Origin of the sequence: Psychroserpens jangbogonensis (genome assembly GCF_000797465.1) — a bacterium.
GTDB lineage: Bacteria > Bacteroidota > Bacteroidia > Flavobacteriales > Flavobacteriaceae > Psychroserpens > Psychroserpens jangbogonensis.
In genome coordinates this window covers 173,015-230,685 of record NZ_JSWG01000004.1, presented here as the reverse complement: position 1 = coordinate 230,685, position 57,671 = coordinate 173,015, and the positions used below count along the sequence as shown (strand labels likewise).

General features: G+C 33.5%; 37 protein-coding genes and 1 tRNA gene (2 of these 38 running past the window's edge). 8 read left to right on the top strand and 30 right to left on the bottom strand.

Features of this window, described 5'->3' with window-relative positions; genetic code table 11:
* From RH81_RS03230 to RH81_RS03125, 22 genes are all read right to left on the bottom strand, one after another.
* Positions 1 to 2,076, bottom strand: partial view of a hypothetical protein gene (locus RH81_RS03230; protein WP_033957750.1) — the 5' portion only. Its footprint begins 33 nt before the window's first position; 2,076 of the gene's 2,109 nt are visible here — the first part of the coding sequence; its start codon is at positions 2,074 to 2,076; its stop codon lies beyond the left edge, outside the window.
* A 139-nt stretch (positions 2,077 to 2,215) separates the two neighbouring features.
* Complete coding sequence (locus RH81_RS03225; protein WP_081988185.1) at positions 2,216 to 3,007, bottom strand: energy transducer TonB; 792 nt, start codon at positions 3,005 to 3,007, stop codon at positions 2,216 to 2,218.
* Between the two features lie 117 nt (positions 3,008 to 3,124).
* The gene (locus tag RH81_RS03220) at positions 3,125 to 3,850 is read right to left on the bottom strand and encodes an energy transducer TonB (protein WP_033957745.1); all 726 of its coding nucleotides are present in this window, start codon (positions 3,848 to 3,850) and stop codon (positions 3,125 to 3,127) included.
* 86 nt (positions 3,851 to 3,936) lie between these two features.
* Positions 3,937 to 4,299, bottom strand: coding sequence for a VanZ family protein (locus tag RH81_RS03215; protein ID WP_241478950.1), 363 nt, complete (start codon positions 4,297 to 4,299; stop codon positions 3,937 to 3,939).
* Positions 4,292 to 4,672, bottom strand: coding sequence for a glycine cleavage system protein GcvH (gene gcvH, locus RH81_RS03210; protein WP_033957625.1), 381 nt, complete (start codon positions 4,670 to 4,672; stop codon positions 4,292 to 4,294). The genes RH81_RS03215 and gcvH overlap by 8 nt, the downstream gene beginning before the upstream one ends.
* A gap of 58 nt (positions 4,673 to 4,730) precedes the next feature.
* Positions 4,731 to 12,242 carry a T9SS outer membrane translocon Sov/SprA gene (sov, locus tag RH81_RS03205; RefSeq protein WP_420912072.1) on the bottom strand — a complete coding sequence of 2,504 codons (7,512 nt, stop codon included), beginning with the start codon at positions 12,240 to 12,242 and terminating at the stop codon, positions 4,731 to 4,733.
* Between the two features lie 2 nt (positions 12,243 to 12,244).
* Positions 12,245 to 12,826, bottom strand: a complete 582-nt coding sequence (ruvA, locus tag RH81_RS03200; protein WP_033957620.1) for a Holliday junction branch migration protein RuvA — start codon at positions 12,824 to 12,826, stop codon at positions 12,245 to 12,247.
* A gap of 64 nt (positions 12,827 to 12,890) precedes the next feature.
* On the bottom strand, positions 12,891 to 15,185 hold the full coding sequence (locus RH81_RS03195; RefSeq protein ID WP_033957617.1) for an NADP-dependent malic enzyme: 2,295 nt from the start codon (positions 15,183 to 15,185) through the stop codon (positions 12,891 to 12,893).
* Positions 15,186 to 15,282: 97 nt separating this feature from the next.
* A complete protein-coding gene (gene queG / locus RH81_RS03190) occupies positions 15,283 to 16,206 on the bottom strand; it encodes a tRNA epoxyqueuosine(34) reductase QueG (RefSeq protein WP_033957613.1) in 924 nt (307 codons plus the stop codon).
* A gap of 106 nt (positions 16,207 to 16,312) precedes the next feature.
* Entirely contained in the window at positions 16,313 to 16,903 is a 591-nt protein-coding gene (locus tag RH81_RS16320; RefSeq protein ID WP_152604773.1) for a leucine-rich repeat domain-containing protein, read from the bottom strand.
* A gap of 159 nt (positions 16,904 to 17,062) precedes the next feature.
* Positions 17,063 to 18,118, bottom strand: coding sequence for a class I SAM-dependent methyltransferase (locus RH81_RS03180; RefSeq protein WP_033957606.1), 1,056 nt, complete (start codon positions 18,116 to 18,118; stop codon positions 17,063 to 17,065).
* Between the two features lie 176 nt (positions 18,119 to 18,294).
* Positions 18,295 to 22,380 carry a hybrid sensor histidine kinase/response regulator transcription factor gene (locus RH81_RS03175; protein ID WP_033957604.1) on the bottom strand — a complete coding sequence of 1,362 codons (4,086 nt, stop codon included), beginning with the start codon at positions 22,378 to 22,380 and terminating at the stop codon, positions 18,295 to 18,297.
* 76 nt (positions 22,381 to 22,456) lie between these two features.
* Positions 22,457 to 23,788, bottom strand: coding sequence for a cytochrome P450 (locus RH81_RS03170; protein ID WP_033957602.1), 1,332 nt, complete (start codon positions 23,786 to 23,788; stop codon positions 22,457 to 22,459).
* A gap of 64 nt (positions 23,789 to 23,852) precedes the next feature.
* Entirely contained in the window at positions 23,853 to 24,875 is a 1,023-nt protein-coding gene (gene ruvB, locus RH81_RS03165) for a Holliday junction branch migration DNA helicase RuvB (RefSeq protein WP_033957601.1), read from the bottom strand.
* A 69-nt stretch (positions 24,876 to 24,944) separates the two neighbouring features.
* Entirely contained in the window at positions 24,945 to 26,735 is a 1,791-nt protein-coding gene (locus RH81_RS03160) for a cytochrome c oxidase subunit I (RefSeq protein WP_033957600.1), read from the bottom strand.
* 24 nt (positions 26,736 to 26,759) lie between these two features.
* Positions 26,760 to 27,821, bottom strand: a complete 1,062-nt coding sequence (locus tag RH81_RS03155; protein WP_033957599.1) for a cytochrome c oxidase subunit II — start codon at positions 27,819 to 27,821, stop codon at positions 26,760 to 26,762.
* A 28-nt stretch (positions 27,822 to 27,849) separates the two neighbouring features.
* Positions 27,850 to 29,214 (bottom strand): hypothetical protein, encoded by a 1,365-nt coding sequence (locus RH81_RS03150; protein ID WP_033957598.1) that lies wholly within the window; start codon positions 29,212 to 29,214, stop codon positions 27,850 to 27,852.
* Between the two features lie 24 nt (positions 29,215 to 29,238).
* Positions 29,239 to 29,799 carry a c-type cytochrome gene (locus RH81_RS03145; RefSeq protein WP_033957597.1) on the bottom strand — a complete coding sequence of 187 codons (561 nt, stop codon included), beginning with the start codon at positions 29,797 to 29,799 and terminating at the stop codon, positions 29,239 to 29,241.
* A 9-nt stretch (positions 29,800 to 29,808) separates the two neighbouring features.
* Positions 29,809 to 30,339: a DUF3341 domain-containing protein gene (locus RH81_RS03140; protein ID WP_033957590.1), complete on the bottom strand. Its 531-nt coding sequence runs from the start codon at positions 30,337 to 30,339 to the stop codon at positions 29,809 to 29,811.
* 8 nt (positions 30,340 to 30,347) lie between these two features.
* Positions 30,348 to 32,078, bottom strand: a complete 1,731-nt coding sequence (gene nrfD, locus RH81_RS03135) for an NrfD/PsrC family molybdoenzyme membrane anchor subunit (RefSeq protein ID WP_081988184.1) — start codon at positions 32,076 to 32,078, stop codon at positions 30,348 to 30,350.
* Positions 32,079 to 32,108: 30 nt separating this feature from the next.
* Positions 32,109 to 35,381: a TAT-variant-translocated molybdopterin oxidoreductase gene (locus RH81_RS03130; protein WP_033957588.1), complete on the bottom strand. Its 3,273-nt coding sequence runs from the start codon at positions 35,379 to 35,381 to the stop codon at positions 32,109 to 32,111.
* 33 nt (positions 35,382 to 35,414) lie between these two features.
* Positions 35,415 to 36,713, bottom strand: a complete 1,299-nt coding sequence (locus RH81_RS03125; protein WP_033957735.1) for a c-type cytochrome — start codon at positions 36,711 to 36,713, stop codon at positions 35,415 to 35,417.
* 259 nt (positions 36,714 to 36,972) lie between these two features.
* On the opposite strand from RH81_RS03125, the gene RH81_RS03120 reads away from it, so the two are divergent.
* A complete protein-coding gene (locus RH81_RS03120; protein WP_206539385.1) occupies positions 36,973 to 37,341 on the top strand; it encodes an SPOR domain-containing protein in 369 nt (122 codons plus the stop codon).
* A 69-nt stretch (positions 37,342 to 37,410) separates the two neighbouring features.
* Here the strand turns inward: RH81_RS03120 and infB are convergent, their stop codons facing one another.
* The 3 genes from infB to rimP all read right to left on the bottom strand — a co-directional run bounded on the left by infB (position 37,411) and on the right by rimP (position 42,005).
* Complete coding sequence (infB, locus tag RH81_RS03115) at positions 37,411 to 40,230, bottom strand: translation initiation factor IF-2 (protein ID WP_033957586.1); 2,820 nt, start codon at positions 40,228 to 40,230, stop codon at positions 37,411 to 37,413.
* A 65-nt stretch (positions 40,231 to 40,295) separates the two neighbouring features.
* Positions 40,296 to 41,528 (bottom strand): transcription termination factor NusA, encoded by a 1,233-nt coding sequence (gene nusA, locus RH81_RS03110; RefSeq protein WP_033957585.1) that lies wholly within the window; start codon positions 41,526 to 41,528, stop codon positions 40,296 to 40,298.
* 12 nt (positions 41,529 to 41,540) lie between these two features.
* Complete coding sequence (rimP, locus tag RH81_RS03105) at positions 41,541 to 42,005, bottom strand: ribosome assembly cofactor RimP (protein WP_033957583.1); 465 nt, start codon at positions 42,003 to 42,005, stop codon at positions 41,541 to 41,543.
* Between the two features lie 154 nt (positions 42,006 to 42,159).
* Between rimP and RH81_RS03100 the strand changes: the two genes are divergently transcribed.
* Entirely contained in the window at positions 42,160 to 42,984 is an 825-nt protein-coding gene (locus RH81_RS03100; RefSeq protein ID WP_033957582.1) for a universal stress protein, read from the top strand.
* Between the two features lie 54 nt (positions 42,985 to 43,038).
* On the opposite strand, the gene RH81_RS03095 is transcribed toward RH81_RS03100, so the two are convergent.
* Positions 43,039 to 43,111, bottom strand: a tRNA-Gln gene (locus RH81_RS03095).
* 149 nt (positions 43,112 to 43,260) lie between these two features.
* On the opposite strand from RH81_RS03095, the gene RH81_RS03090 reads away from it, so the two are divergent.
* Both RH81_RS03090 and RH81_RS03085 read left to right on the top strand, forming a co-directional pair.
* Positions 43,261 to 46,656, top strand: a complete 3,396-nt coding sequence (locus RH81_RS03090; RefSeq protein WP_033957581.1) for a glycosyltransferase family 117 protein — start codon at positions 43,261 to 43,263, stop codon at positions 46,654 to 46,656.
* Positions 46,657 to 46,662: 6 nt separating this feature from the next.
* Positions 46,663 to 47,304 (top strand): polysaccharide deacetylase family protein, encoded by a 642-nt coding sequence (locus RH81_RS03085; protein WP_033957578.1) that lies wholly within the window; start codon positions 46,663 to 46,665, stop codon positions 47,302 to 47,304.
* Here the strand turns inward: RH81_RS03085 and RH81_RS03080 are convergent.
* Together RH81_RS03080 and RH81_RS03075 are read right to left on the bottom strand one after the other, a co-directional pair.
* On the bottom strand, positions 47,301 to 47,597 hold the full coding sequence (locus tag RH81_RS03080; protein ID WP_033957573.1) for a thioredoxin family protein: 297 nt from the start codon (positions 47,595 to 47,597) through the stop codon (positions 47,301 to 47,303). The two genes, RH81_RS03085 and RH81_RS03080, sit on opposite strands and share 4 nt — an antisense overlap.
* Positions 47,598 to 47,651: 54 nt before the next feature.
* A complete protein-coding gene (locus RH81_RS03075) occupies positions 47,652 to 48,881 on the bottom strand; it encodes a metallophosphoesterase (protein ID WP_033957569.1) in 1,230 nt (409 codons plus the stop codon).
* A 112-nt stretch (positions 48,882 to 48,993) separates the two neighbouring features.
* Between RH81_RS03075 and RH81_RS03070 the strand changes: the two genes are divergently transcribed.
* The 3 genes from RH81_RS03070 to RH81_RS03060 are packed head-to-tail and all read left to right on the top strand — an operon-like array spanning position 48,994 to position 54,275.
* Entirely contained in the window at positions 48,994 to 51,942 is a 2,949-nt protein-coding gene (locus tag RH81_RS03070; protein ID WP_033957566.1) for a GH92 family glycosyl hydrolase, read from the top strand.
* Positions 51,943 to 51,957: 15 nt separating this feature from the next.
* On the top strand, positions 51,958 to 53,274 hold the full coding sequence (locus RH81_RS03065; protein ID WP_033957562.1) for a sugar MFS transporter: 1,317 nt from the start codon (positions 51,958 to 51,960) through the stop codon (positions 53,272 to 53,274).
* On the top strand, positions 53,271 to 54,275 hold the full coding sequence (locus RH81_RS03060) for an isoaspartyl peptidase/L-asparaginase family protein (protein ID WP_033957558.1): 1,005 nt from the start codon (positions 53,271 to 53,273) through the stop codon (positions 54,273 to 54,275). The genes RH81_RS03065 and RH81_RS03060 overlap by 4 nt, the downstream gene beginning before the upstream one ends.
* On the opposite strand, the gene RH81_RS03055 is transcribed toward RH81_RS03060, so the two are convergent.
* On the bottom strand, positions 54,272 to 55,681 hold the full coding sequence (locus tag RH81_RS03055) for an aldehyde dehydrogenase family protein (protein ID WP_033957555.1): 1,410 nt from the start codon (positions 55,679 to 55,681) through the stop codon (positions 54,272 to 54,274). The genes RH81_RS03060 and RH81_RS03055 overlap by 4 nt on opposite strands.
* Positions 55,682 to 56,054: 373 nt before the next feature.
* On the opposite strand from RH81_RS03055, the gene RH81_RS03050 reads away from it, so the two are divergent.
* Positions 56,055 to 56,324 (top strand): hypothetical protein, encoded by a 270-nt coding sequence (locus tag RH81_RS03050; RefSeq protein WP_152604772.1) that lies wholly within the window; start codon positions 56,055 to 56,057, stop codon positions 56,322 to 56,324.
* Between the two features lie 60 nt (positions 56,325 to 56,384).
* Here RH81_RS03050 and cphA read toward each other — a convergent pair whose 3' ends face one another.
* Positions 56,385 to 57,671: the final stretch of a cyanophycin synthetase gene (cphA, locus tag RH81_RS03045; protein ID WP_033957549.1), read on the bottom strand. The gene runs 1,353 nt beyond the window's last position; only the last 1,287 of its 2,640 coding nucleotides appear in the window; its start codon lies beyond the right edge, outside the window; its stop codon occupies positions 56,385 to 56,387.

Genomic DNA, 57,671 nt, shown 5'->3' with positions numbered 1-57,671 from the left:
TCTAACACCAATATTAAACCAAGATGTATTGGTATTTAAAGCTGCAGCTGTATCTGCTTCGGGATTATAATTCCTGAATGTTACATTTGTGAAAAGTCTTAAATTACTTACTGGATTGATAATGTATCCTGCCATTAAATCAGCTTGAAACACTTTAGTAGAATTTCCTTGACCAACAGTTATTCCAGCGTCGGCTATACGATCGTCCTCTGTTCTATAAATATTAGATCCATAGTTAGCGAAGTCTGTGCCATCATTAAAATCAAAACCACGTTTCCCAAAAATAAACTTAGCATCAGCGAACCATCTTTTGTAATTGTATCTCCCAATTAATATAGCTTCACTAAAGTTTGCTCCCCAGAGATGCGCCATAGGTTGATTATTATGAGCATAATTTAAAACAATAGAATTATGAGAATAAGTATAAGGTCTCACTCTATTATATTCAAATTGAAGTAATAAATTTTTCACTTTAAATGCATCAAAATATTTGACACCTATTTGATAACCAAATTTGTTTTTCCAACTTTTATTTCCTCCTGTAACATCATCTAATGAAAATTCATCAAGAATGAATTGCCCATAAAGATTGACTTTATTATTCCATTTGTATTTAGCTGATGCACCTAAAACTGCATTACCAGCTTCAGGACCTGTTGCAAACTCTATAGCTCTGTAAAAAATTATTGGATTAAGATAATTAATATCAAATCCTCTATCGTTAGAATTTGTCCACATAACAGATTCAAATAAGCCAATATTCAATCGTTTAGAAACATTCCAACTCAAATAATGATTAGCCATATATTTTGTAAGAAAGGCTCCGTCTTCTGTAACCTCAGGTCTTACATCTCTTAACCACATCCAAGTGTTGGTATATTTAATTTTCCAAAACTTCGTATTCAGTTTTAAAAATGGGTAAGGGCTTGCAACATCACTTTGTAACAATGATCTATAACCATCTCCTATGAAATTTTTACCATGACCAAATTGAATATTTATGAAACCGGCAGGTGTATAAGATAAATATGCTTCGGCTACTGGATAATCATAAGCATCATCTTTAAATCTTTTGGCAATACCACGACCAGGCACTATAGCAGGATCTACTCCTGCTGCTTTTAAGCTTTCAGCATACTCATTAAAATATTGTGCAAATCGACCTTGACTTTCGTAGATAGTAGTCGTGAAATTAAATTTCTTCCCTAATCCACCTTGTAATAAAATACCTCTTGTATTATTAAACGTAGAATTAAAATCAGCTTCAGTGTCCTTACCTACTTGCAAATCAAATATTGGGTCAACTGTAAACCAATAATCTTTACCTTGAACAGCAACTAAGTGTTCATTGTAAAGTTTTCTACTCAACCAAGAATCTGATCCTTTTATTAAGGCTTCCTTTTCAGCTTTAAAATCATAATACTTAGCAACTTCGCTGTATACAAACGGTTTAGCTGCTGTATGACTGTTTGTCCCCAAACCGTTCATTTGTTGATCAAACTTAGCGTAGTAATTATGGGTAAATGGAATATTTAGCTCACTTTGATATTCTAATTTTTTGTATTTAGTTGTTTTGATATTAACACTATCAAACTCATTACTTACCAAATCATTTAAGTCCACCACTTCTTTTACACTTGGTAAAGCCTTGACTTCATTCGTTAAGACTTCAGGATCGACCAAAGGTATTTTTACACTTAATGAATACTGAAAATATGTTGGCTTACTATTATAAGTTCCAGGTGTTATTTTTGGTAGTTCTTCAAATACACGCTTGGTTTCGTCTTTGAGTTCATTATAAACCGCATCAAGGTAAAGTACGTTTATTTGACCTTCCTTATTAACTTCAAAAAGTATTATTACATCTCCATTATAAGATTCATCAATTGCAATTTGTGGGACTTTGAATGTGTTAAAAATATGCTGGTTGAGCTTATTATTAAAGCACATTTTCATCACATCTATAGGTTCGTTTTCACAACCAGGAAATATTGGTGGTTTCTCGTAGGTTTCAATTGTTTGTGCATTTAGAAAGCCAATAAAAAAAGTAAAAATAATAATGCAACAATTTTTCATAAAAAAGGGATGCGTTTTTGATGTCGGAAAGATACTATTTTTTTCAAAAGTGAACGCAAAACCTGATATCAATTCATATTCAATAAAAAAAGCCACTATCAAAAAGATAACGGCTCTAATTATATAAAACATCTAAGGATTATCTTACCTGAAACATTATTGGTAAGTTATATAGTACTGAAACAGGTTGACTGCGCTGTTTACCTGGTATCATTTGAGGAATCTTATTTACTACTCGTTTAGCTTCATCTTCAAGTTGCTGAAGAGGTGCTCTAGTTTTAATTTCTGTAATTAGACCATTTTTATCAATCTTAAATTGTACATCAATCTTTTGCAGACCAGACAATCCTAAATCGCCAGCTAAATCGGTATTGAATTTTCTCTGAATTAATTTACCCAGTTTTTTGGACATACATTTAACACGTTCTTTATTGGATTTAGATTTTTCACATCCTGGATAAATTGGCACCACTTCAACATCAATCATATTGAACAATTTGATCTCATCAATAGGTTTTTCAATTTCATTTAGACTACCTGCTTCAATTGGTTTGTTAAAGATTTCTGGTTTTACCAAATCAATAGTGTTCTCAACAATTTCAAAATCATCCTTGACAATTACAGGTGGCTTGTCCACAAGAATTTGAGACTGCTGTTCTACTTGTTTCTCAATTTTAACTTCTGGCTCCACGACATAGGTCTTGACATGAACTTCTGCATAATCATCATTTTGTGAAATTACAGGAATCGAAATTTCCTTCTTTTCAAATTTCATTTCAAATAAACTGTAGGTACCCAACAAACACAGAATAAGCCCTATTTGGAAATAGAGCGTTGAGTTTTTTTGTAAATTTGCATCATGCTTTTGCGATTTTTGCACTTTAGCATTGCTCTGACCAGCAATACTGTGCGAATTTTTTGAATTCTTCATAATATTAAAATGTTAAATGTTAATGTTATGACAAAATCGCAATAAGCATACCAAAGTAAAAATCCCATCTAATTAATTTTAGATGGGATTTTGAATATTGATATGTTTAAGAATTATCTAGTCTTGCACTTGAAACAAGATTGGTAGTGAGTAAGGTACTGTTACTGCCTTTCCACGTTGTTTTCCTGGTTTCATTTTTGGAAGCAATCCAATTACACGTTTTGCTTCTTTTTCTAAACCTGGATGAGGAGCTCTAGCTTGAATCTTTGTAATGTTTCCGTTTTTATCAATCTTGAAAATAACGCTAATACGTAGTTTACCTGAAAGTCCAAGATCTGCAGCTAATTCTGTATTAAATTTTCTATTTACAAATTTTGCAATCTTATTAGACATACATTGCTTTTTAGCATTGTTGCCTTTTTCCTTTTCACATCCTGGGAATATCGGTACATTCTCAATTACTGAAAATGGTACTTCTATATCTTCTTCTACCTCTTCAACTTCTATATCTTCTACTTCAACAATCTCTTCTTCTTGATCTGTTTCTGTAGATTCTATAACCGTTTCTTCAATTTCTTTTTCATCCTCAACAATCTCTATTTCTTCAGGTATAACTGGAGGTGGTGGTGGTGGTGGTGGTGGAATTATTTCCTGTTGGGTGATTGGCACTTCTTCTTCTAACTCATCATCAACATCTACTTGTCCAATATCTATATTAGATCTATCGTAAGACTTATAATTAATAGTTAAATAGGTTAATGTCATCATTAACGCTAAACCAACTGCAAAATAGAGTGATGCATTTCTGCTCACATCTGATTTTGTGTTTTTTTTAGGTTCCAACTTAATATTCTTTTCAGGTTCCATGTATCTTAAAGTATTAGGAATGCTAAATTAACCAAAAATATGTTAAAAAAGCAAGCTATTATTTATTTTAACTTTAGTTTGTAACTAAACCTTAACAGCACTATAGCAAATACTACTCCAAGTGTATTTGCAACAACATCATAGTAATCAGGTGTTCTAAAATCTGTTAATGTTGATTGTAAAACTTCAATAATAATGCCATAAATTACTGCAATACTTGCAGAAAGCGCCATTTTATGTTTTACAGTAGTCGTTGTAATGAAATTAAAGAGTATCAACGTTAGAATAGCATATGCTAAAAAGTGATAAATTTTATCATCAAATGAAAAACCTAACTTAGGAACACCGCTAACATTACCTAAACTACCATAAGTTAATGCTATAACATAAACTAACATAATAGGTAATGACCAACGTTTAAGCACCTACTATCGCTTTATAGTCGTCTGCTGAAAGTAAGTCTTCAACCTGTGAAGCATCAGAAAATTTCATTTTAATCATCCAGCCTTCTCCGTAAGGATCAGAGTTAACTTTTTCTGGTTCGTCTTCTAGTGATTCATTAAACTCAGTAATCTCTCCTGAAAGTGGTAAGAATAAATCAGAAACGGTTTTTACAGCTTCTACTGTACCAAAAATCTCCTCAACATCAAGTGTTTCATCTACCGTTTCAACTTCAACATAAACGATATCACCTAACTCACCTTGAGCAAAATCAGTAATTCCAATAGTTGCAGTATCACCTTCAATCTTAATCCACTCGTGGTCTTTAGTATATTTTAAATCTGATGGTATATTCATCTTTATAGTTATAATTAATATGCTGACAAAAATAATTTTTTTGGTTTAATATATATCATTAATTACCAAAATTATATCGTAATGTAAATCCTGAACGTATTGTTGTTTGAGGAAAAGCTGTTGAAATTTCGTATTCTGAGAATGTATAATCAAAGTAGAATATCGCTGTTAAATTTTTAGAGAACGCATAATCGGCTGCAAATTTGGCTCCCCAAATTGTTTGACCTTGAGTAATTTGATTATTAACAATATCTAAATATCTAATTATCGTTTTATTGTTTCGCACTGAAACATCAACTTTCATGTTCAAATCACTTTTAATGACTTGCTTAGGTCCAGCTAGTTTAGATCGAATACGTAAGTCTTTGATTCGATAACCTAATCCTAAGATATATTCATTACCCTGTATTTCGGTTAAGAGATTGTTATCAAAACTCAAAGACAGTATTCTATCCTTTTTCATTTCGGCCAATATCTTTATAGAATTTTTCATTTCAAAATCCAATCTAAATAGTGGGCTAAACTGTTCTTCTAAATTGATATTACTATAAATTGTAGAGTTTTTAAAATTCCCAGCCTGATCCAATACTAAATCTTGGTCTTGATTCTCATAAGCCACTCCTGGTTTTAAACTTCCAGGCTCTAAATCAAGATTTGTTCTAAATTGATTTATGGTATAACTAGATCTGTAACCATGTGTAATTGAGAAACGCTTAAAATTCTTTTTAAACCATTTCATTTTCATGAAACCTGTATACTTCAATTGCCAGTTAGGAATTGGAATATCTCTAAACGCAGACAAGCCAATCTTTTCAGCACTCTGTCCTTTATAAGCCGCTAAAAATGATGGTAATAAAACAGCTTGATTGTTTTTACCAAAACCTAATGGATAACCTTCTCCATCACGAGAGAAGTTATCTGTGCCATAGAAATTTCTAGCCAAACGATTAGCAATTACTAATCGATTAGTTCTAAAGTCATCAAATGCAGCAGACTCTGTTTCATCGCTAGTACTAAATGCTGTTTTAATAATTGCGGTTGAAATACTAAAGTTACCAAATGAGTTTGTAAGTAACTCGTTGTATCTATCACTAAAGCCGTCACTATTAGTATCTGTAGTATTAAAGTTTTGGGTTAAATTTTCTGAGTATGTTCTGTTTCCGGTAATATCAATTTTCAAATCCTTTACTAACTCAATATTTGCAGATACATCAAGAATACGTGTAGTAACCTCAGTATACTGTTGGTTAAAATCCTCATAAACAGTTAACCATCCATTTCGTGCTGCTTTATCTCTAATATTTGCTTGACTACCAAAAGTGAATCCTAATGACGGTTTTAATGTTCCTAGAAATCCAGGTGTTGGTAAATAACCAGGTAAAAATGTTCCATTATTTTCAGAATAGTTAATCTGAATTCGTTTTACGCTCGTTAATAAATCAATGGCTCCATTTAAAATTTTTGTTCCGGCTGCAACTTTACTTTTTGAAGCACTACCATCTAAAGCTGCATTTTTACCATCAGCACTTTTACTGTCTAATTTACCATCCTTCTCTTTAAGTCCACTTGGAACTGCGCTTTTTGAAGCACGTCCTCCTCTTGCTGCTCGAACAGGTTTTTTCACAAGTCCCACATACTTGTAAAGATTCTCCATATTCAAAGTAGAATTTATATTATGCGTATTAGCATTTTGAATGGAATTACCTAAATTAAAGGTATTAATAACATTTGGATCATCAGGATCTCTAATTTGTAGATTTTGATTTAAATCTGATCCTTTTTGCCACTGAAAATCTCCTGTATATGAATATGTAGCTCTTAAGAAACTAAGTGTTGGAATTTTATACAAGGGAATTTCATAATTAATTTGTAACTGTTGATTTTGGATATTTGGATCTCCTAAATCAAAGAAACCATCCCAAACGTCTAAGTCAGGATCTTGCCTACCATTTATAGCATCATTGACAAAATAATTACGGACAATATTTGAATTTGATGCCGTAAAATTAAGACTCAATGCTCTAGTAAGATTATAGTTTATAACATATTGAAGGTTGAACTTATAATCTCTTCTATAAAGTTCTTCTAAACCAATATTGTCACCTGTTAAATCTACTTCTCTAAACTTCTGTTTATTAAACTGTCTGATAATATCAGTATTTACAGAGAAACTCGTTGGAATTGGATTGAAGTTGAAATCTTTAAGTATTTTCCAATATTTATTTCTAAATAACGAATCATTCTTTTTAAATGGTTCGATATTCATTGGTTCGAAACTATAGTTGTAATTAACTCCAGTTCTTATATTTTGATCTAAAGAATTTTCAATTTCAAAATCTCTATGCTCGGTTTTGTTATATGAATAGTTAAAGGTTAAATTTTCAACATCATAAAAACGAGGTTTTTTATCTGTAGTTCTATTTTTTCTGACTCCAATGAAATTAATACTCTGTCGTTTGGTATAGCTCTCGTTGACATTTAGAATCGAATCCTTATTATTAGTGTTTTCTAATTGAGTTTCTAATTTTATGTCTCGATAGAATTCGTCATATTCTGGTGTTATAATTTCTTCACCAATACCATAGTTAAACGGAATTTGCACACCCCATTTTTTAGGTAACAATTGCCCTAAGTTCATATTGGTAACAATATCGAATTGTTGAACATCTTCTCTGCTTCGTTCATTAGGACGTTGTTCGACAGAACCAAATCCTATTGTGCTTCTTCTTCCCGTTGCACTAATATCTGCAAAGTCTGCAAAATTAGCATCAACAGCTGCCACTGCTGCCCAACCACCTTCATTATCTAAATCTGCTAAACGTAGTTCATTGAACCATGCTTCTCCACAAACATTCATACCATTATTATCCGGATTTTTAAGTCCTACCATCAATACTCTTACATCTCCAAAGTTTGGATTACCTTTAATAGAAACCCTTTGTTGTCCAATAGTATGTGTGTCAAATTCTCCTACTTCAGTCAGGTTACCGTCTTCTTCTAAATCATAAAATGTTGGGTCTTCGTTTGCTAAAGTACCATTGGTAATACCCAAGGACTTTATCTGCTCAAGCACACTAAGTTCAATATTGATTTCATTAACTTCTGGCCAAATATTCTCTGCAGAAGTCATACCTGATGATACTTGTAAAGGCACTTCTATTTGGTAATAATTTTGAGTAAAGTCATTACCCATTCGAATAAAACCAATCATATCTCCATCAACTAAACTACCTGTATCACCTTCTTCAGCGTGAATGAACATACGTAGCTTATTGTACTGACGCATGTCTACATTAATATTTTTAAATACACCTCTAGAATCTTTAGGTTCTAATTCACAAACCTCAACTTGTAAGGATTGCTCATTCTGTCTGATGATATTATTATTGTTATTTAATTGTTCAAGTTCTACTCCTGGAGGAAGTACGTAATTACCATCATTTTCCTGAAGACCTACAACTCCAACATTAAGATCTGTACTGTCTCCATCGTTATTTGGTTCATCATCTAATGTTAATGTATATCTTCTCCAATCACTTCTTACTAAATCTAGTGTTGCAAAACGCAATACTCTTGGTTGTTGAAATCCGTTTACAAACATTCTCACAAAACGTATTGATCTAATATCTGAAATTCCTCCAATAGCTTCAGTAGGATCAGAAATTGGTATTCTAAATTGATACCATGTTACATCTTTTTCATCTCCATTTGGAAGCGTTACGGTTCTGTTTTTTATATCATTAATTTGCGGATTAGCAAGTGTCAAATCAGTTGGGTTGATATCTATTTCATATTGAAAATAGCTGTCAATCGTATTCATCGTATTATCTCTATTGATATCTTCTACATCAGGCTGTGCCGTTGATCCTCTATTCGTGTCTGAAAAATCATCTGGAGTATTTCCTTGTTGACCATTGTAACGCTTATAACGTTCGAAGATGTCTCCATCTGTATTTAAGTAGTATCTATAGTTGTCATTTGATGGATCTGGGCCAAAGGCCGCTCCATTAGGAATGAGAGTTGCTTCTTCATTATCGTCATAACCATCATAACCAACATCTTGGTTATCACGTTCCTCTCCAGCTGTAGAAAATGTATAAATCAAAGATTGATTTCTTGGTACTACTGTGTTATAACTTGTAGGTATTAAATCGCTAATATTACCGTTTTCTGGAAGTCCGTTTTCATATTGTTTTTTACCATCTTTTAATACATCTTCAGAGATGTTTCCAAGATTTATAAAAAGTTTCCCTCCTTGAGCTGCTTCAGGAACAGCATCATCTAAGAAAGGATCTTGAACCCAAAAATCAATATATTCTACATTGGCTTGTTCAAAATCTGTAGATGTAATTTGTCTTGTAATACCAGCCCAACTATCATCTGCATCTATTACACCAGTTGTCGCATCTGGATCAAAATTATAAGGTCCTCTTTCTGTTGGATAGTATGCTAAGTCTAAAGAATTTATTATGGTTTGCTGACCTTGAGCAACGTCAATTTCAGGGAATACTTCATCTATAAATATTCGTCTCGTATACAAATTCGAAACGTCATCATCTGTTATTTCACCTGGTCTTTGATTACTATAAAAAATTGGGTCAATCGTATACCAGTTTAGTATTGCTCTATCAAACCCGTTTTGTATTCCGTTTTCATCTTCAGAATTGAACCCAGGATACATTTTTCCTAATTGTCTAGGTCTACTAGATAAAAACCAAGATTGAGGTGATAATAAATCTATTGCACCTTGTGTGCCTTCAAAATCATCAACATAAGCTGTTGCCTCATTATTAAAGTCTGTACCTTTTGGAGCACCTGGAGCCAAATATGCAAATTCACCTCTAACAGATAAATTAGAAGGTACGTCTGTATCGACATTGGGAAGCTTATTAACTAATCGTGTGAAAAATGGTACCTCTGTTGAGTAATTACCATTAAAACCAAAAATTGTATTGTTAATTGGTTCCGTATTATAATTTGCTTTTTGTGTAATAGGTCTTTCATTAAGATTTAAAATCGTGGCACCTAAAACAAAGTTTTCATTAAATTGGTGTTCTACATTCACTCCTGTAAATCGTCTTGTTTGTTGCCCAAAAACTGCATTGTTTTCTACGGAAACGTTTATAGGAATATTTGATGCTTTTAAGGCTTCATCCAATATTTGAACACGACCAATTTGATAGTTTACAGTATAATCTACACCTTCAACTAAAGTACGACCACCTGCAGTAACAACAACAGAACCTCTTGGAACATTAAAAGCTCCCAATGGAATACCATCACCTCCCGAAGATTTATAACGTCCTTTTAATTGAAACTTATTCTTTTCTGCTTCATCTAATGCAGCCGTTTTAGTTTCCTTATAAAGAATATCGTAAACGTACTTTTCTTGGTTAAGGTTGGTATAAGAATCCTGCTCATAATCTGCATCATTGTTATTTGGGTCACCATCATTATCAAGTACATCAAAAAGGTAACGACCAAATGGCTCTACTTTAGTAAAGATGATTTTTCCGTTTTGAGTGAGCACTGTCATTCCTTCAACAAAATCAAAGAAACCATCACCACCAGCTTGTGGATCATTATTAAAATTTAACCTGTCTAAATGAAATAAACGAATTAAAGGCGTATCTATAATCTCACCATCATCAGAGTTGTCAAAAGGCGAATTATTATCAAAGACTGGAAAAGGAACTGTCGTTCCATCTGGTAAAACAACTGGAGAAATATAGTTTAATGGCGAAGCTTCAGTATAGAAGATGTTAAGCTTAAAATCTTCTTTTTCCAACTGAAACGCACCTGTGTCATAGATGTTTTTCATCATTAAGTCCCAAATAGGTTGATCCACACTTGTTATTGGACTCTTAAGCATCTTAACAATTAAACTTTGTGTAGACCCGTCTGCTACTATAGAGTTATCATTAATTCCATCTCCATCGAAATCTGTACCATTATCAATAGTTCCATCTCCATCTACATCTGCATCCGAATTATCATTAATTCCATCTCCATCTGTATCAGACCCATTGTCTGGAGAACCATCTCCATTAACATCTACATCTGCCTCATTAGGAATTCCATCTTGATCATCATCATTACTAGTAGATGTAGAATTGACTCCATCATTTGCAAATTCACCAACTTGATACACTTCTCCTCCAATAGTATATTGAAATGCAACCGCTAGGATTTCATCATTTAATAGTCTTTGATTAAGTGAAATATAACCTAATTGTTGTTGTAATTGATAATCAGACCCTTGCTGTAATTTTCTAGCATTTTCTAATTTACCAAAATCAAAACCTTCGTTGGCTGGAACAAGAATACCTTGCTCAACAGTTGTAATATCTCTCACTAAAGGAGATAATAAAGATCCTGGTCCTCCAATATTAGTTGGATCGAAATCATTATTGCCATTATCCGGTGGCTCATTAGCACCTACGTTAACAAATCCTGGTGGTGGACTGTTTAAACCTATAACTTCTGATTCCCCTAAATCTTGGAAGGCTGCAACATTTCTTACGTTATTGGTTTGGTTACTTCTGTTTGTTACCCAAATCTCAACTCTAGTAATCTGAATATTATTATTAATGAAAGGATAACGAAGCATTGCTTCATCGTAGTTATTTCTAAAATATTGTGATAAAAAGAAGTGTCTGTTCTCGTCATAATCTCTTGCGAAAAACTCAAACTCTTCTAATGTTCCTCCTCCTTGAGCTACTACAGATTGTGATTGCGAACGTTGTTCAGAAAAAATAGCTGTAACTCTTGTTTTACCAAATTGCAATTGAGTTTTTACACCAAAAAGACTTTGAGCTCCTGTAATTAATGAACTATTTAGTGGCATTGCTACATTACCGACTTCAATCTTTCTAACAATATCGTCTTCAGTTGGCGTGTATTCTAGCTTAACTAAGTTTTGAAAATCAAATGTAGATTCAGTATCATAATTGGCGGTTACTTGTAATCTCGTTCCTACTTTACCTAATAAACTCAAACTAATACGTTGATCGAAATCAAATGTAAAATTACTACGGTTTCTTGGTGAAAAAGTTGGGTTATCTTGTTTTGTAAATAAAATACCTAAATCCATTTCAACAGATCCTTGAGGAATCACTTCAATAGTATTACCTCCAAAAATGGTTTCGAAAAATCCTGAATTAACATAAAACTCTGGTAAAAGATTTTTTTGTTCATCTTCTGAACCTTCTTTTTTACCTTCTGCAGCATCAATTTTTTGTTTATAATAAGATTGTTGTTGCTCTAGTAACACTAATTTTTGGTACTCAGCAGGAGTAAGTATAATTGGATAATTAATGTTGAATTTACCAACCGTTTCCGTATAAATATAACGATCTGTAAGAGGATCGTATGTGTATTTTGAAACAATACTTTGTGGATTAGGCATATTCAAATTACCTAATGCAAAGCCAGTTTTAACAGTAGTTGTTGTGTCTTGAGGTGTTGGTGTTTGCTGAGAAAAAGCAGAACTGCTAACCAATACCAAAATTGGAATCAAGATAAAACGTTGTAAAGAATTAAGCAAGGTATAGTTAGTTGTTCTATTCAAATTTATAAATTTTTTAATGCGTCCTTTATCAGGGTTTCTACATTGGAATCTGGTTGTTGAGACAATAATTTGTCTAAAATACGTTCGGATTGTTTTTTAGCAAATCCAAGAACTTCTAAAGCTGATAACGCTTCTTCTTTACTAGTATTGTTTCTATTAACAGAAACTTCATCAATATCATAAACCTTCAAAACCTTATCTTTTAAATCTAAAATTACTCTTGCTGCAGTTTTAGCACCAATTCCTTTTATGGATTGAATTAAAGCTACATCTCCAAGAGCAATTCCTTCTTTTACTTGTTGTGGTGTTAGTGAAGACAACATTGTTCTTGCTGTACTCGCTCCAATACCACTTACAGATAATAGAAGTTTAAAAATTTCACGTTCAGAAACAGAAGAAAAGCCATATAGCGTATGTGAGTCTTCACGTACAATTAAATACGCATACAATTTTAGATTTTCTTGGTCGGGAATTTGTGAGTAGGTATGTAATGATATGTTCAATAAATAACCAATACCATTGCAATCTATAACAACATCTGTTGGGTTCTTCTCTACTAATTTCCCCTGAATATGCGTAATCATTTATTAGCTTAGGTTAAAAACTCAAATGTAATAAAATTATTTACATTTCAAAGGTGGATATTTGCTAATGTTTAAGGCGTTCTTGTACAATTTTCCCCTTTTGCTGTGCATCAATAACTGCAATAGCTGTCATATTAACAATTTCATCAACGCTGGCATCTAATTGAAGGATGTGAACAGGTTTACGCATTCCCATCATTATTGGCCCAATTGAATCTGCTTTATTCAACTCTTTTAAGAGTTTATATGTAATATTTGCGGACTCTAGATTAGGAAAAATAAGTGTATTCACTTTTTTTCCAGCCAATTTAGAAAACGGAAAAATATCTTGAAGCATTTCACTATTCAAAGCAAAATCAGTTTGTAGTTCTCCATCTACCAATAAGCTTGGATGACGATTGTGTAAATATTCTACTGCTTCGCGAACTTTAGTTGCCGTTTGATTCTTTGATGACCCAAAGTTTGAATAAGAGGTCATGGCCATAACAGGTTCCATACCAAACATACGAACAACCTTTGCTGTCATTTGTGCTATTCGCGTTAAATCGTTGGCTGAAGGATTAATATTAATAGACGTATCACTCAAAAACATTGGTCCACGTTTGGTCATCATCACATTTGTAGTAGCAATTCGAGTTGCTCCAGGCGCCAAACCAATAAGTTCTAACATAGGTTTCACAACAGAAGGATAACTTCTTGAAAAACCTGTAATTAGTGCATCTGCATCACCTTCATTAATCATCATAGCTGCAAAATAATTACGCTCACGCATGATTTTTTCAGCATAAAACAAAGTAACGCCATTACGTTTTCTGTTTTTCCAATAGACTTCAGCGTATTTGTTTTTACGCTCCATTTCTTCATCAGATTTTGGATCAATAATCTCAACCTCAGCTTCAAACTCAATCTCTTCCATGAGTTCTAAGATGACTTCTTTTCGACCTAATAAAATAGGAATAGCAATACCTTCATCATAAGCAAACTGAGCTGCTTTTAAAACATCAAGCTGATCTGCTTCTGCAAAAACGACACGTTTTGGATTTAATTTAGCACGATTATGTAGTAAACGTACAATCTTATTATCTGAACCTAAACGTTGTAATAATTCCTCTTCATACTTTTCCCAATCTTCAATTGGCTCCTTACTTACACCACTTTCCATTGCCGCTTTGGCAACAGCTGGAGGCACAGTCGCAATAAGTCTTGGATCAAAAGGTTTCGGAATGATATAATCTTTACCAAAAGTTAATCTGGTTTCGGCATACGCTATATTTACTTGTTCTGGTACTGGTTCTTTAGCTAAGTCGGCTAATGCTTTTACAGCGGCCATTTTCATAGCTTCATTTATTTTTGTTGCTCTAACATCTAAAGCTCCTCTAAAAATGAACGGAAACCCAAGAACATTATTCACCTGATTAGGATGATCACTTCGACCTGTGGCCATAATAATATCGTCACGTGTGTCAACAGCAAGTTTATACTCAATTTCTGGATTTGGATTAGCCATCGCAAATACAATTGGATCTGCAGCCATGACCAAAAGCATGTTTGGCTTGACAATGTCTGCCTTAGATAACCCAATAAATACATCAGCATTTTTCATGGCTTCATCAAGTGTATCTATTTTTCGGTGTGTTGCAAACTCAGCTTTTTGAGACGACAACTCTTCACGATCGTCTCTAATAACGCCCTTACTGTCTAGCATTACCATATTCTCTCGTTTAGCTCCACAAGCTTGATATAACCTCGAACACGAAATGGCTGCTGCTCCAGCACCACTGATTACAATTTGTACCTCATCAATTTTTTTATCAGCTATTTCTAATGCATTAATAAGTGCAGCAGCAGAAATAATTGCAGTACCATGTTGGTCATCATGCATTACTGGAATATCCAGTTCTTCTTTTAATCGTTTTTCAATTTCAAAAGCTTCAGGAGCTTTAATATCTTCTAAATTAATTCCTCCAAATGTAGGAGCTATATTTTTCACAGTTTGAATGAACTCTTCAACATTTTCAGTATCAACTTCTATATCAAACACATCGATATCAGCAAAAATTTTAAATAGTAAGCCTTTACCTTCCATAACTGGTTTTGAGGCTTCTGGACCAATATTACCAAGACCTAAAACAGCTGTTCCATTAGAAATTACAGCTACTAAGTTTCCTTTAGCTGTATATTTATAAGCATTGTTTTTGTCCTTTTCAATTTCTAAACAAGGCTCAGCAACACCTGGAGAATATGCTAAAGACAAATCACGTTGCGTCGCATATTTTTTCGTAGGAATGACTTCTATCTTTCCTGGTTTTGGTTTTGCGTGATATATTAAGGCTTCTCTTCTTTTACTTTGTTTGCTCATGAAATTGTAAATTACTACCTGAATGTAAATTGAACTACAAATGTAAAGGTTTTATGAGAAACCTATGTTTTGAAGAATACTGTTTTCTTTGAATCTATTATTCTTTCAAGAATGTTATATTTCTCTGTAACCCTTCAAACTTTGTACGTTTTACTGCAGACTTTTTAAAAACTTTATTGAATGTCTCTTTTGTAATCTCTTCCCAATCGTTTTTAGACATCGATAATAACTCTGGATGCGGATTAAATAACGGTTCGCTATGTGTTTTCGAAAAACGATTCCACGGACAAACATCCTGACATATATCACAACCAAACATCCAATCATCAAATTGACCTTTAAAGTCAGAAGGAATGTTTTCTTTTAATTCAATTGTAAAATAAGAAATGCACTTACTTCCATCGACCACATAAGGTTCAGTAATTGCTTCTGTTGGGCATGCGTCAATGCAAGCTGTGCAAGTTCCGCAGTGATCTGTCACAGCATGATCATATTCTAAGTCTAAATCAATAATCAATTCGGCAATAAAATAAAAAGATCCGACTTGTTGCGTGAGTAAGTTACTATGTTTTCCTATCCATCCTAATCCTGATTTTGCTGCCCAAGCTTTATCCAAAACTGGAGCCGAATCAACAAATGCACGACCTTGAACATCTCCTATTTCATCTTGAATAGCATGTAATAACTGTTTCAATTTATCCTTTATAACAAAGTGATAATCGGTTCCGTATGCATACTTCGACAGTTTATAACTTTCAGTATTTTGAATTTCTGAAGGATAATAATTTAGTAATAGCGATACAACACTTTTGGAGCCTTCAACAAGTTTAGTAGGATCTAAACGCTTATCGAAGTGGTTTTCCATATAACGCATTTCACCATGAGCATTAGATTTTAACCATTTTTCAAGTCTTGGCGCTTCTTGCTCTAAAAACTCAGCTTTACTAATACCACAAGATATAAAGCCTAAGCGTTTGGCTTCAGATTTTATAAATTGTGTGTATTGCTGTTTATTATCCACAGCGTAAAGTTAAGGCTATTTAATTATCTTGGTTTAGAATTTTCTTTCGCTTTGAAATCCGATTATACAATTATTGTTTGTTTTATCTATAGGAATTCAATTAACTTCATTCTTCAAATAATCCAATCTCTTCTAAGTTTGTTAACAAATCGATTTCTTGTGGTATAGCAGCCATTCCGTTATAGTTTAGATTTAAGAATTTCAAATTGATCAGGTGCTTTATTCCAATAGGAATTGTATTAAGTTGATTGGAGCTTAGATTAAGATGTCTTAAATTAATTAGATTCCACGTTTCTATTGGTAATTCATTGAGTGAATTAGCTACTGCAGATAGCTTAGTCAAGCTTGTTAATTGTCCGATTTCTACTGGTAATACAGACAATCCTTTTTTATTTAAGTCTAGTTCTATTATATGACCTTCAGTATTTGTTGTTACTCCAGTTAGATCTCCTAAATTTTTTGTCATCGCTAAATTCCAGTCTAAAGTACTATTTGGATTTGCATCTAAAATAGTTTGCAGGATTTCTCGTTGAGAAAAAATTATTATTGTATCAATTGATACTGAAGCAGTTGTCGTTAGATGTTTAATATCTATGCTGCTGCTTTTTGTTTTCGATGTAGAATTATCGTCTTTAAAACAAGACAAAACTAAGAGTGCAACTAATAAAAAAGTGGTTTGTTTTATATGTGTTTTCATAATATTGGTATTTAAATAAGCATTTGTTTTAGCACTTGAAGCTAATTTGATTGACTGCAACTTGAAAGTCTGTAAACATTCGAGGTGTTTGGCTTCAGATTTATAAGTTGGGTGTTCTACTTGTTATTCTCATCGTAAAGTTGATACTATTTAGTTTTATTAAGGCCTTGCCTCTAATATCAAATTAAAAGGTGTTTCTGAAGCTCGTCTAAAATGGTTGAAACCGCCTTTTAGCACAACTTCACCCAATCTTTTTTCTCCTGCTTGTGCGCCTAATGCCAAACCAACTTCCTGACTCATAGAGCTTGGTGTACACAATAATGTTGAAAATGAGTAAAATGCTCGGCCAACAGGATTTATATTCTCTTTTAATGTGTCGTTAGCAAACGGTTCAACAATCATACAAGTACCATCAGGTTTTAATGCTTTCAAAACATGATCGCAAGCACCAACTGGGTCTCCCATATCATGAAGGCAATCGAAAAAAGCCACGAGGTCATAATCATTTCCAGGAAAGTCCTTAGCTGTTGCTAATTGAAACGAAATATTAGTAAGACCTTCTTCTTGAGCATGCATTTTAGCATGATCTATAGAGTCTTGATGAAAATCGAAACCAATAAACTCTGAATTAGGAAATGCTTTTGCCATAATCATCGTTGATGCTGCATGTCCACAACCAACATCAGCTACTTTTGCCCCTTTTTGCAATTTTTCTACAACACCATCGAGAGCAGGTAACCAGGTTTGCACTAAATTAGTAGCATAAGAAGGTCTGAAGAATTTTTCTGTACCACAGAATAAACAACTATGATGATCTCCCCAAGACACACCTTTTCCAGATTGAAACGCTTTTTCCATAGTAGATACATCATTGTACATTGAAGATATGGCATAATAAGCACCAGTCATTAAAACAGGACTATCTGAATTACTAAATACAAATGCCTGTTCGGGTGACAAGGTGAATGTTTCGTTAATATCGTCGTATTCTACATATCCGGAAGCCGCATGAGCAGATAACCATTCTCTTAAATACCTTTCGTTTACTCCCGCTTCTTTAGCGAGTTCGGCTGAACTGACACTGCCTCTTGCTTCCATTGCTTTATAAATCCCTAGCTTATCACCTATAATAATAAGTGGTCCAATCGCTGCGGCTCCCATTTCGGTAACCATTTTGCCTAAGAGTGTGTTTAATTTGTTTTCATTAATTTCCATAATTGAAAGTTTTAAGATTAGCTGATTTTGATATTTAAAAGCTAAACTAGTAATAGAGTGAAGAAATGACTTTCATTATTTAATTATGGAGACGAACTATTTCTGCAAGCCTATAAAAAACTAGCAGTATATTGTCAAAAAAAAAATAAAACTTAATTTAACTAATTGATTTATAATTATTTAGATGATTCGCTAGGTGACTGACCAAATTCTTCTTTAAACGCGCGACTAAACCAAGATGGATCGTTAAAACCTACTTCATAGGCAATTTCAGAAATGGATTTTTCAGTAGTTTGAATAAGGTCTTTTGCTTTTTCTAATCGGACAGAACGAATAAAAATGGCTGTAGATTTGCCGGTTATAGCTTTTAATTTTCTGTAGATTTGAGATTCGCTCATGTGCATTTTTTGTGCCACATGTCTTGATCCTAAGTTAGGATTATCCATATTACTTTGAATGATTTGAATCACTTTCTGAAGGAATTTCGTTTCAGGTGTATTGTCTTTAGATATTAATATTTGAGAAAATTTATTTTTTGCAAATGATTGTGTAATTCGTTTACGAAGGATTATGAGCTGATCTAATCTTGTAAGTAATTCGGCCTTTAAAAAAGGTTTAGTTAAATAAGCATCTGCGCCATGTTGCAATCCTTTGAGTCTATCTTTATCTGATGTTTTTGCAGTAAGCATAATAACCGGTATATGGTCTGTGCGCTCATCGGTTTTTAATAGTTTACAAACTTCAAATCCATCTCGCTCTGGCATCATGACATCACAAATAATAATATCAGGGATTTTTTCGAATGCTTTTTCTAGTCCTAAATTTCCATTATTAGCAAATACGCAATAATATTTGTTTTGTAAACATAACCTTAAATAATAGGCGACATCTTTATTGTCTTCAATTATTAAAGCTTCTGGTAAATTGACATCGCTATCAACAAGTTGTAACGACCATTCTTGCTTCATATTATCATCTTCTACAAAATCAATTGAACTAGTAATCGTTTTAGTTGTCGTATTTGAATTTCGGGTAATAGGAATTGTAACAGTAAACTCAGCTCCCTTTTTTTCTGCACTTTTCACCGAGATAGTACCATTCATAAGGTTTACCAATTCTTTTGTTAGTGCTAAACCAATACCTGTTCCTTTTCCAGCTTTTGAAAGTGAGTTTTCTACTTGATAAAATCTATCGAAAACATGTGGAATTGCTTTCTCTGGAATACCTATACCATAATCTTTTACTTTGATAATAACAGATTCGACTTCATCAATTTTTTCGCTTTTTACATGAAAAATTATTTTTTCAGCTGACGAAGAAAATTTAATAGCATTAGACAATAAATTAGATATAATAATTTGCAGTTTACCATCATCGAAATCCATATTAAGGCTTTCGTCTTCAAAATATGTAGTAATATCTATCTGTTTTATTTTCGCTAATGATTGGAAACTCTCACAGATATATCGTAAAAATGGGACAACATCTGCTAGAATCAGGTTTAGCTCCATAGTACCGCTTTCAGCTTTACTAATACCCAACAATTGATTAACTAGCAGGAGTAAATCTTTACCATTTCGTTCAATAATATTCATCGCCTCCTTAGCAGTCTTATAATTTTGTGCTTTAAAATCATCTTTAATCGTCTCGCTTAAACCTAAAATTACGGTAAGAGGTGTTCTAAATTCATGTGTAATGTTAGTATAAAGATTACTTTTTAATGTATTGAGATCCTTAAGTTTATTCCGTTCTGCAATTGCCAATTTTTTAGATAATTGAAATTCATAGAACATATAAACTAAAAACCCTAAGACTAGTGCGTATATGGTATAAGCCCACCATGTTGACCAAAATGGTGGTAATATTGCTAGATTAATTTCTAAAGGTGGTTGTTGCCATTCTTTTCCTCGAGAAAATCCATTTACTTCAAGTTTATAATCACCACTAGGTAAATTTATAAACTGTACCTCGTTATCTTTTAGTGTAATCCAATCTTGATTATCTGGAAGTAAACGATAAGCAAATTCTACATTTTTATCTATTCTGTAATCTATTGAAGATATATCCAAATAAAATGGCAATTGATTGTGCTTAAACTTTAATTCTTTAGTATTGATTAAACCATTTGTTAGCATATTATTTTGAGAAAAAACATGATCTTGTTTTTCATTTTTAATGCGTAATTCTGAAAAATACAATTGTTTTGGTGTATCAATATTATCGAAATCATTTGGATTAAAGTATGTAACACCATCAATTCCGCCTAGATAAATAGTACCATCTTTGTCTCTAAATCCAGCATGAACATCAAACTCTTTTCCTTGAATATTATCAGAATCTTTATAATGACTAAATTCTTTATTTCTATAATCGAATCTCACAATGCCATCATTTGTCCCTAACCATATATTGCCGTTTTTATCGCCTTCTATAGCATATATAATATCGCTAGGAAACTGCTTTTGAGCTTTCCAGTTTGTAAAACTCCCATCACTAAGCATGGTGAGTCCTTTTCTAGTTCCAAACCAAATATTACCATTTACATCTTCATGAATATCATGCACTGTATTCTGGGATAAGGAATTTGTATTGTTGCGATCGTGTACATAATTTTCAAATACAGGATTAGAATAATTATTATCCTCAAAACTAAGCTTACTTAAACCATTTCTGGTTCCAACCCATAAATTACCTTTTGAATCAAATTTCACGCTTTGTGCTGCATCATTAACCAAAGAATTGTCATTGTCTTTATGATGTTTAAATTTGGTTAACGTCACACCTGTTTCATTATCGAGTTTAAGTTTAAAAATACCATGTCCAGAAGTAGCTGCCCATAAATTTTGATTGCTATCCAAAGTAATATCTCTTAAAAAATTGGTGTTGATTGAATTTGGGTCATCGTGATCATGAAAGAAATTGGAGATTATTGGATGTTCAGGGTCAAAATTATTTAAATCCAACATGCTTAAACCTCTTGAAGTCGCTATCCATAACCTTTTATTTTCCTTGTCTTCTTCAAGACCTCGCACTGTTGTTCCTGCTATATAATTTTGAAAATTCTGGTCATTAGAATACCGATAGTTTTTTAAATCTGTAATTAAATTTAATCCACCTCGAGAAGTACCAACCCATAAACCGATATCATTTTTATAAACAGAAAATATAACATTATCGTTAAGTATATGTTTCCCTTTTTTATTCTTAGAAATATTATTAAAATAAGGCGCATTAAAATCCAATTGATTTAACCCACTTGCCGTACCTACTAATATGGTGTTTTCTGAAATTCTAAGTGTAGAATGTACTGTATTGTTTGTTAATCGAAATTTACTTTCGTCAGAGTTTTCGTATTTACTTTCTACAATGTCTTCAGACCAATTATAAAGGTATAAACCGTTACCAGAGCCAATCCATATTCTATTATCATCTTTCTCTAAAAATGTAAGCACATATTTTGTTTTAAACTTACCACTGATTTCTAACTCTTTATGTGTGATTTTGTTCGTTTCAGTATTAAGTCTAAATAGTCCTTCGTTACTCCCTACAAACAATAATGAATCCACTAAATAAAAAGACCTTACTTGCTCTTTAGCCCAACCAACCAACTTTGGCTCTTGGTTACTATTTATATCGTATTTATATATTCCTCCATTTAAAGTACCAATCCACAAGGTATTGTGGTTAACATCGTACTTAAGAGCGGTAACTGCTTTGTTAAAAACATGATCTTGCTTTTCTGTATCAATACTATTAATTTTAAACAGGCCTTCGGTATCACTTCCAACCCATATGTTGTTATTATTATCAGCTTCTAAAGCTGTAATATTATTTACAGTATTACTGTTTTTTAATTCTATTTTTCGGAATTTAGAATACCCTTTCTCTAAAACACTCAAACCATTATTCATGGTTCCTATCCATATATTACTATTATCATCCTGAAGTAGTTTATTTATGAAACTCCCTTGTAGACTCGAGGGGTTGGATTCATCAAACAAATAATGTTTAAATGATTTTCCATCAAACCTATTAATTCCATTAGCAGTAGCGATCCATATAAACCCATGGTTGTCTTTTATAAGGTCATTAATTGAAGCTTGTGAGAGACCATTTTCTAAGTTGAAATGTTTGATCCTGAGAGAATTGTCATTAGATTGAGAAAAAGCTTTAGGAAATGATAGAATGATTAAAACTAAATATAAGGTGACAAAAATTGAGCATTTTTTTTGTAATCTATATATAACACAATTAATAATCACCTTTGTTTCAATTAATTAACAAGTTTAAAGTTAGTGTTTTTTTAGGTATTAGTTTTTGCAGACTTATCAATTGTGCTTATCGTTTCTCAAATCTTAAAAAAGCGTTTTTTGGTTTTAAGGTAATCAATGGTGTAATATCAATAGCATCAAAATCGGCATGTACTTTATATTTTGAAACGAGTTCACTTACAGCTATGATCATTTCGAACATGGCAAAATTATTACCTATACATTTTCTTGGTCCAGCACCAAAAGGGAAATACTGAGATGAGAATTTTCGTCCGCCTTCATTAAATCGCTCAGGTAAAAAGGTTTCAGGCTGTTCCCATAAATCTGGATGACGATGCATTTCATAAACGGAAAACAATAAGTTAGATCCTGCTTCAAAATGCATTCCGTTGAATTCATCATCAGTAATATTTACGCGATCTATAAAATAAGCTGGAGGATACAATCGCATAGATTCTTCAAGTACTTGCTGACAAACTTTAGACGTCGAAACTCGTGACATTAAATCGGCATCATCTGCTTCTAAGTTTTGCCATTCTTCATAAATTTTATCTTGCCATTCAGGATGTTTTGCCAATAACTGAAATGTAAACGTTAATGCGTTTGAAGTCGTTTCGTGTCCAGCAGTAAAAATAATTAAGATTTCATCGATAAGCTGCTCTTCTTCCATCCCTTTACCATCATCATATCTCGTATCTAAAAGCATATCAAGCAAATCACCATAATGGTTGCCTGAGACTTTTCTTTCTTCAACTATGCCTTTTAAAATTGTTCTTGCTTCTTTTGAAAGGTTTATATGTTTATCTAAAATACCGCTTAAATTAAACCACCATCCTAAATAAGGTTGGCGTAATTCTTTTACTAGCATCCTTTGATTTGCTTCGGTAATAAACTGAAGCCTTTCCATATCATTTCCCTTAGCTGCCTTTGTGAATAATGATTTTACAACAGTTTGAAATGCCAAATCATTAAGAATAGGAAAAAGGTCTATCGTTTTATTAGCTTCTATATTTTTAAATTCTGAAACTATGGTGTCTTGCATTCTGCTAAGCAAATTTTCCAACTGCTTTTTATGGAAAGCGGGTTGCATCATTTTGCGTTGCTTCTTCCATTTTTCACCTTCAGAAGTCAATAAGCCTTCACCAACATATTTTGCTAAATCTACTGTTTGAATTTTAGACTTGACGTAGTTTTTTTGATTTTTCTGGAGTACATATTGTGCAAATTCAGTGTCTCTTGTGAAAAACACTTCATTATTAAACCCAACTTTTAATCTGAATATGTCGCCTTTCTCATTAAAATTTTGACGATGAAAAGGCAATGGGTTCTTGAGAATTTCTAAAGAATGCTTTAAAAATCTATTTAAAGGAACTGTAGGAATTTCTTTTTTTGAATGCATTAAAACTATTTCCTATAAAGGTATGATGAGATTCTGAAATAAGCTCAAAACGGAATACCTATTTTTAAAATAAACCACCTTGTGATGGACCTTTAACTTTACCTAAATGCTTATAAGCTTGTTCAGTAACTTCACGTCCACGAGGTGTTCGCATAATGAATCCTTGTTGTATGAGAAAAGGTTCATATACTTCTTCAATGGTTTCTGGGCTTTCACTAACTGCTGTCGCAATAGTTGTAATTCCAACGGGACCACCTTTAAACTTATCAATAATAGTTTCTAAGATTTTATTATCCATTTCATCTAAACCATGAGCATCAACATTGAGCGCTTCTAAAGCAAATTTCGCAATCTTAATATCGATACTTCCATTTCCCTTTATTTGCGCAAAATCTCTAACACGTCGTAATAGTGCGTTAGCTATTCTAGGTGTTCCACGACTTCTTCCTGCAATTTCTACTGCTGCTTCCATTGATGTAGGAACATCAAGAATCGTAGCACTTCTTTGAACTATGGTCGTAAGTAATTCTGTATTATAATATTGTAGGCGACTTTGAATTCCAAAACGTGCTCGCATTGGAGATGTCAATAATCCTGAACGTGTTGTTGCACCTACAAGTGTAAATGGATTTAAATTGATTTGGACTGTTCTAGCATTTGGACCAGACTCAATCATAATATCAATCTTATAATCTTCCATAGCAGAATACAAATACTCTTCTACTATTGGGCTAAGTCGATGAATTTCATCAATAAATAAAACGTCGCGTTCTTCCAAATTTGTTAACAATCCTGCTAAGTCTCCTGGTTTGTCTAAAACTGGACCAGAAGTCACTTTTATTCCCACACTAAGTTCACTTGCCAATATATGAGCTAAAGTTGTTTTACCAAGACCTGGAGGTCCATGAAACAATGTGTGATCTAATGCTTCATCTCTTTGATTAGCTGCTTGAACAAAAATTTGAAGGTTTTCTAATACTTGATCCTGCCCAGTGAAATCATCAAATGATAAGGGTCTTAATTTTTTTTCAACATCCAGTTCTTCTGGAGAAAAATTCTCGTTTGTAGGATCTAAGTTATCGTTCATATAACACAAATATAAACAAAAAGCCTTTCGTTATTTACGAAAGGCTTTTCTATATTTTATAAAGACATTTTAATGTTGAAGTTCTTCTTCACCATCTTTTAAAGGAACGTTTTGTGGAACAAAATCGTCATCATGTCCTGGTTTACTATAATCATAAGCCCAACGATGAACATGAGGGATTTCTCCTTCCCAGTTACCGTGGATATGTTTAATTGGTGCTGTCCATTCTAATGTAGTTGATCTCCATGGATTTTGTACAGTTTTCTTTCCGAAGAAAATTGAATAGAAGAAATTCCATAAGTATACCAATTGGAAAACACCACCAACAATTGCAAATATTGTAATCACAACATTGGCATTAGCGGTATCATCAAATAATGGGAAATTAGAGTTTGTATAATAACGTCTTGGTAATCCAGCCATACCTATAAAGTGCATTGGAAAGAATACACCGTAAGCACAAATTGCAGTTACCCAAAAGTGAATATACCCTAAATTTTTATTTAGCATTCTACCAAACATTTTAGGATACCAATGATAGATTCCTGCGAACATTCCGTAAAGAGCAGAAATACCCATTACTAAGTGGAAATGCGCTACTACGAAATACGTATCATGAATGTTGATATCTAATGCACTATCTCCTAAAATAATACCAGTTAAACCACCAGTGATAAACGTAGAAACGAAACCAATTGAAAACAGCATGGCCGGATTCATTTGCACGTTCCCCTTCCATATGGTCGTTATCCAGTTAAATGCTTTTACAGCAGATGGAATGGCAATCAATAAGGTTGTAAATGTAAACACAGAACCTAAGAAAGGATTCATTCCTGAGATAAACATATGGTGTCCCCAAACTATTGTCGATAAAAAAGCAATGGCTAAAATAGACATAATCATCGCTCGATAACCGAAAATTGGTTTTCTAGAACTTGAAGCCATAATCTCTGACACTAATCCCATCGCTGGAAGAATTACAATGTATACTTCAGGATGACCTAAGAACCAAAATAAGTGTTCGAACAATACAGGAGATCCTCCTTGATAATGTAAGACTTCACCTTGTATAAAAATATCTGATAAGAAGAATGATGTCCCGAAACTTCTATCCATTATTAACAATAATGCTGCAGATAATAATACTGGGAATGATACCACACCAATAATAGCCGTTACGAAGAACGCCCAAATTGTTAATGGCAATCTTGTCATAGACATTCCTTTAGTACGTAAGTTGATTACAGTAACGATATAGTTAAGCGATCCTAATAAAGAGGAAGCAATAAATATTGCCATAGACACTAACCATAAAGTCATACCCATACCAGAACCTCCTTGTGCCATTGGTAAGGCACTTAAAGGTGGATAGATTGTCCAACCTGCTGCAGCTGGTCCAGCTTCAACAAATAAAGAAATAACCATTATAACACTTGAAAGGAAAAACATCCAGTAAGACAACATGTTTAAGAAACCTGATGCCATATCTCGTGCTCCAATTTGCAATGGAATTAAAAGATTACTAAATGTACCACTCAATCCTGCAGTTAATACAAAGAATACCATAATGGTACCATGAATGGTTACTAATGCCAAATATATATCAGCATCCATAACACCATCAGGAGCCCATTTACCTAATAATGCTTCAAAAAGTACATTAGGTTCTTCTGGCCATGCGATTTGCATACGGAACATAAGTGACATCAAAACACCTATAATTCCCATTATAGTACCTGTAATTAGATACTGTTTAGCAATCATTTTGTGATCTTGACTAAAAATATATTTAGTCACAAAAGTCTCTTTATGATGATGTCCGTGATCGTCGTGTGCGTGAGTATCTGCGTGTGCTGACATAATCTATTTTCTTTTTTTAATCTTTTAGTTAGTTAAAGAATTCTTGAAGGTTTTTTGTTCACTTAGCCAAGCATCATATTCTTCTTGGGTTTCAACAATAATCTTCATTTGCATATTATAATGAGATTTACCACATATTTTATTACATAACAATAGGTAATCAAACTCATATATTAACTCTTGTCCTATAGCTTCAATTTCATCTTTCCTCTCTAATCGTAGTGCATTAATATTAGCAACTTTTTCAACAATATCAGGATTTTGACGCATCTCTGCTGTTGTCACACTTGGCGTAAACCCAAATTGTGTAATCATTCCAGGAACACAGTTCATCTGAGCTCTAAAGTGAGGCATATAAGCCGAGTGCAATACATCTTGAGAACGCATCTTGAACAATATTGGTTGTCCTACTGGTAAATGAAGTTCAGTTGTAATTATATCATCTTGAGCATTTGGATCAGATTCATCAACTCCTAATATGTTTGCACGATCAATATCAATTAATCTCACGTTAGCAAGACCTAAAGTATTATCCTCACCTGCATAACGAGCTTTCCAGTTAAATTGTTGAGCATAAAGCTCAATAACTACTGGATCTTCACTTTCGTCAACATTCATGATACTTGTCCAAGTGAACAAACCATAAATAATTAAACCAGCTAATACTACCACCGGAATAAATGTCCAGATAGCTTCTAAGGTATTATTATCAGCATAAAACAATGCTTTACGTCCTTTTTCTCCTTTGTATTTATACGCAAAATAATGTAGAAGGAATTGGGTAAAGGTTTGGACTACAAAAATAAGAGCCATAGAAATAACCATCAAATTATCTAATTCTGGTCCATGTTCTGACGCAGAGTTTGACATTAAAGGTAAATCTCCTAAATACCAAAAACTAGCAATAGTAATGGCATAAATGAAGACAAGAAATGCCATCATTAAATATCCATTAAGCGTATTGTCTTTATCTGTAGCTACTTGGTCATTATCTGAACCTACTTGAGCAAGGTCAAATATTTTCACCATTTGCCATATCGCAATAGCTATGAATAGTACTATTATAAGTGTTAAAAAAGCAGTCATTGTCGTTTGTCTTCTTTATTTAATTTTATTAATAATGGAAATTTTCACTTTCTTTAATAAAAGGATTTCCTTTTGCGAGTAATGGATGTTTTGATAATGCAGTAAATACCACAAAAATGAATAATCCAGCAAATAACATTACTGATCCTATTTCAGGAATACCAATATACCATCTATCTCCTACCGTTGCAGGCATAATCATATTGAATACATCAATATAGTGACCACATAAAATAACGATACCTGCCATTACTACAAACCAAGGAATTCGTTTATAATCACTATTCATTAAAAGTAATAATGGGAATACGAAATTCATTGCTACCATGGCCAAAAATGGCAATTGATAATCTTGGAATCGAGTCACAAAGTACGTTACCTCTTCTGGAATGTTTGAATACCAGATAAGCATAAACTGTGAGAACCATAAGTAAGTCCAGAAAATACTAAAACCAAACATGAATTTTGCCAAATCATGTAAGTGACTATCATTAACGAATGGTAAATGACCTCTTGATTTCAAGTACATGGTAATTAAAGCAATTACAGTGATAGCACTTACAAACATAGATGCAAATACATACCATCCAAATAATGTTGAGAACCAGTGAGGATCAACACTCATTATCCAATCCCATGACATCATAGATTCTGTATAAATAAAGAATACTAAGAAACCAGCTGCAATTCTAAATGACTTTTTGAAATTACGATTATCATTTATATCCGCCTGATCTTGTGCTAAAGAGAATTTTCTAGCAAAATATCTATATAAACTCCATCCAGAAATAAATATCAAACCACGAATTATAAATCCAGTCATATTTAAGAATCCTGATTTACCAGCAATAAGCTTATCATGAGCTACAACTTCTGGGTCCATCCAGATAAAAATATTATTATGTCCGATATAATGTGATGCTACAGCAATACCTAAAACAATTAAAGCACCAGGCAATACGTAAGCCGTAATTCCTTCCATGACTCTATATAGTACTGGTGACCAGCCCGCTTGAGCTGCAAATTGTACAGCATAAAATGCTAATACGCCAAGTGCTATCATAAAGAAGAAAAATGCAGCAACATAAAGTGCTGACCATGGTCTGTTTTCTAATTGGTGTTGTACATGTTTAGCATGCTCATCACCATGATTTTCGGTAACTTCTCCATGAGATTCTTCACTATGTGAATCTCCATGATCATCTGCTACAACATGAGTATCTGCATCTGCTTCATGACCACCTCCATGATCTCCAGCTGCTTCATGTGCGATCATCTCTTTTACTTCATCTAAAGATTTGTGAGATGTCATAAAACCATAAGCAACACCTAGTGCACCTAAAACAATAAGTACAATAGAGAATGTTTTTAATTTACTTGAAAATGTGTACATATCTGTATATAATCTTTATCTAAATTATTTTTCTAGATCCGCTTTTAATTTTAAAACGTAATCTACAACTTGCCAACGTTCTTCTTCATTTAATTGATTAGCGTAAGAACCCATTGCATTTTTTCCGTAATAAATAGTATGGTAAATACTACCTTCTGTAATTGCTCTTCCAACATCATCATAACCAGGCACTCCTAATATTTTTTCTCTCTTTACTAATTTACCTTGACCTTTACCTTTATTACCATGGCAAATTCCGCAATAAATATTGTACAATTCTTTTCCTCTTTCGCTGTCTACTTGAGTTGAATCAAGTGAAGTCATTAAAGTCTCTTTAGCTAAAAGGAAACCGTCATTAGTATTTTCAATTTCAAAAGGCATGAAATCTCCTCTTGGTATTGATCCTTCTGCCGGTAATTGAGCTTCAACTCCTCCAGGAAAAGCATCAGACTCAGCATAAGTTTCATAACCTACGGATTCATACATATTTGGCATAAACTGGTAGTTTGGTCTTGTATCTTTCTTACAAGAAAGAATACTTGCAAATACCGTTAATACTACTATTATTTTAAATAAGCTTTTCATCTGAATAAATTAATGCTCTTTATCAATTAAATTAACTTCTACTGCTCCAGTTTCTTTTAATAACTCTGACAATTTGTTTTCGTTACCATGAACTGCAATTTCCATTAGGAAATGATCATCAGTAGTTCTAGGGTCTGGGTTTTCTGCCTTTTTAAATGGCCACATTCTACTTCTAAGGTAAAAAGTGATTACCATTAAGTGAGCTGCAAAAAATACTGTCAACTCAAACATAATTGGTACAAATGCTGGCATATTTTCTATGTAACTGAAACTAGGCTTTCCTCCAATATTTTGAGGCCAATCTTGAATCATGATAAAATTCATCATCACAATTGAAACAGCTAGCCCTATACATCCATATATAAATGATGTAATTGCAATACGAGTCGGTTCTAAGCCCATTACCTTGTCTAGTCCATGAACGGGAAAAGGCGTGTATATTTCTTCAATGTGATATTTTTCTGACTTTACCTTTTTAACGGCAGCCATTAGAACGTCATCATCTGTATAAATAGCGTGAATTACTTTTGAAGCTTCCATGTACTATTTTAGTTTATTAATTTTTTAGCTTGTCCAGACCAATCATCACGTTCAGCTCTTCCTGGGAAAGAACCTGTAATTGAATCTAACAAATCATATTCTCTTTTTGTCATTTTGCTCACTTGAAGGAACGAATAAATACCAATGCTATTTAATACTTCTTCCATTTTTGGGCCAATGCCATTTACTTGTTTTAAATCATCCGCCGTTTGAGAATCAGCATCAAAAGAACCAATAGATCCTAGTAAGTCTGTTACTTTAGCTGAATTATCTTCTGCAGGTTTCGTTGACTCTGTTTTTACAGCAACCGTTTTACCAGACGTTCTTTGATCAGAACCAGTTCCTACTAAACTATCTCCTCTCTCTCTGATATTTTTATAGCGTTCTCCTGACGATTTCAAAATTGTTTTTACCTCAGCCTGAGCAATCACAGGGAATGTTCTAGCATATAAAAGGAATAATACAAAGAAGAAACCAATTGTTCCTATAAAAATTCCAATATCAACAAATGTTGGTGAGAACATCGTCCAAGAAGATGGCAAGTAATCTCTGTGTAATGAGGTTACAATAATAACAAAACGTTCAAACCACATTCCAATATTTACAACAATCGAAATAAAGAAAGAGAACATAATACTTGTACGTAATTTTTTAAACCACATAAATTGTGGTGAGAATACATTACAAGTCATCATCGCCCAATATGCCCAAGCATAAGGACCTGTTGCTCTGTTTAAGAATGCATATTGTTCATATTCAACTCCTGAATACCAAGCTATGAACAATTCTGTCATATAAGCCACACCAACTATAGAACCTGTAATCATGATTACAATATTCATTAATTCGATATGTTGAACTGTAATATAATCTTCAAGGTTACACACTTTTCTCATAATAATAAGAAGTGTGTTTACCATGGCAAATCCAGAGAAAATCGCTCCTGCTACAAAATAAGGAGGAAAAATCGTCGTATGCCAACCAGGAATAACTGAAGTAGCAAAGTCCATAGATACAATAGTATGTACAGATAATACTAATGGTGTTGCTAATCCTGCGAGTACTAATGATACTTCTTCAAAGCGTTGCCAATCTTTTGCACGTCCTGACCATCCAAAACTCAATAAAGAGTATATCTTCTTTTGGAAAGGTCTCACTGCTCTATCACGTATCATCGCAAAATCAGGTAATAAACCAGTCCACCAGAATACCATTGAAACTGATAAATACGTAGAAATCGCAAATACATCCCAAAGTAATGGTGAGTTAAAGTTTACCCAAAGTGAACCAAATTGATTTGGAATAGGTAATACCCAGTATCCTAACCATGGACGACCCATGTGAATGATTGGGAACAAACCTGCTTGGATAACCGAGAATATGGTCATCGCTTCCGCAGAACGGTTAATTGCCATTCTCCATTTTTGACGGAACAGTAAAAGTACTGCCGAAATAAGTGTTCCTGCATGACCAATACCAACCCACCAAACGAAGTTAGTAATATCCCAAGCCCAACCAACGGTTTTATTCAAACCCCAAGTTCCGATACCTGTGGAAATTGTATAGATAATACAACCTACTCCCCAAAGGAATGCGACAAGTGCTATTGAAAATACAATCCACCAAGATTTGTTTGCTTTTCCTTCTACTGGAGCTGCCACATCTACCGATACATCGTGATATGATTTTTCTCCCGTAACTAAGGGTCTTCTAATAGGTGCTTCGTAATGAGACGCCATAATCTATTATAATTGTTTCTTAATTAATTTTTATGCTTCTGTCGTGTTTCTCACTTTAGTATGGTACTGCACATTTGGCTTAGTACCAACACTCTCTAATAAGTGATACATACGATCATCTTTTAAAAGTTTTGCAACTTTACTGTCTTTATCATTGATATCTCCAAATACCATTGCTCCATTGCTACAAGCCGCAGAACAAGCTGTTTGGAATTCTCCATCTTTAATTTCGCGTCCATCGCGTTTTGCATCAAGAATCGTTTTCTGTGTTTTTTGAATACACATAGAACATTTTTCCATTACACCACGAGAACGAACAACAACATCAGGATTTAATACCATACGACCTAAATCGTCATTCATATAGTAATCAAACTCATCATTTTCAGAATATAAGAACCAGTTGAAACGTCTTACTTTGTAAGGACAGTTATTTGCGCAATAACGAGTTCCTACACAACGGTTGTAAGCCATATGATTCTGACCTTGACGACCATGAGAAGTTGCTGCTACTGGACAAACTGTTTCACAAGGTGCGTGATTACAGTGCTGACACATTACTGGTTGGAAAGCTACTTGAGGATTATCAGCTGGATTTTCCAATTCTCCAAATCCGCCTAATGAACCTTTTTCTCCAAAAAGTCCTGAAAATTCATCCTTCTTAGTATCATCATCCGCAAAAGTCTCTTCTGAAGAATAATATCTATCTATACGTAACCAGTGCATGTCACGACTACGTCTAATTTCTTCTTTACCAACTACAGGCACATTGTTTTCAGCGTGACATGCAATTACACATGCTCCACATCCTGTACATGAATTTAAATCAATAGATAAATTGAAATGATGACCAATTGATCTATCAAACTCATCCCATAAATCAACTTCAGGAGATGTTACTGGAGTTTCAACATGGTTTAAGGACACCATTGGCATTGGATTCCATTGTTGCTTATCTTTTGTATTAAATACTTCTAAAGTTGTTTCTCTAATAATATCACCACGACCCATTAATGTGTTTTGCAACTGAACAGATGCAAACTCATGCATTCCAGATGCTTTACTAATAGATACGCTTTGTGCGTTATCAAAATTCTGATATAACGGGTAAGCGTTAACACCAGTTTTCATTTCATCTTTTAAACCAGCTGTTCTACCAAATCCTAAAGACATTCCTAAAGATCCTTTAGCTTGTCCTGGTTGAACAATTACTGGCACATTTTTTACAGTAACTCCATTAACAGTTAAATCAGCATAGCTACCATTTAAACCTCCAGTTGCCTCATGTTCATTTACTAAATTCAATGATTTTGCATCGGCTGCTGAAACTGTTACGTAGTTATCCCAAGATGTTCTTGTAATTGGATCAGGAAATTCTTGTAACCAAGGGTTGTTGGCTTGTTGACCATCTCCCATTCCTGTTTTAGTATAGAGTTGTAATTCCATACCTTCAGAATTAGCAGAAGAAGCTAATGCTCTTGCTGCACTACCTGCATTTACTGCAGCTATTCCTGAAGCAGAATTAGAACCACTTGTTGATGTAGTTGACGAAGATGTAGTCGATGTATATTCATCCTTATCTTCCTCTTTAATTCCAACACCTACTGCAGCATCATGAATAATGCCTCCAACTAATGTTCTGTCTTTCTTATCTTTTAATACTGTTGTACTTTCAGTCGTAGTAATAGAAGATCCTGCTGGATTACTTCCAAACATTCCAGGAATATAAACACCATCTTGAACTGCTTTATTGAAAGGCGTTCCCGATAATACTGAAGTTCCCCAAGCATCTTTAATATAATCACGATATGTCATATCGTTGTCAGTCCACTTTAATAACGCTTCTTGAAATTGACGTGTATCAAATAATGGACGGATTGTTGGTTGCATTACACTGAAATGTCCTTTTTTCATTTCAACATCTCCCCAAGATTCTAGATAATGAGGTGCAGCTGCGATATAATCACAAACTGAAGACGTTTCATCAGATTTTAGTGAGAATGCAACAGATAATTCTGTTTTTTCAAGACCTTCAGCAAATTCAGTAGCATTAGGAAGTGTATACATTGGGTTTACACCACTCATGATTAAAGCTCCAACTTTACCAGCCTTCATATCTGAAACTAAAGACATTAAATCTTTAGAATTACCTTGTCTTGTTAAGATTGGTGTTTTAGGATCAAATGCTTTGCTACTTAGCGACTCGTTAATTGCTATTGCAACAGTCTGCGCATTCACATCTTGAATACCAGTAACTAAAACTCCGTTACTTCCTGCTTTCTTTAATTCGTTAGCCGCATTTTGAACAGCACTGTTTATATTTTCTGGTAAGTCTGTTGACACAGAGCCTCCAACTACTAAACTATATAATTTTGCTAATGCTTGTTTTTGCTGACTTGGAGTTAATGGCACACGTTTGTCTGCGTTAGCTCCTGATAATGACATATTAGATTCAAACTGAATATGACGAGACATTTTACCATGCTTTGGCACACGTCCTTTCGAATATCCTGAATCAAATCCACCACCTTGCCAATCTCCTAAGAAATCTGCTCCAATAGATACTATTGTTGTGGCTTTAGAGAAATCATAATTTGCTAATCCACGCTCACCATAATTAGCTTCGTAAGCATCGAGCGCTGGAGATTCTGAAACTGCATCATAAACTACATGACGTACATTTCCATATTTAGCAGAGAATTCAGAAATCAATTTTGAAGTTGAAGGACTTGCAAATGTTTGTGTCAATAACACGATTTGCTTTCCAGAAGACTTCATTGACTCTAATTTCTGACCTACTTCAGTATCTAAAGTTGACCAAGAGACAGAAGACTCACCATTCATTGGTGACTTTACTCTCAATATATCATACAATCCTAAAACTGAAGCATTAACTCTGGCATTAGCACCACCATTAGTAGCTGCCATTGTATTGTTTTCAATTTTTATTGGACGACCTTCACGAGTTTTAACCAATACACTTGCAAAATCAAAACCATTTGCAATGGTAGTTGCATAGTAATTAGCAACTCCAGGAATAATTTCTTCAGGCTGTACTACATAAGGAATAGATTTAATCACTGGTCCTTCACAAGCAGCTAATGATGCTGCCGCAGTACTAAAACCTACGTACTTTAAAAAGTCACGACGCGTAGTAGAAGAAGATTCTAGAGATTCTTTATTACCTAAAAATTCTTCGGTAGGAATCTCATTAACAAATTCATTCTGTCCTAGCGTCTCAACAATAGAGCTGTTTTCGTTTAGCTCTTCAACACTTTTCCAGTATTTCTTGTTTGATGACATATTATATAATTGAATTACTTCTTATTAAACTTATTAGTAATGGCATTTTCCACATTCCAGTCCACCCATTTGGGCAGCTGTCAATTTATCTACACCATATTTCTTAGATAACTGCTCATGTATTTTTGTGTAATACGCGTTATCTTTTACGTTAATCTCAGTCTTTCTGTGACAATCAATACACCATCCCATTGTTAAAGGTGCATATTGATACATTACTTCCATGTCTTCAACTGGTCCATGACAAGTTTGACATTCTACACCCGCAACAGTGACGTGTTGTGAGTGGTTAAAGTATGCGAAATCTGGAAGATTATGTATTCTCACCCATTTTACAGGCTCAGTTTCTCCAGTATACTTTTGTTCATCATCATCCCAACCTACAGCTGCATATAATTTTTTGATTTCAGCATTATAATCAACCCCATATTCATTTATACCTTCTGCTTGAGTATCTTCTGAAACTTCATAAATAGATTTATGACAGTTCATACATATATTTAATGATGGTATTCCAGATTGCTTACTAACTCTTGCAGATGAATGACAGTATTTACAATCAATACCATTATCTCCTGCATGAATTTTATGTGAATAATGAATTGGCTGAACTGGCTCGTAACCCTGATCAACACCTATTTGTGATAGGTAACCAAAAACAAAATAGGCACTAGCTAATAATAGAAGTATTACAGTAACTAAAATCAAGAATTGATTTTGAATAAAAGCTTTCCAGATAGGAATGCTTTTATCTTCACTAGCAATATCAATACCTTTAGCTTCTGCAAAACGATTTAATGTTTTACGAACCATAAGTAAGGCCATTGCTAACAACACAAATAAGATTGCTAAAGCTCCTAGAATTAATTTGTTTGAGATTCCATCAGAATCTCCACCACCACTATTTGCAGCAGGACCAGCTGCTACAGCAGGCGCTGCTTTAGGCTGAGCTGTATAAGCCAAAACGTCTGATATATCTTGATCTGATAATTGTGGGAAAGCGGTCATCGCTGTACCATTGTACTCATTATAAATTTGGTTAGCGTAAGCATCACCAGATTTAATTAAACCAGCACTATTTCTAATCCATTTGTTTATCCATTCTCTATCTAAACCTAGCTCTTCCTCTAAACGCAATTCTAAATCACGTAAAGCAGGTCCAGTCATCTTCTTATCCATTTGATGACATGAGGCACAATTTGTATTAAATAAAGTTTTTCCTTTTGCTGGATCACCTTCCTGAGCAGTAAGTGAAGTAGAAATCGTGAGTAAAAAAACTAACCCTAAATTGAGAAAATTTGCTGTTAGTTTACGGTAAATCACTTGTATCATAGTGTTAGTTGAATTATCTTCTAAACTTTGGTATGATTTTTTCATTAATTAAATTGAAAAAAACGTTTGTAAAATCTCACGCAAAAATAACATATAATGTCGATTTTAGAAATGTTAGTGAACTGTTAATTGTTAATTTATAAAGATTCTAAATAATATTTAAAGTCTTCAATAAGTTATATAAATGAATCAAATATGAACGCAATAAAAAAAAATCATTTTCTTTGCACTAAATCACTTAGTTATGATAAAACGTAATATGAAACTTTTATTAATCGCAATCGCTTTTTTTAGCTTTTCAATCGAGAGTTTTTCTCAGATCGGAACAGTTGTAGTTGATCAAGATAGCGATATAGATAAATTACTAGAATTCAAAAAAGACGTAAAGACCGTAAACCTCTTTAAAATTCAGGTGTACTCTGGCACACGATCAGGTGCTGAATCATCTAAACAGAATTTTTTAAATTCATTTAATGAATGGCCTGTAAGTATGGAATTTGATTCGCCAAACACAAAAATTTGGATAGGAAATTTCAGAAGTAGGTTAGAAGCTGACAAAGCACTTTTAAAAATAAAAAGAAAATATACTAATGCATTTATTTTTGAACCGAAGAAAGACAAAAAATAAAAGTTAAAATTTTTAATCACAAAAAAAAGCGACCTTAAGGTCGCTTTTTTTTATTTAATATAGAATTAATTATTTCAATTTTTTCTTTACTTCTACTTCTTGGAATGCTTCTAGAACATCGTCAATTTGAACATCATTATAGTTTTTCAATTGAATACCACAATCATATCCTTTAGCAACCTCCTTAGCATCATCTTTAAATCGTTTTAATGAAGTTAATTCACCTGTGTGAATTACAACACCATCACGTATTAAACGAATTCCTGAACTTCTAAAGATTTTACCATTAGTTACCATACAACCAGCAATAGTTCCAATTTTAGATACCTTAAATAATTCTCTAATCTCTGCTGTACCAGTAATCTCTTCTTTAAGCTCTGGAGATAACATACCTTCCATTGCATCTTTAAGATCATTAATAGCATCATATATAATTGAATACATTCTGATATCAATTTCTTCTTTATCCGCAATTTGACGCGCATTACCCATTGGTCTTACATTAAACCCAATAATAATTGCATCAGAAGCTGTTGCTAATAAGACATCACTTTCGGTAATGGCACCAACACCTTTATGTATGATATTAACTTGTATTTCTTCAGTAGATAATTTCTGGAATGAATCTGTTAATGCTTCCACAGAACCATCCACATCACCTTTAAGGATGATATTTAATTCTTGGAAATCACCAAGCGCTATACGACGTCCGATTTCATCAAGAGTAATATGACGTTGCGTTCTAACTGATTGCTCACGTTGTAATTGTGTACGTTTTGCAGCAATTTGTTTTGCTTCACGCTCATCTTCAAATACACTAAACTTATCTCCTGCTTGAGGCGCTCCATCTAAACCTAATATAGAAACTGGTGTTGATGGTCCAGCAACTTTCACGCTGTTACCACGCTCATCATGCATAGCTCTAACTTTTCCGCTATTTTTACCAGCAAGAACATAATCTCCAACTTTTAAAGTTCCTGCCTGGACTAAAATTGTAGACACATATCCTCTTCCTTTATCTAAGAATGCTTCTACAACAGTTCCATTAGCTTGTTTATTTGGATTTGCTTTTAACTCTAATAATTCAGCTTCAAGCAATACCTTTTCTAATAATTCTTTAATTCCTGTTCCGTCTTTAGCCGAAATATCATGTGACTGGATTTTTCCTCCCCAATCTTCAACTAATAAATTCATCTGTGCTAATCCCTCTTTTACTTTTTCAGGATTTGCTCCATCTTTATCAATTTTATTTATTGCAAAAACAATTGGCACTTCTGCTGCTTGAGCATGAGCAATTGCTTCTTTTGTTTGTGGCATTATAGAATCATCTGCAGCAACTACAATAATTGCTAAATCGGTAACTTGAGCACCACGAGCACGCATTGCTGTAAAAGCCTCGTGACCTGGTGTATCAAGAAATGCGATTTTTTGTCCGTCTTCTAGTTGAACACCATAAGCACCAATATGTTGTGTAATTCCACCTGATTCACCAGCGATTACATTTTCTTGACGTATATAATCTAGTAAAGATGTTTTACCGTGATCTACGTGACCCATAACGGTAACGATTGGAGCACGAGCTACTAAATCTTCTGGTTTATCTTCAACTTCTTCTATTGACTCTTCAATATCAGAGGTCACAAAATCAACGTTATAACCAAACTCATCAGCAACAACCGTTAAGGTTTCAGCATCTAATCGTTGGTTCATGGTTACCATCATACCAAGTGACATACAAGCAGAAATAATTTCAGTAACAGAAACATTCATCATCGTAGCAACTTCATTAGCTGTTACGAACTCTGTTACTTTAAGAATTTTGCTTTCAGCATCTTCAATTTTTTGATCAATTTCAGTCTGCTCTCTATGCTGGTCTCTTTTTTCTCTTCTATATTTTGCGCCTTTTCCTTTACTCGATTTCCCTTGAAGTTTCTCTAGAGTTTCACGAACTTGCTTTTGAACTTCTTCAGCACTTGGCTCTGCTTTTACAGTAGATGTACGTTTACCTCCTTGAGTTTTACCTTTATAACCACCTCTTTGGTTTCCGCTTCTATTTCCAAAGTTACCGCCTGTGGCACCAGGTCCAGAACCAGGTCCTTTACTTATACGTCTTCTCTTCTTCTTATTAGCGTCTCCAGCAGTCGTTTTATTATCAGCTGGCTTTTTTTCTTCCTTTTTCTTCTTAGGTTTATTAAACTTAGAAAGGTCAATTTTTTCACCAGCAATTTTAGGACCGGATAATTTCTTGTATTGAGTTTTTAAAGTTTCATCTACAGGTTCCTCTTTAGATTCTACTGCAGGCTCTTCTGCAGGCTCTTCTTTAGTCTTTTTTTCTTCTTTCTTCGGAGCTTCTTCTTTAGCTACTTCTTTCTTTGGAGCTTCCTCTTCTTTCTTCGGAGCTTCTTCTTTCTTTGGAGCTTCTTCTTTCTTTGGAGCTTCTTCTTTCTTTGGAGCTTCTTCTTTTGCTTCTTCCTTTTTAACTTCTGGCTCTTTAACTGCCTTAGGTTCTTCAGGTTTTGGCTCTGCTTCTTTTTTAGGTTTATCTAAGTCTATTTTTCCAACTTGTTTTGGGCCACTTAATTCTGCTTTAGCCTTAACAACCTCTTTGCTCTTTTTCTCTTCTTGCTTAGCTTTTTCTTCCAACTCACGCTCACGCTGTTCGCGCAATTCTTCCTTTTCCTTTAATTTCGCTTCACTAACTTCTTGCGACGCCATTTTTTTATTAGCGTCAGTTTGGAATTCGTTGGAAAGAATTGTGTAAACGTCTTCTGATATTTTGGTATTAGGACTCTTCTCTATTTCGACACCGTTTGATTCTAAAAAATCAACAGCACGATCAATAGAAATATTGAGTTCTCGTAATACTTTATTTAATCTTGTTTGAGCCATAAATCGCTTGTAATATAACTTAAAAATCTTTTATACCAAATTAACTTTACATTGTTAAACTGGTACTATTCTTCGAATTCTTCCTTAAGAATTCTAATAACATCTAATATTGTTTCTTCTTCTAAATCTGTACGTTTTACAAGATCTACAACATCTTGTTCTAAAATACTTTTTGCAGTATCTAAACCTGCTTTACTGAATTCTGCAATAATCCAACTTTCTATTTCATCAGTAAATTCACCCAATTCTACATCTTCCTCAGCACCTTCTCTAAACACATCTATTTCATAACCTGTTAATTGACCAGCTAATCTAATGTTGTGACCACCTCTACCAATTGCTTTAGATACTTCTTCTGGTTTTAACAATACTTCAGCACGCTTTGTTTCTTCATCTAATTTGACAGAAGTCACTCTTGCAGGACTAAGCGCTCTTGTAATAAAAAGATTAAGGTTATTGGTATAATTAATAACATCAATATTTTCATTTCCTAATTCACGAACAATCCCGTGAATTCTAGAACCTTTCATACCTACACAAGCTCCAACTGGATCAATTCTATCATCATAAGAATCTACAGCAACTTTCGCTTTTTCTCCTGGGATACGAACTACTTTTTTAATGGTAATTAAACCATCAAATACTTCTGGAATTTCTTGCTCAAATAATTTCTCAAGAAAAACAGGAGCTGTTCTTGACATGATTATTGCTGGCTTATTTCCTTTTAATTCTACACTTTCAATAATCCCTCTTACGTTTTCTCCTTTTCTAAAGAAATCTGAAGGAATTTGTTTGTCTTTTGGAAGAATGATTTCATTACCATCATCATCCAAAAGTATAATAGCTCTATGGCGAATATGATGTACTTCAGCAGAATATATCTCTCCTTCTAATTCTTTAAATTGCTTATAGATATTAGTATTATCATGTTCATGAATTTTAGAGATTAAGTTTTGTCTTAATGCTAAAATTGAACGACGACCTAAATCAACAAGTTTTACTTCTTCAGCAACATCCTCACCAACTTCAAAATCAGGTTCTATTTTTTGCGCTTCTGATAAAGCGATTTCTTGATTTGGCTCTTCAACTTCATCATCTGCAACTACAATTCTATTTCTCCAAATTTCTAAATCCCCTTTGTCTGGATTGATAATAATATCAAAATTATCATCATCACCATACTTTTTCTTTAAGGCATTTCTCAAAACATCTTCTAAAATCGCCATTAACGTTACACGATCGATTAACTTCTCATCTTTAAACTCTGAAAAAGAATCAATTAACGCAATATTTTCCATTATTCTTATGAATTAAAATTTTATTACAACTTGAGCTTTACTTATCGAGTTATACGATAATTCAGCTTGCTTTTTTACGGTTACTTTTCCTTTACCAATTGGTTTTGGCTCTCTTGCTTTCCACTCCAGAAGAATCTTTTCATCGTCAACTTCTGTTAGTTTACCTTCAATATCTTCATTACTTGTTGTTTTCACGCTAAGTGTTCTACCAATATTTTTCTTGTATTGTCTAATATTAGTTAAAGGTGATGTTGCACCTGCAGACAATATTTCTAAAGAAAAATCTTGTTCTTCTCTATCCAGATTATGCTCAATAGCTCTACTAATAAACATACAGTCTCCTACGAGAACTCCATTATCACCATCTATCACAATCTTAATTGAGTTATCTGCTAAAACATCAAAATCGACTAAAAACAGGTCTTCTCTTTGATTAAGACCTTCTTCTAACAATATTTTTACGGAATCTCTGAACATTTTTAGTATAAAAAGAGCGGACTTTCCGTCCGCTCATTATTCTTATTTCTTCAAACAACGCTGCAAATATACAACAATTTTATTGATTTTACCAAGCTGTGTTATGTCGATTTTTATTATTAAATTTAGGAGATTGTAATCAACCTTAAATTTTATGAAAAAAATATTAGTTCCAACAGACTTTTCTCAAGAAGCTGAAAATGCATTAAAAGTAGCGGCCAAAATCGCTAAAAAGAATGGTAGCGAAATTTATTTATTGCACATGCTAGAAATTCCAATGCAAGAAACTGATGCTGTAAGCTCTTATGCTGAAGTCCCAGAAGTAATGTTTTTTATGAAAATGGCGCATAAAAAGTTTAAAGAAATCATGGATAGCGATTATTTAAAAGACATAACCGTTCATGATATTGTTAAACCGGAAGCTTCGTTTAATGGCGTTGTTGATATTTGTCATGAACAAGGTGCAGATATTATCATCATGGGCTCACATGGAGCTAGTGGTTTTAAGGAAATGTTTGTAGGATCTAACGCAGAAAAAGTGGTTAGAAATTCTGTTGTACCTGTATTAGTTATTAAAAACGATCATGAAGAATTTAGTATAGACGATTTTGTATTTGCTTCAGATTTTAAAAACGATAGCAAAGAAACCTATCGCCAAGCAACAGAATTTGCTACAGCCTTTGGAGCTAAAATCCACCTATTAATGGTGAACACAGCTGGGAATTTCACAACAACTAAAAAAGCGAATGAACGCATCAATGCATTTATTGAAGATTGCAGTTTTAAAAACTATTCCTTAAACATCTATAATGATGACAGTGTTGAAAAAGGTATTTTAAATTTCTCAAAAGATATTGATGCAGATCTTATTGGAATTAGTACTCATGGCAGACAAGGTATTGCACATTTCTTTAACGGAAGTATTAGCGAAGACCTAGTAAATCATGCTAATCGACCAGTAATTACTTTTAAAATTTAAAAACGAAATATTATAAAAAGAAAAAGTCTTCCAAAATTGGAAGACTTTTTTTTGTTGGCCCACTAGGGATCGAACCTAGACTCTTTGGTACCAAAAACCAATGTGTTGCCAGTTACACCATGGGCCAATCTCTTAAAGAGGGTGCAAATTTAGTACAAAGTTTTATTTGTACAAACAAAATCATATAAAATAATCAAAAAAGCATAACGTTTACTTAAAAATTCTAGCGTTTCGTATAATTATTACTAAATTCGCTCGCATAAATAGACCTTGTATATGACACATTTCAACTTCAAGAAATGGAATACCATTTTAGGATGGTTTGCTTTTATAATAGCATTGATTACCTATGCATTAACCATAGAACCCACTGTGAGTTTTTGGGATGCTGGTGAATACATTTTAACCTCTTCAAAGTTGCAAGTTGGACATCCACCTGGAGCTCCTTTGTTTCAAATTTTAGGAGCATTCTTTTCTATTTTTACTTTTGGAAACAATGAGTTAATTGGGATGATGATGAATATGATGAGTGCTGTTGCTAGTGCTTTTACTATTCTTTTCATGTTTTGGACGATAAGTATCCTATTGAAAAAATTAGTTTCTAATGAAGGTGAACTAACTCAAAATGCATCAATAGCAATTTTAGGTAGTGCGCTAGTTGGTAGTTTAGCATTTACATTTACAGATTCATTTTGGTTTAATGCTGTTGAAACTGAAGTGTATGCGATGGCAACTCTAATTATGGCTGTTTTATTTTATTTAGGACTGCGCTGGGAACAAGACATGCACGAACCTAGAGGTCATAAATGGTTAATCTTAATTGCTTTTGTAATTGGACTTTCTTTTGGAGTACACTTTATGGGACTATTAACAATTCCTGCTCTAGGATTGATTTACTTTTTCAAAAATTATCAAAAAGTAACTACCAAAAATTTTATCGTTGCCAATATTGTAGCTGTTGCAATTTTATTATTCATATTTAAATTATTACTTCCTAATGCACTTAAATTATTTAGTGCTTCAGAAATTTTCTTTGTCAATACTATTGGTCTGCCATTTAATTCAGGTTCAATAATTGCAGGTATCGTTTTAATAGCTGCATTTTACTTCGGATTAAAAGAAACAAAAAAAAGAGGCTATAAATACGCCAACACTTTAACCTTGTGTTTAATCTTTATTTTCATCGGGTTTTCATCATGGCTTATGCTACCAATCAGAGCAAATGCCAATGTAATCATTAATGAAAATAATCCTTCAAGTGCTAGAGAACTTTTAGCTTACTACAACTTAGAGCAGTATCCAGAAACACATTTATTCTACGGTCCACTTTTTACCGAACAGTATACTGGTTTAGATGAAAACAATCCTTATGTAGATGACAAACCTAAATATGAAAAAGACTATGAAAAAGGTGAGTATGTAATTGTCAACCAATATAAAAACGCTAAACAAAATTACAATTCTGAGCAAGCAGCAATATTACCACGTATGTGGAGTACAGAACATGCTGAAAACTACATGATGTTTACAGGTTTGCTTGAATTTAAAGTAAAACCAGATTTAGGAATCACCCTTTACAATGATGCATTAGCTCAAGGTTACTCTAATGATGAGGCTAGTCAATATTCAAATTTAAGAGTAAATAGCATTAAAGAACAAGTAAATGAATTTAGGAAAGATGTTATGGAAGGTCAAGTTGATTACGAAGACTATCATAACTTTCTTAAACAATTTGGGCAACAATATTTAGATATTGATAAACCTTCTCTTCTAGATAATTTCTATTACATGATAGACTTTCAGTTAGGCTATATGTATTGGCGTTACTTTATGTGGAATTTTACTGGACGCCAAGATGATCTTCAAGGAAAGTATACTGATTTACACGGTAATTGGATTAGTGGTGTTGATTTTATTGACGAGTTACATCTTGGAATGTCACAGGACAACTTGCCAAGTGATGTTGAAAATAACAAAGCGAGAAACACATACTATTTCCTTCCTTTTATTTTAGGCCTTATTGGATTCTTTTATCTCATGTCCAAAGACCCAAAACGCTTTTGGATGATGTTAGTATTCTTCTTGTTTACAGGATTAGCTATTCAATTTTACACGAATGTCAGGCCATTTGAACCTAGAGAACGTGACTATTCAGTAGTTGGCTCCTTTTATGTGTTTGCTATTTGGATTGGTTTTGGAGTTTACGCCATATATGATCTTTTAAGGACCAAGGTGGCTTCAAAATTTTTAGCTCCTGCAATTACTGTGGTTTGTTTGGTACTAGTTCCTGGGATTTTAGCTGCAAACAATTGGGATGATCATGACAGATCTGATAAATATACTGCAAATGCAATGGCAAGACAGTATTTAGAATCCTGTGCACCAAATGCCATATTATTTACTATTGGAGATAACGATAGTTTCCCTCTTTGGTATTTACAAGAAATTGAAGGCGTAAGAACAGATGTTAGAGTTGTTAATACAAGTCTGTTTCAAACGGATTGGTACATTGATCAAATGAAACGAAAAGCCTACGAAAGTGATCCAATTCCTTCGCAGTTGACGCATGATCAATATAAGTATGGCACAAGAGATTACGTAATGAGACGTGAGATTACTGATGACACCTTGATGATCAAAGAATTCATGAATTTTATTGGTAATGACGATCCTAAGTATAAATTAAAATACATTTTACAACGTGAAGGTGAAGATCCAGCAGGATATCCAACCCAATTACTTAATTCTAACTATTTCCCAACGCGTTTTATTAGAGTCCCTGTCGATAAGCAAACTGTTTTAGACAATGGGATTGTAAAGCAAAAAGATGCGGATAAGATCTTACCATATTTAGATGTTGAAATTAAAGGAAGTGCCTTATACAAAAACAGGTTACTAATGTTAGATATCGTTGCAAATAACGATTGGAAACGTCCTATCTATTTTACAGGAGGTGCTTTTAGTGATGAAGATTATATTTGGATGAAAGATTATCTTCAATTAGACGGTTTATGTTACAAATTAGTACCTATTCAAACAGCAATTGATAGAGCCAACCCATTTGACATGGGACGAATAGATTCTGAATTAATGTACGAAAAAGTAATGTCTTGGGATTGGGGGAATAGTGGTAGTGACGATATTTATCACGATGTTGAAACTCGTAAAAACGGTATTACATATAGAGGTAACCTTGCTCGTTTAGTGGAAATACTTATCAATGAAGACCAATTTGACAAAGCAGAAAACATAGCAGATTTAGCTATGCAAAAAATGCCAGTAGACAAATTTGGATACTATACATTACTTGAACCTTATATTGGTGGTTACTATGAAATTGAAAAAATTGAGAAAGCAAGACAACTGTATCAAGATGTCGCAATAAAATATCAAGAGAATCTTAAATATTATAGCGAACTATCAATCGAGAACCAAACACGATATCTCGATGAAATTGTTTCAGATATTGAACGTTACAGAAGTTTAGTTGATTTGTTGGTAATCTATAATGATAAAGATCTAGCACTTGAAGAAACTGAGAAGTTCAATAATTACTTGAGATTATTTAAACATTTCACAGATGAGGATGAACCTATTCAAGATGACCTATTAAGAGAAGATGTAGATATTGCAAAAGACACAATAGAAAGTATTCTGAATTTAGAACAATAGTGAATTGTGAAAATCACACCAGTTAAAACACCTTTAGTTGCCAAAAAGATGTTTCCAAATTATGTTTGGGACATTCAAACCAACACTAAAGATTTGTATTTATCCTTTGATGATGGACCAATTCCAGAAATCACAAATTGGACTTTAGATTTACTCAAGCATTACAATGCAAAAGCAACGTTCTTTTGTATAGGAGCAAACATTGAAAAACATCCAGATATCTTTCAGAATATCATCAAAGATGGTCATGCTATCGGAAACCATACTCAGCATCACGTTAAAGGTTGGAAAACAAAAACCAAAGCTTATATAACCGAAGTCTTAGAAGCTGAAAAACAAATAGAATTACAACAATTTAAAAGTTCCCTTTTATTTCGTCCTCCTTACGGACAAATAAAACCAAAGCAAGGTAAAAAACTGATGGCTTTAGATTATAAAATCATTATGTGGGACGTACTATCTTTCGATTGGCAGAAAGAAATTTCAGAAGACGATTGCTTAAACAATGTGATTTCAAAAAGTAAAGAAGGTAGTATTATCGTATTTCACGATAGTGTAAAAGCATCAAAAAACATGATGTACGCACTTCCCAAAGTATTGGAATATTTTAGTAAAGCAGGATTTGAATTTAAATCCTTGAGTTTCTAAAGAAATTCTTGAACTATACCAATAAGTGTATTGGCATCTTGTTCTCCACTATGACGCCATTTCATTTCGCCATTTTTATAAATAATAAGTGTTGGTAAGCCTTTCACACGAAGGGCTTCAGCTAACTCCTTGTTTTTATCAACGTCGATTTTTATAACTTTAGCTTTATCACCTAGAGCGGCAGCAACATCTCTCATTACTGGATGCATTGCTGTAGATTGTTCATTCCATTCTGTAAAAAAATCCAGTAAAACAGGAATGTCAACATCTATAAGTTCCCCAAATTTTGACATACGTTTAAACTTTTAAATCAAATATCTATATACAAATATAACATTTCCACGCTATTATGCATTATTTGAACCTTTTTTAAGTGTAATTACAGTAACCTCTGGCCAAATTCCAACACGTCCTGGATATCCTAAATAACCAAATCCTCTATTTACATTTATATATTGTCCTAACTCTTCATAAATTCCAGCCCATTGTTTATATCTCCATTTAACAGGACTCCATTTTATCCAACCCGGAATTTCAATGCCAAATTGCATACCATGTGTATGACCACTTAAGGTTAGATGATAATGGTAATCATCATTTACAACCTCAGCTTCCCAATGACTTGGATCATGACTCATTAATATTTTAAAATCTTCAGCGTTTACTTGCTCAGATGCCTTTTTAAGATCTCCTGCTTTTTTGAATCCGCCTTTTCCCCAATTTTCTACACCTACTATAGCAATTCGTTCCCCATCTCTTTCTAAAAAGCGAGATTCGTTTAATAATAAATCATAGCCCATTTCCTTTTGAAGAGTCTTCAGATCGTCTAAATTCTTAGATTTTTCTTCTTTAGTATCCCAACTCACATAATCACCATAATCATGATTTCCTAAAACAGAAAACACACCATCCTTTGCTTTTAAAGTCCCAAAAAGATTTTTCCAAGGCAACATTTCCGTAGCCTTATTATTTACCAAATCTCCAGTAAACATAATCACATCAGATTTTTGTTGATTGATGAGATCAATACCATATTCTATTTTTTCGCGATTGTCAAAACTCCCAGAATGAATATCACTAATTTGAGTGATTTTATAACCATCAAATGCTTCTGGCAAGTCTTCAAAATGAAGTACGTAATCTAAAACTCTAAATCGGTACTTTCCTCTATACATTCCATACAACAAGGACGCAAAAGGGATAGCAGCTAATCCAAGAGCAACAGTACTTATAAACTTTCGTCTTGATGGCAAGTAGAAAGATTCTTTTGTAGCAAACAACTTGTCATAAACACCAAGAAAAATTCTAATTATATCTTCTCCTATAAGAATAGGAACGATGACTAAATTTAAAGACATGAATGCCAATAAAAAACCAAAGGCATAACTTTTAGCTGGATTAAGAACTCGTCCTTCAGCTCCAATAGAAAATTGATAGATAAAGTTACCTGCAACTATTATAGCGATTGCGATAAAAAGATAATGCAACCAGCTTAGTTTAGTTACTGTTTTAATCGCTTGAAAGCCGTATACTGAAAAAAGAGAATAGATTAAAATGAATATAACCCAACGAATCATACAATGAAGTTTCTTCAAAGATAACGCATTTTAAAAAGGAATTATGAGCATAAAAATTATTTAACGATACGTTAAGATTTAGTATCTTATCAAACGATTTAAAGAATCTTTTATGAAATATCTTTTTTCTATTGTTTTAACTACTTTATTGCTAATTGGTTGTAAAACAGAACCACAAATAGAAACCGCAAAAAAAGACAAAGCACTTATTAATTATGTAAACCCTTTTATTGGTACTGGAGGACATGGTCATACTTATCCTGGAGCCACAATGCCCTTTGGAATGATTCAATTGAGTCCAGACACAAGGCTAGATGGTTGGGATGGTTGTTCTGGTTATCATCATAGTGACAACTACATTTATGGCTTTTCTCACACACATTTAAGCGGAACAGGTGTAAGCGATTATGGAGATATTTTATTAATGCCTACAAATAGCATCAATTTCAATAATGGTAGCGACGGAAAGCCTGGCTATCGCGCTCATTTTTCTCATGACAATGAAACTGCAGAACCTGGTTATTATAAAGTTCTTTTAGATTCAACACATATTGAAGTTGAATTAACGGTATCCAAACGAAGTGGCGTTCATAAATACAGTTATCCATCTCCAGAGAATCAATATGTTATTTTGGATTTAGAACATCGCGATGAATTGTTAGATTATAAAATTCAAATGCTAAATGATTCTACACTTACTGGTTTCCGACATTCAAAAGCTTGGGCAACCGATCAACGTTTGTTTTACAATATTCACTTTTCAAAACCTATAAAAGACATTACCTATCTTGAAGGAGACACGCCTATTTCAAAAAACTATAAATTTATTAGTAAACAGGCTGTAATTGAATTTGACAATCCCACCAATGACCCGGTTTTTATAAAAATTGGTATAAGTGCTGTTGATCAAGAAGGAGCTCTTAAAAATCTTGAAGCAGAAATAGCAAATACATCCTTTGACGACATAAAAACAGAAGCACAGAATTCTTGGGAAACGCAACTCGAAAAAATAGTGATCGAGTCTCAAAACAACGACTACAAAACCAACTTTTATAGCGCTTTGTATCACACTATGATAGCGCCAAATCTTTATCAAGATGTTGATGGCCGTTATCGAGGTATGGACTTAGAAATTCACCAAACTAAAGATTTCGATTATTACACAGTCTTTTCGCTATGGGATACATATCGTGCTGCACATCCACTATATACTATTATCGAACAAGAAAAAACCAATGACTTTATTAATACATTTTTAGCAAAATATGATGAAGGTGGCATCATGCCTATTTGGGATTTAAGTGCCAATTATACTGGTTGTATGATAGGTTATCATGCAGTTCCAGTTATTGCTGATGCTTATTTAAAAGGCATAAATGACTATGATGCTGAAAAAGCATTTGAAGCGATGAAACATTCGGCAACTCGAGATCAACTCGGACTTAAATCTTATAAAACATTTGGATTTATTCCTGTGGAAGAAGAAAGCGAATCGGTGTCAAAAACCTTAGAATACGCTTATGACGATTGGACGATTGCTGAAATGGCTAAAGCCATGGGAAAAGAAGATGATTTTAAAATTTACTCTGAAAGAGCACAATATTATAAAAACATCTACGATCCAGAAACACAATTCATGAGAGGACGTTTCAGAAATACGTGGTTTGCTCCTTTTGATCCTTACGAAGTTAACTTTAATTATACCGAAGCGAATTCATGGCAATATAGTTTTTATGTTCCTCAAGATATTACTGGGTTTACAAATCTTCTTGGTGGAAAAGATAAATTAGAAACGCAACTTGATGAATTATTTACAGCTGAAGCTGAAACTTCAGGACGTAGTCAAGCTGATATTACCGGACTCATCGGTCAATACGCTCATGGAAACGAACCTAGTCATCACATGGCTTACCTCTACAATTTTGTAAACAAACCACATAAAACTCAGGAAAAAGTTCATCAGATACTAACCGAATTATATACCAACGAACCAAATGGTGTTTCGGGAAATGAAGATTGCGGACAAATGAGTGCATGGTATGTGTTGTCTTCTATGGGATTCTACCCTGTAACTCCTGGAAGCAATCAATACATTATTGGAACACCCTTATTTAATAAAGCAACTATTAACTTAGAGAACGGAAAACAATTTTCGATACTCGCTAATAATCTGAGTGATTCAAATATCTATATTGAATCTGCAACTCTTAATGGGAAACAACTTAACGAATCCTATATTTCGCATGAAGATATTATTAATGGTGGCTCATTAGAATTTCATATGACTGACAATCCTGCGATTTGGGGAAGTCTTGACGGCCAAGAACCAAAGACAGAAATTGATAAACACATTATAGTACCTGTCCCTTTTATTGCTAAAGGTGATGTCGCTTTTAAAGGCGAAACTGAAGTTGTTTTAGATAATGTAGATCAAGAGGCTAGCATTTTTTATAGCCTTGATGAATCTGAATTTAAGACGTATGAAAGTCCGTTAAACATATCTGAACCAACAATCCTTAAAGTGTATTCAGAAAAAAACGGAACCAAAAGCGCAACGATTGAAACCAAATTTCATAAAATAGATCCAAATCTTTCCATTAAACTAGAAACAGAATATGCCAATCAATACAATGCTGGAGGCAATGATGCACTTATTGATGGTATTTTCGGAACACAAGATTTTAGAACTGGAACGTGGCAAGGCTATTGGAATGAAGATTTAATTGCTACTGTAGATTTAGGTAGTTTAAAGAACGTCAATATGGTCTTTATTAATTTCTTACAAGATCAACGTTCTTGGATTTTTTACCCAACTGAAATTGAATGTTTTGGTTCGACAGACGGTGTGAATTTCGTACCAATAGATAATAAAATAACAATAGATACAACTATTCCATTTGAAGGTAGTGAAATTAAAAAAGTCTTTTTCAAACAATCATCTAAAAAATTTCGATTTATAAAAATCATAGCTAAAAAACTAGGCGAACTTCCCGAATGGCATTTAGGCTATCCTCATGATGGAAGAAGCTGGATTTTTGTAGATGAAATAACAATTAAATAAACACTAACTAACCATATGAACCAACAAAGATCCTACCGCTCGTCTTTTATTCTTTTAACTACATTGTTTTTTCTTTGGGGATTTATTACAGTTCTCGTAGATTCTTTAGTTCCAAGATTACGCGAACTATTTACACTAACTTACGCTCAAGCAATAATGGTTCAGTTTGCATTTTTTGGTGCTTACTTTGTACTGTCTGTACCTGCGAGTTACATTCTCTCAAAAATTGGTTATAAAAAAGGAATCATTTTAGGACTAATAACTATGGCCTTAGGCTGTTTACTATTTTATCCTGCTGCCTCGTATCGTATCTTCGGAATATTTATTCTTGCTTACTTTATTTTAGCTGGAGGAATGACAATTTTACAAGTGGCAGCCAATCCTTTTGTAGCTGTTTTAGGCTCTGAAGATGGCGCTTCAAGTCGATTAAATTTATCACAGGCTTTCAATTCTTTGGGAACTGCAATTGCTCCTGCTATTGGTGCACTATTTATATTAAGTGATACGATAAAAACTAAAGATGAAATTGCATCACTCACTGAAACCGCAAAAGAAACATATCTAGCATCTGAAGCATCAGCCGTTCAAATGCCGTTTTTAGGATTAGCTGTTTTCATCATTTTTATTGCCGGGATTTTTATGTTCGCAAAACTTCCAAAACTGATAAGCGAAAAATCTGAAGGAAGCTACTCTGAAGCATTTAAACAAAAAAACCTAATGCTCGGTGTTCTAGGAATCTTCTTTTATGTTGGCGCTGAAGTGTCTATTGGTAGTTTCTTAGTTAACTATTTTCAAGACATGAATATGGTTCCTCTCATTAGAGAAAGTCCAGTACTCATGAACATTGCAGATACAGTTGCTACCATTTTCTTTAAATCGTTAGATGGTGCAGATGATAAAGCATTACTAGGAATTTTTGTAATCTTTTATTGGTCTGGAGCTATGATTGGACGTTTTGTAGGTTCTTATTTGACCAAAATTATGAAACCAGGAAAAGTACTAGGTATTTTTGCTAGTATCGCTATTTTGTTGATTATCATTTCAATATCAAACACAGGTTTAATTTCTATGTGGAGTATTTTAGCTGTAGGATTATTTAATTCTATTATGTTTCCAACCATTTTCACATTAGCAATTGATGGCATAGGTGATTTGAAACCAAAAGGTTCTGGATTGTTGTGTATGGCAATAGTTGGTGGCGCAATCATTCCGCTTATTTGCGGTAATTTAATTGATGACCTCGGATTTAAATTAGCCTTTTTATTCATTACCATATGCTATGGTTATATCTTTTGGTATGGCTATAAAAACTCTAAAAAAACAATCTCATGAAACGAAGAGATTTTATTAAAAATGCCTCACTCACTGGAGTAGGACTTACAGTTGGGGGCTCAATCCTTAATTGTGCTGAAAACCTTTCAGAAAAAACCAAAAACGAAACGACTATGGCTTTAAATAAAAATAAAACTCCAATCGCGATATGTACTTGGGGATTTGTAGCTGCAAATGCTAAAGCTGGTGAACAACTCTTTAAAGGATCAAAAGCACTTGACTCTGCTATTGCAGGTGTTGCAATTGAAGAAGAAAATATTAAAAACACTACTGTTGGTAAAGGTGGTGCTCCAGACAGAGAAGGAAATGTAACGCTTGATGCTTGTGTTATGGATAGCAATGGCGATTGTGGTTCAGTATTATGTGTAGAAAACATAACTAATGTTGCTGAACTAGCTAAACGTGTCATGACGGAAACACCACATGTCATTCTCGCTGGTTTAGGAGCTGAAGAATTCGCCTATCGTCAAGGTTTTGAAAAGGATAACCTCCTAACTGAAGACTCAAAAAAAGCATGGGAAGACTGGTTAAAATCACCGGAATACAAACCATTAATAAATATTGAGAACCATGATACTATAGGAATGTTATGTCTGGATAAAGATGGAGATATTGCTGGTGCTTGCACAACATCTGGATTATCTTATAAAATGAAAGGTCGTGTTGGTGATTCTCCAATTATTGGTTCTGGATTATTCATTGACAATGAAATTGGTGGCGCAGTAGCAACAGGAATGGGTGAAGAAGTATTAAAAACAGTCGGCAGTTTTTTAATTGTTGAATTAATGCGAAACGGAATGTCTCCTCAGGGCGCTTGTGAAGAAGCTGTAAGACGAATTACAAGTAAAAATGATCGATACAAAGATTTTCAAATTGCATATATAGCAATAAATAAGTCAGGTGAGGTTGGCTCCTATTGTATTCATAAAGGGTTTACTTATATGAAATATCAAAATGGAGAGAATAACAATATCCATTCTGATTATTTTGATAAGGCCTAAAACCACTTAATCGTTGCCTTCACTAATTTCTCTTTAAATTTAGTATAAGGTGGGAATAACAGATTCAAAGGTCCTACAGTATGTCTTTTTAATACTGAACGTGCATTTGCAAATTCTTGAAAACCAAAAAACCCATGGGCTTTTCCAATACCACTATTATTTGAACCTCCAAATGGTAAATTATGATTGGAATATTGTAACGCATTACTATTCACACAAGTACTTCCTGCTCTTGTGTTATTAATTATAGTATTTATAAACTTTCTATTCTTAGCATAAACATATAAGGCTAGTGGTTTTTCTTTCGAATTAATATAGCTTACGACCTCATCTGCGGATTTATATGTTTTTATAGGAAGAATTGGTCCGAAAATTTCTTCATTCAGTAATAAAGCATCTTCATCTAAATTTGAAATCAACGTAGGAGCAATATAATTTGATGCTTCTTCGTAATCACCTCCTAATTCAATAATAGCGTTGTTAGTTTTAGCATTTTCAATATAAGACACCAATCGCTTAAAATGCTTATTATTCACAACCCTACTGTAAGATCCTGAAGTCATTGGGTTTTCAGAATAGTACTCTTTAGCCTTAGCCTTAAAAGCTTCTACAAATTCGTTTTTAATAGATTCGTGAATTAATACATAATCAGGTGCAATACAAGTTTGACCATTATTTAAAAATTTTCCCCAAACTAAATTCTGAACAGCTGCTTTAATGTTTGTTGATTCATGAATGATTGTTGGAGACTTTCCGCCTAACTCTAGAGTAACAGACGTTAAATGTTTTGCGGCTGCAGACATTACCATCTTACCAACTGCAGGTGAACCCGTAAAAAATATATGATTAAACGGCAGTTTTAAAAGCTCTTTCGATACTTCCACTTCGCCTTCAACAAGTGCAACCTCATTTTCATTAAACACGTCTTTTACAATCTTGGCCATGATTGCTGACGTATTTGGTGTCATTTCTGATGGTTTCAAAATAACAGTATTACCAGCAGCAATTGCAGACACTAAAGGCCCAAAAGTTAAATTTACAGGATAATTCCAAGGTGATATTATTAAACAAACACCTTTAGGCTCGTATTTAATATAGGAAGATGTTCCTAATAAGGTTATTGGCGTTTCAACACTTTGATTCTTTAACCAGGACTTTAAATTAGAAATGGCATATTTAATATCCTTAACTACAATATAGATTTCTGTGAGATCGGTTTCTAGCTTAGGTTTTTTAAAATCTTTATAAATCGCTTCAATTATGTCATACCTATACGTCTTTTCAATTGCTAGTTTTAAAGCTTTCAATTTTTTTATACGCTCTTTATAAGTGGAATTACCAACATGAAATTGATTCTCTTTTTGTGTATTGAATAGGGTTGCGTAGGTATTATCAGAATAGTTCATTGTATGTCTTGAAAGAGCAGAAAGATACAACAAATTCTTATGCTCCTGTGTGATTGATTACAATCTAACCTTATCGATAAACGGTCATTCCTGTACAATTAATGCCTGTAATACCTATATACAAAGGATTTCTAGAAAGCAGTGTCATTTTTCACGTTGAAATGCACGTCAAAAAACCACTTATCTGAAAAATATACCACTTAATCTGTAACGTATTTACTGGGCTATAAGCCGATTTTGTGCATTTCGTCGATGTTTTTTACGAACGAATTCATCTTAACTAATAAAAAAACACATTTGTCTAATTTATTCATTCTCACTTCGAATGTTGCGTTTCTTTGACATGAGTTTAAAATTAATGCCCCAAGCAATTATGAAAAAAGTTTTAACAATATTAGCGATTACATTATTACCTTTCTTATCTATAGGACAAGAGGTTAATACAGATATCAAGAACAGTGATACTATTGAAACAGTAATTGAAAAAAGCGAAACTCAAACAATTAAGAACGAAACAACTGCAGCTTCTGCAATTAAAGCTCAGGTTATTAAAATTAACCGTAAAAAGAGTATCGATGTTATTAGCATTAAAGCTTACAGAAAAAGTTTACGTATTAAAGTAAAAGAAGTAAGAGTTTGTTAATAGACAAAAAATATCATAAAAAAACCCGAAACAATGTTTCGGGTTTTTTTATGACTATACTTAAACTAAATTCAACTCGCCTTTTGCTTCTAGTTCTTTAAACTTCTGAACTAATTCCAATGCATCAGGAATCACATCACTACATAATACAATGAGTGATCCTTTCACGGCATTTTTTACAGCATAAGTAATAGCTTCTTTTTCAGATGGAATAATAGTAGTTTTCTTATTAGGATCTTTCATCTTAATTCCGTCATTCAACATCTTAATAAGTTCTTCTTCAGTTTTTCCACGTAGGCGTTTATCTTGACGAATAATAATTTCATCAAACATTTCGGCAGCTATTCCTCCCATTTCATTATTATCTTCAACACGTCTATCACCAATTCCCGCAATAATTCCAACTTTTACAGTCGCATCTAATTCTTCTGTAAAATTCTGAAGTGCCCTCATTCCTGCTGGATTATGTGCATAATCTAATAAGATGGTAAAATTGTTAAATTCAAACATATTTAAACGTCCAGGTGTTTGTGTAGCCGACGGAATAAAAGTTTCTAGACCAGCTTTCATATCTTCTATGCTAATGCCTTGTACATGTGCGGCAAGAACAGCAGCCAATACATTTTGTATCATGAATTTCGCTTTTCCACCATAAGTTAACGGAATGTTTTCAGCCTTCATTAAACGCATTTTCCATTCTCCTCTGCAAATCGTTACAAATCCATTTTCATAAATCGCAGTAATACCATTCATACGTTGTAGAGCCTTAACATGTGGATTATTTTCATCCATAGAGAATAATGCTACATTACACTCTAAATTACGACGCATATCATATACTAAATCATCATCTGCATTTAAAATAGCATAACCATCTGGTAAGACAGTTTCGGGCACAACAGCTTTCACTTTTGCTAATTGTTCAATCGTATGAATTCCTTTTAAACCTAAATGATCTGCAGCTACATTAGTCACAACAGCTACATCACATTTTTTAAATCCAAGACCTGCTCTTAATAAACCACCTCTTGCGCACTCTAAAACTGCAAAATTTACGGTTGGATCTTTAAGCACAAACTCTGCACTGGCAGGACCTGTACAATCACCAGTCATTAATAATCTATTTTGAATATATACACCATCACTGGTAGTATAACCAACGCGATACCCTTTCATTTTAGCAATATGTGCAATTAATCGAGTTGTTGTTGTTTTTCCGTTAGTACCAGATGTTGCAATAATAGGAATACGTCCTGTTTCTCCTTTAATAGGAAACAGTTTCTCTATTACAGGAGCTGCAACATTACGTGGCAATCCACTTGTTGGCGCTAAATGCATTCTAAATCC

What these genes read in the sequence shown, in the direction of transcription:
- ruvB (WP_033957601.1), bottom strand. Translation starts at nt 24,875, where the DNA reads ATGAACGATAACTTAGATCCTACAAACGAGAATTTTTCTCCAGAAGAA.
- RH81_RS03065 (WP_033957562.1), top strand. Translation starts at nt 51,958, where the DNA reads ATGAACCAACAAAGATCCTACCGCTCGTCTTTTATTCTTTTAACTACA.
- RH81_RS03180 (WP_033957606.1), bottom strand. Translation starts at nt 18,118, where the DNA reads ATGGAAATTAATGAAAACAAATTAAACACACTCTTAGGCAAAATGGTT.
- RH81_RS03225 (WP_081988185.1), bottom strand. Translation starts at nt 3,007, where the DNA reads ATGAAGAATTCAAAAAATTCGCACAGTATTGCTGGTCAGAGCAATGCT.
- ruvA (WP_033957620.1), bottom strand. Translation starts at nt 12,826, where the DNA reads ATGATTACGCATATTCAGGGGAAATTAGTAGAGAAGAACCCAACAGAT.
- infB (WP_033957586.1), bottom strand. Translation starts at nt 40,230, where the DNA reads ATGGCTCAAACAAGATTAAATAAAGTATTACGAGAACTCAATATTTCT.
- RH81_RS03145 (WP_033957597.1), bottom strand. Translation starts at nt 29,799, where the DNA reads ATGAAAAGCTTATTTAAAATAATAGTAGTATTAACGGTATTTGCAAGT.
- RH81_RS03090 (WP_033957581.1), top strand. Translation starts at nt 43,261, where the DNA reads ATGACACATTTCAACTTCAAGAAATGGAATACCATTTTAGGATGGTTT.
- RH81_RS03125 (WP_033957735.1), bottom strand. Translation starts at nt 36,713, where the DNA reads ATGATACAAGTGATTTACCGTAAACTAACAGCAAATTTTCTCAATTTA.
- RH81_RS16320 (WP_152604773.1), bottom strand. Translation starts at nt 16,903, where the DNA reads ATGAAAACACATATAAAACAAACCACTTTTTTATTAGTTGCACTCTTA.
- nrfD (WP_081988184.1), bottom strand. Translation starts at nt 32,078, where the DNA reads ATGGCGTCTCATTACGAAGCACCTATTAGAAGACCCTTAGTTACGGGA.
- RH81_RS03160 (WP_033957600.1), bottom strand. Translation starts at nt 26,735, where the DNA reads ATGTCAGCACACGCAGATACTCACGCACACGACGATCACGGACATCAT.
- RH81_RS03140 (WP_033957590.1), bottom strand. Translation starts at nt 30,339, where the DNA reads ATGGAAGCTTCAAAAGTAATTCACGCTATTTATACAGATGATGACGTT.
- RH81_RS03050 (WP_152604772.1), top strand. Translation starts at nt 56,055, where the DNA reads ATGAAAAAAGTTTTAACAATATTAGCGATTACATTATTACCTTTCTTA.
- RH81_RS03150 (WP_033957598.1), bottom strand. Translation starts at nt 29,214, where the DNA reads ATGTACACATTTTCAAGTAAATTAAAAACATTCTCTATTGTACTTATT.
- RH81_RS03100 (WP_033957582.1), top strand. Translation starts at nt 42,160, where the DNA reads ATGAAAAAAATATTAGTTCCAACAGACTTTTCTCAAGAAGCTGAAAAT.
- RH81_RS03070 (WP_033957566.1), top strand. Translation starts at nt 48,994, where the DNA reads ATGAAATATCTTTTTTCTATTGTTTTAACTACTTTATTGCTAATTGGT.
- RH81_RS03080 (WP_033957573.1), bottom strand. Translation starts at nt 47,597, where the DNA reads ATGTCAAAATTTGGGGAACTTATAGATGTTGACATTCCTGTTTTACTG.
- RH81_RS03155 (WP_033957599.1), bottom strand. Translation starts at nt 27,821, where the DNA reads ATGACTGCTTTTTTAACACTTATAATAGTACTATTCATAGCTATTGCG.
- RH81_RS03075 (WP_033957569.1), bottom strand. Translation starts at nt 48,881, where the DNA reads ATGATTCGTTGGGTTATATTCATTTTAATCTATTCTCTTTTTTCAGTA.
- RH81_RS03130 (WP_033957588.1), bottom strand. Translation starts at nt 35,381, where the DNA reads ATGTCATCAAACAAGAAATACTGGAAAAGTGTTGAAGAGCTAAACGAA.
- RH81_RS03195 (WP_033957617.1), bottom strand. Translation starts at nt 15,185, where the DNA reads ATGAGCAAACAAAGTAAAAGAAGAGAAGCCTTAATATATCACGCAAAA.
- gcvH (WP_033957625.1), bottom strand. Translation starts at nt 4,672, where the DNA reads ATGAATATACCATCAGATTTAAAATATACTAAAGACCACGAGTGGATT.
- RH81_RS03170 (WP_033957602.1), bottom strand. Translation starts at nt 23,788, where the DNA reads ATGCATTCAAAAAAAGAAATTCCTACAGTTCCTTTAAATAGATTTTTA.
- RH81_RS03120 (WP_206539385.1), top strand. Translation starts at nt 36,973, where the DNA reads ATGAAACTTTTATTAATCGCAATCGCTTTTTTTAGCTTTTCAATCGAG.
- rimP (WP_033957583.1), bottom strand. Translation starts at nt 42,005, where the DNA reads ATGTTCAGAGATTCCGTAAAAATATTGTTAGAAGAAGGTCTTAATCAA.
- RH81_RS03060 (WP_033957558.1), top strand. Translation starts at nt 53,271, where the DNA reads ATGAAACGAAGAGATTTTATTAAAAATGCCTCACTCACTGGAGTAGGA.
- RH81_RS03055 (WP_033957555.1), bottom strand. Translation starts at nt 55,681, where the DNA reads ATGAACTATTCTGATAATACCTACGCAACCCTATTCAATACACAAAAA.
- nusA (WP_033957585.1), bottom strand. Translation starts at nt 41,528, where the DNA reads ATGGAAAATATTGCGTTAATTGATTCTTTTTCAGAGTTTAAAGATGAG.